The sequence below is a fragment of the Streptomyces sp. NPDC104202 genome (genome assembly GCF_055584185.1).
Map to the genome: position 1 here is coordinate 56273 of NZ_JBVJMN010000024.1, position 42197 is coordinate 98469.

Sequence of the window (42197 nt, forward strand, 5' to 3'; positions counted from 1 at the left end):
CGCGGAGCCAGGCCACCGGGCTCACCGACTGGGTGAGGGAGAGCCGGTAGGTCCCGGATTCGAACTCGCGGGCGACGAGCGGGCCGGCGACGAAGGCGCCGACGAGGAGCGGCAGCAGGAGCAGGTAGACGCCCCCGTACTCCATGGCCAGCCGCAGCGTTTCGTAGCCGCGGTTCTCGTCGGCGGGGAACCACTGTCCGTCCGCCATCCGGCGGTCGGGGGTCCGGGCGTCCCAGATCCGCAGTCCGCCGACGACCGCGAGGGAGAGGGCCACCGCCGCGGCCGCGAGCCAGAGGGTCCGCCGGTACTGGCGGACCGTCACCCAGTAGGGGCCCTTCAGGGCGAGGCCGCTCATGCCGGGGCTCCTTCGGGGGTGCGGAGGTGGGCGAGGAGGAGGTCCTCCAGAGAGGGCTGGGAGGTCTCCCAGGGGCCTTCGAGGGGACCTTCGCGGCGTACCAGCGCGGTGAGCTGACGGCCCGTCGTGCGGGACTCCACCACGGTGTGCGGGGCGAGGTCGGCGACCGGGCCCCGGAGCAGGGTGTGGGCGGCGAGCAGGTCGTCGACGGGTCCCTGGAGGCGCATCCTGCCGCCGTGGAGCAGGAGGAGGTGGTCGCAGGCGCCCTCCAGCTCGGTGAGGATGTGCGAGGACATGACGACGGTGGTGCCGCGTTCGGCGGCGTCGGCCATGAGCAGGCCCATCAGCTGGTGGCGGGCGAGCGGGTCGAGGTCGGCCATCGGCTCGTCGAGGAGGAGCAGTCCGGCCCGCTTGCCCAGGGCGAGCGCGAGGGCGACGCGGGTGCGCTGGCCGCCGGAGAGGTCGCGGACGAGGGTGTGCGGGGCGAGTTCGTCGGCGATCACCCGTCGGGCGGCGGCCTCGTCCCAGCGACCCGGGTTGAGTTCGCGGCCCGTGCGCAGGGTGTCGGCGACGGTGAGCCGGGGGTGGAGCGGCTTCTCCTGGGCGACGTAGGCGAGGTCCTCGCGGGCGGGTGCCCCGATCCTGCCCTCGGTGGGGCGCAGCAGTCCGGCCGCGAGGGCGAGCAGGGTGGACTTGCCGGAGCCGTTGGGGCCGACGAGGGCGCATATCCGGCCGGCGGGGAGCGTGAAGTCGCACTCCCGCAGCGCCCAGCCGCGGCCCCTTCCCCCGTATCGCTTGCCCAGGAGGTCTGCCTCCAGGGCGATGTCCTTCGTCATCGGTCGTCTTCCCCCTCGAAGTGGTCCTTCAGTACGGATGTGAAGAGCGCGGCCACGTCCTCGCGCTCCAGTCCGGCCGCCCGGGCGCGGCGGGCCCAGTCCGTGAGCTCGGCCCGGAGGGGCGAGTCGGCGGGGGCGGCGGTGCCGAGGGTGGCGCGGACGAAGGTGCCGAGGCCGCGGCGGGCCTCGACGAGTCCCTCGCGTTCGAGCTCGCGGTAGGCCTTGAGGACCGTGTTGGGGTTGATGGCCGTCGCCTCGACGACCTCGCGTGCGGTGGGCAGTCGGTCGCCTGGTTCCAGGAGGCCCATCCGGAGGGCCTGTTTCGTCTGCTGGACGATCTGGAGGTAGGTGGCGACGCCGCTGCGCCGGTCGATGCGGTACTCGACCACGATCCTTTCCACCACCCTTTCACTAATCAAGTAGTGAAAGGGTGGTGTAAAGAAGGGGGCGGTGTCAACCGCCCCCTGTCACGCCGGGCGCGTCGACCGCCCCCCGTCATCCGCGGGTTCAGGACTCCGTGCGGTACATCAGGTCCACCTCGTGCGTGGCGAAGCCGAGCCGCTCGTACACCGTCACCGCCGCCGTGTTGTCCGCGTCCACGTAGAGCATCGCCGTCGGCAGCCCCTGCGCGGCCAGGTGGCGCAGGCCGATCGCGGTCAGGGCCTTGCCCAGGCCGCCGCCCTGGGCCTCGGGCAGGATGCCGACCACGTACACCTCGCCGAGCTGCTCCTCGGCGTGCGTCTTGGTCCAGTGGAAGCCGACGAGGGCGCCGTCCTTCTCGGCGAGGAAGAAGCCCTTGGGGTCGAACCACGGCTCGGCCGTCCGGTCGTCCAGGTCCCGCTGGGTGAGCGAGCCCTGCTCGGGGTGGTGGGCGAACGCGGCCGCGTTGACGGCGAGCCAGGCGGTGTCGTCCCGGCCGGGGGTGAACGTCCGGACGGTGACGCCCTCGGGCAGCACGGGCTCCGGGATGTCGAGCGGCACCAGCGGGCGCCGCAGCTGCCGCAGTTCACGGAAGAGGGTCAGGCCGAGGACCTGGGCGAGGTGGCGGGCCGCCGACTTGCCGCCGTGCGCCCACACCCGCAGCCGCTTGCCGGACGCGGCGAGCAGCGCGGCGCCGAGCGCCCTGCCGTGGCCGCGTCCGCGGTACGAGGGGTGCACCACCAGCTCGGCCGCCGGGGCCTCGATGGGGTCGGTCTCCTCCAGCTGCGCGTACCCGTAGAGGTGCGGACCGACCGTCAGGAGGAAGTGGCGCACGCCCTCGCGGCTGCCGTGGCGCAGGTAGAGCCGCCCCTGCTCGGACACGGCGTGCATGCCGTCCGCCCGGTCGGCGGCCTCCAGGAGCTCCAGGACGTCCCGGACCTGCTCCGGCGTGAGCTCGTCGTACGTGTGGATCTGCCGTCCCGGTTCGAGGGCCGGCGCCGCGTCGGAAGTCATGGACACGAGCCTACGGCGACACCTCGTCGGCCAGAGGCAACTGTCTTGTAACCCACTGACCCCTGTTGCGCTACGCGCGTTGACTCTAGGCTGCACGCGCAACAGGGTGTAGATCAACGCCGCGAATCGGGGCAAGGGGACAGTGGGAGCGATGGCAGCGACACCGAGGAAGAGCAGGTCCGCACGGCGGATTCTGGCCGCCGGAGCGGGACTTGTGACGGTCGGGGCGCTCGTGGCGGCGATGCCGTCGGCCGGCGCCGCGGGCGACGAGTACGCCTCCGCCGGGTACGGGCACGGCAAGGGATGGGGCCGGATGGTCGACGTCCAGCTGCTGTCCTTCAACGACCTGCACGGCAACCTGGAGCCGCCGGCGGGTTCGTCGGGCCAGGTGACGCGGACCAAGCCGGACGGGACGACGGAGAAGATCGACGCGGGCGGTGTCGAGTACCTGGCCACGCACCTGCGCCAGGCGCGTGAGGGGAACCGTTACTCCATCACGGCCGCGGCCGGTGACCTGATCGGCGCCTCGCCGCTGCTGTCCGGGCTCTTCCACGACGAGCCGACCATCGGCGCGCTGAACAAGCTGGACCTGGACGTCACCTCGGTGGGCAACCACGAGTTCGACGAGGGCGCGCGCGAGCTGGCCCGGATGCAGAACGGCGGCTGTCACCCGACCGCGGGCTGCTACGTCGACGGCAAGCGGTTCAAGGGCGCGGACTTCCCGTACCTCGCGGCGAACGTGACGCAGGAGAAGACCGGCAAGCCGCTGCTCGACCCGTACTTCATCTGGGAGAAGAACGGCGTCCGGATCGGCTTCATCGGCGTGACCCTGGAGGGCACCCCGAACGTCGTCACCGCCGAGGGCGTCAAGGGCCTCAAGTTCGGCGACGAGGTCGAGACGATCAACAAGTACACGAAGGTCCTGGAGCGCAAGGGCGTCAAGTCCATCGTGGCGCTGGTCCACGAGGGCGGCATGCCGGCCTCCGCCTCGTACAACTACAACTGCGACGGGGACGGCGACGGGGACGGCGAGGGCGTCTCCGGCGCGATCGTCGACATCGCGAAGAACGTCTCGCCGCAGGTCGACGCGCTGGTCACGGGCCACACGCACCAGGCGTACGTCTGCTCCATCCCGGACCCGGCGGGCAAGCCGCGCCTGGTGACCTCGGCGTCCTCGTTCGGCAAGCTGTACACGGACACGACGCTGACGTACGACCGCGCGACCAAGGACATCGTGCGCACGGCGGTGGCCTCGGCCAACCACGTGGTCTCGCGCGACGTGCCGAAGGCCGCGGACCTGACCAAGCTGATCGAGGACTGGCGCACGCTGGCCGCCCCGATCGCCAACCGTCCGCAGGGCTACATCGCCGCCGACATCAACGGCCGCGGTTCCGCCGCGTACGAGAAGCCGCTCGGCGACCTGATCGCCGACGCGCAGCTGGAGGGCCTGGCCCCGGCGGACAAGGGTGGCGCGCAGCTGGCCCTGATGAACCCGGGCGGCATCCGCTCGGACCTGGTGTACGCCGCCTCCGGCAGCGAGGGCAACGGCGTCGTGACGTACGGCGAGTCCTTCACCGTGCAGCCGTTCACCAACATGATGAACGTGGTCGACCTGACCGGCGCGAACCTGATCACCGCGCTGAAGCAGCAGGTCAGCGGTGCGAACCTGAACTCGGTGAAGATCCTCCAGGTCTCCAAGGGCCTCACCTACACGCTCGACATGACCAAGGCGGGCGCGGACCGCGTCGTCGACGGCAGCGTCAAGCTGAACGGCGAGGCGATCGACCCGTCGAAGACCTACCGCGTCGCGATGAACGAGTTCCTCGCGGGCGGCGGCGACGGCTTCGCGGCCCTGGCCGCCGGCACGAACAAGCTGGTCGGCGCCTCGGACCTGGACGTCTTCAACGCCTACCTGGCGGCCAACTCCTCGGCCGCCGCGCCGCTGGCCGTCCCGGCCGCGAACCGGATCACGGTCGTGCAGTAGCACCGGACCTGCCCCGAGGGGGTGGCGGACCGCTCGGCGGGCCGCCGCCCCCTCGTCGTGCACGGCGGGACCGCACCCTGTAATTGTTGATGCGTACCTGTCATAGTGCGGTGCCATGGACCGACGACGATTTCTCGTGGGAGCGGCGGGCGCGGGCGCCGCGCTCCTGGTCGGCGCGCCCCCGGCCGCGGCCGTGGACACGCGCGCGTGGATGGGCGGACACGGGGACGGGACCGCGCTCCAGCGGCTGACCATCCCCGGGACGCACGACTCGGGCGCGCGGTACGGCGGGCCGTGGACGGAGTGCCAGAACAGCACGATCGCCCAGCAGCTGGACAGCGGCATCCGGTTCCTGGACGTCCGGTGCCGGGTCACCGGCGGGTCGTTCGCGATCCACCACGGGGCCTCCTACCAGAACCTGATGTTCGGGGACGTCCTCGTGGCCTGCGCGGCCTTCCTCGCCGCCCACCCCTCCGAGACCGTCCTGATGCGGCTCAAGCAGGAGTACTCGGAGGAGTCCGACGCCGTCTTCCGCGGTGTCTTCGACGACTACCTCGACCGGCGGGGCTGGCGCTCGCTCTTCCGGATCGGCGCCGGGCTGCCGCTCCTGGGCGAGGCCCGCGGCCGGGTCGTCCTGCTCGCCGACAACGGCGGCCTGCCCGGCGTCCGCTACGGCGACGGCGCGCTCTTCGACATCCAGGACGACTACATGGCCGAGCCCGGCGCCAAGTACCCCAAGATCGAGGCGCACTTCCGCAAGGCGGTGGCGCAGCCCGGCCGGCTCTACGTGAACTACGTGTCGACCGCCGCGCTGCTCCCGCCGCGCTGGAACGCCGACCGGCTCAACCCGCGCGTGCACGGCTTCCTCGACGGCGCCGGGACGGCCGGCCTGACCGGGCTCGGGATCGTCCCCATGGACTTCCCGAACACCCGCTCAGGACTGGTCGAGGCCCTCCTCCGGCACAACTGACAGCTCGGGCGGCGGCGTCGGGGCCCCGGGCAGCCGGAGCCGCGCCACGGTGCCGCCGCCCGCCGCCGGGGACAGCGACACCGTCCCGCCGGCCTGCTGCACCGTCCGCGCCACGATCGACAGGCCCAGACCCGAACCGGGCAGGCTGCGGGCCGAGGGGGAACGCCAGAACCGGTCGAAGACGTGCGGCAGCTCCTCGGCCGGGATGCCGGGACCGTGGTCGCGGACCGTGAGCTCGCCCCGCATCAGGGACACCTCGACCTCGCCGCGCGGCGGCGAGAACTTCACGGCGTTGTCCAGGACGTTGACCAGGGCGCGCTCCAGGGCCGCCGGCTCCGCCCGGACGTACCAGGGCGCGAGGTCCGTGACGAAGACCAGCTCGGGGCCGCGCAGCCGGGCCCGTTCCAGGGCCGAGCGGAGGATGCCGTGCAGCGGTACGACCTCCAGCGGGCCGGGCCGCTGCGTGTCGGGCCTGGCCAGCTCCTGGAGGTCGCCGATGAGCGCGGCCAGCTCGGTCATCTGCGCCTTCACCGAGGCCATCAGGGCCCGCCGGTCGTCGGGCGGGATCGCGCGGCCGGTCTCCTCGCTGCGGGCGAGGAGCTCCACGTTCGTCCGCAGCGAGGTCAGCGGGGTCCGCAGCTCGTGGCCGGCGTCCGCGATCAGCTGGGACTGCCGGTCGCGGGAGATCGCGAGGGCGGCCGTCATCGCGTTGAAGGAACGGGAGAGCCGGGCGATCTCGTCCTCGCCCTCCACCGGGATGCGGACGGTCAGGTCCTCGGTGGCGGCGACGTGCTCGACCGCGTCGGTCAGCCGGTTGACCGGCTCCAGTCCGGTCCGCGCCACCCACAGGCCGGCCGCGCCCGCGCCGACGACCCCGATCCCGGAGACCAGGAGCAGGACCCAGCGCAGCGTGGACATCGAGTTGTCGATCTCCGCGAGCGGCCGGGCGACGGAGACGGCGAGGCCGATCGGGCCCTCCTGCGGGTAGGTGTAGACCCGCATCTCGCGCCCGGCCTCGTCCTGCACGGTGTGCAGGGCGGACTCCAGCTGCCCCCGCGCCACGCCGAGGTCGCCCGGCCCGGCGGGGATCGCCGCCTTGCCGGAGGTGCAGACGCTGCCGTTGGCGAGGACGACCTGCACGGTGTACGAGCCGGCCACCGGCGGCGGGGTGGTGCCCTGCCGGCACATCGCGAGCAGGCTCTGCACCCCGTTCGGGTCGAGCCGGGTGCTGCGCAGCGAGGAGTCCATCTCGGCCTCCAGCTGGGCGCGGGTCACGAACCAGCAGGCCAGCGACACGGCGGCGACCGCGAGGGCGACCGCGAGGGCGGTCAGCAGCGCGAGCCGCGACCGCAGGGGACGCGAGCGGAACCAGGCCAGCGGGCGGAGCAGCAGCGGGCGCCCCGCCGGACGTGCGGTCACTCCCCGCCTCCTCCGCGCAGCGCGTAGCCCACGCCCCGCACCGTGTGGACGAGGCGCGGCTCGCCGCCGGCCTCGGTCTTGCGCCGCAGATACATCACGTACACGTCCAGTGAGTTGGAACTGGGCTCGAAGTCGAAGCCCCACACGGCCTTGAGGATCTGCTCCCGGGTGAGGACCTGGCGCGGGTGCGCCAGGAACATCTCCAGGAGGGTGAACTCGGTGCGGGTGAGCTCCACGGTGCGGCCGCCGCGGGTGACCTCGCGGGTGGCCAGGTCCATCCGGAGGTCCTCGAAGGACAGCACGTCGGTGTCGGCCGGGGCGGCGGCGACGGCCGCGGCGTACGAGCTGCGCCGCAGCAGCGCCCGGATGCGGGCGAACAGCTCGTCCAGCTCGAACGGCTTGACCAGGTAGTCGTCCGCGCCCGCGTCGAGCCCGGTGACCCGGTCGCCGACGGTGTCGCGGGCGGTCAGCATCAGGATCGGCACCGTCGAGCCGGAGGAGCGGATGCGGCGGGCCGCGGTGAGCCCGTCCATGCGGGGCATCTGGACGTCGAGGACGACGAGGTCGGGGGCGTACGACTCCATCAGGCCGAGCGCGTCGAGACCGTCGACGGCGACCTGCGTGCCGTACCCCTCGAAGGCGAGGCTGCGGCGCAGGGCCTCCCGCACGGCGGGCTCGTCGTCGACGATGAGGATGCGCTCGGCTTCGTTCTGCTGTCCCGTCATGGCCTCAGCGTCGCATGTCGTCCGCGGACCGGTCAGCTGCCGCCGCCCGCGCGCAGGCTGTCGAGATCGGCCTTCACGGTGTCGACCGGGATGGCGAATCCGAGACCGACGCTTCCGGCGGTGGAACCGCTCGAAGAACTGGGCGAATACATGGCCGAATTGATTCCGATGATCTCGCCGTTCATATTGATCAGCGCCCCGCCGGAATTCCCCGGGTTGAGCGAGGCGTCGGTCTGGAGCGCCTTGTACGTGGTCTTCGACGAGCCGGTGTCGCCGTTGAACTGCTGCCCGCCGAACTCGAACGGCCAGCCCTGCCGCGGGTCGTACTGCTGCTGCTGGCGCTGGTCCTGCCCGTCGTCGTCCTTGGCGACGGTGACGTCCCGGTCGAGGGCGGAGACGATGCCGCTGGTGACGGTCCCGGTCAGGCCCTCGGGGGAGCCGATGGCCACGACCTCGTCGCCGACGCGCACCGAGGAGGAGTCGCCGAGCTTCGCCGTCTTGAGGCCCGAGGCGCCCTTCAGCTTGATCAGGGCGAGGTCCTTGTCGGGGTCCGTGCCGACGACGGTGGCCTCGTAGCTCTTGCCGTCGCTGAGCTGGACGCTGATCGAGGAGGCGCCGGAGATGACGTGGTTGTTGGTGACGATCTCGCCGTCGGAGGTGATGATCACGCCCGAGCCGGTGGACTTGCCCGCGCCGGAGGAGGCCGAGATCTCGACGATGGAGGGGGAGACGGCCGCCGCGACGCCGGCGACGGTGCCCGTGCTGCTCGCGGAGACGTTGGTGCCGTTCACCGCGGAGGAGGCGGTGGCGGGGGAGTCGGAGGCGAGCTGCTGGACCAGGGTGGCCGTACCGCCGCCGACGGCCGCGGCCGCGATGGCCACGGCCGCCATGAGGCCGACCCCGCGCTTGGCGCGGCGGCGGGATCCGGGAGCGGGGACGGGGGCGCCGGTGGCCGCCGCGGTGACGGGCGGGCCCACCGGCGGCGGCACGTGCCCGCCGGACGGCCAGATGGTGGTGCCCGGCTCGGTGGTGATCGGCTGCGCCGGATCGTACGGCGGCCTCGGCGGGTAGGAGGGCTGCTGCGGGTGCTGATCCTGGAAGTCCGTCATGGCTATGACTCTCGGAGCCGTAGATGAGAGACGTCTGAGGACGGGCTGAGAAGCCCGACAGAACCCTGTATGCCCGATATAAAGACCCGCGGGGGCGGGTCTCGGGTGCCGGGTGGCGGGACCCCGCGGTGCGGGCTACTCGTGGCAGCCGCAGGAGCGGCGCACGACCAGGGCCGACGGGAAGAGGCGCACCCGCTCGCGGCGCGAGCCCGCGACCCGGATCGAGTCGTCGAGGACCAGGTCCACGGCGGCCCGGGCCATCGCCGGCCGGTCCGAGGAGATCGTGGTCAGCGGCGGGTCGGTGAGCGCCGCCTCCTTCACGTCGTCGAAGCCGGCGACGGCGAGCTCGGTCGGCACCTCGATGCGCAGCTCGCGCGCGGCCCTGAGGACGCCGAAGGCCTGGTCGTCGGTGGAGCAGAAGATGGCCGGCGGCCGGTCCGGGCCGGCCAGCAGCTTGAGGGCCACCTGGTAGGCGTCGTAGCGGTTGTACGGGGCCTCGAAGAGCCGGCCCTCGGTGGAGCGGCCGGCCTCCACCATGGCGCGCCGCCACCCCTCGACGTGGTCGGCGACCGGGTCGCCGACGGCCGGGGTGTTGGGGACGCCGCCGAGGCACGCCACGTACGGGTGACCGTGTTCCAGGAGGTGCCGGGTGACGAGCTGGGCGCCGCCGATGTCGTCGGTGACGACGGCGACGTCGTCGATGGCCTCGGGCCGCTCGTGCAGCAGCACCACGCGCGCGTCCCAGGCCTCGATCTCGCTCGCGGCCTGCTCGCTCATGCCCTGGCTGACCAGGATCAGGCCGGAGACCCGCATCCCGAGGAAGGCGCGCAGGTAGTGGACCTCGCGCTCGGTGCGGTAGTCGGAGTTGCCGACGAGCACCATCTTCCCGCGCTCGGCGGCGGCCTGCTCGACCGCGTGCGCCATCTCCGCGAAGAACGGCTGCCGGGCGTCCGGGACGATCATGCCTATGAGGTCGGTGCGCCGCGAGGCCATCGCCTGGGCCACCCGGTCGGGGCGGTAGCCCAGCTCCTTGATGGCGGCGAGGACACGCTCGCGCGTGGCCGGGGCGACCGGCCGGGGTCCGTTGTTGATGACGTAGCTCACGACCGCGGTAGAAGTACCTGCCAGTCGAGCTACGTCATCCCGCGTCACCTTGGCCACGCGCGGCAGTCTACGCGGGGTGACCTACCTACCGGCAGGTCGCACTGTGGCATCCGCCACGTTCCGGTCCTCCGGGAGGGTGACGTCCGCCGGTGTGTCCTTGACGCGGGCGCCCGCGCGGGCCTCTTCCTTGGCGCGCGCCTCCTCGGCGGCCCGCTCGACCTTCTCCGGGGTGACGAAGCGGTAGCCGACGTTGCGGACGGTGCCGATCAGCGACTCGTGCTCGGGGCCGAGCTTGGCGCGGAGCCTTCGGACGTGCACGTCGACCGTCCGGGTGCCGCCGAAGTAGTCGTACCCCCACACCTCCTGCAGGAGCTGGGCGCGGGTGAAGACCCGGCCCGGGTGCTGGGCCAGGTACTTCAGGAGCTCGAACTCCTTGAAGGTCAGGTCGAGGACCCGGCCCTTGAGCTTCGCGCTGTACGTCGCCTCGTCGACCGACAGGTCGCCGTTGCGGATCTCCATGGGGGAGTCGTCGGAGACGATCTGCTGGCGGCCCATCGCGAGCCGGAGCCGTGCCTCGACCTCGGCGGGACCCGCGGTGTCGAGCAGCACGTCGTCGATGCCCCAGTCGGCGGTGACGGCCGCGAGGCCGCCCTCCGTGACCACGAGGATCAGCGGACAGCCGGGCCCGGTGGAGCGCAGCAGCTGGCAGAGCGAACGGACCTGGGGGAGGTCGCGCCGCCCGTCGACGAGGATCACGTCCGCGCCGGGGGTGTCCACGAGGGCCGGGCCCTCGGCCGGGGCGACCCGGACGTTGTGCAGCAGCAGGCCGAGTGCGGGCAGCACCTCGGTCGACGGCTGGAGGGCGTTGGTCAGGAGCAGCAGTGAGCTCATCGCTCCCCACCTGCCCAGGTCGTCGGTCGGTGGTGCGTCGTTCGCTCGTCCATGACGTCGGTTCCTCCTCGGTCCCTGCGAGGACGTCTATGTGTGCTCACGTGTGGCTCTCGCGCCCTGAGAGCTTTTGTTCATCCATCCGTAACAACGGTCGGAAAACACAAAAGGACCCGGGGGCTGCGTTGCCCGGATCCTCTGGCAAGCAGAATAGCCCACATGAGTTCCGAGGCAGAGGGTCGATTTCACATCGTGGATGTTCCCTGGCTCACTTCCGTCCATCCCCGGATGCCCCGGCGTGCGATGTTGCGTACGGATGACGGTGTCCGGATCGAGGCGGTGTACGAACCCTCCGGGGCAAGTGTCACCGATACGGCCGTCACCGGGACGGCGGTGGTCGTCGCCCACGGGTTCACGGGGGCGGCCGACCGGCCCGCCGTCCGCCGCGCCGCCCGCGTCCTCGCCGAGCGCGGCGCCTCCGTCGTCACCTTCTCCTTCCGCGGGCACGGCGGCTCCGGGGGGCTGTCGACGGTCGGCGACCGCGAGGTCCTCGACCTGTCCGCCGCCGTCCGCTGGGCCCGTGAGCTCGGCCACGCGCGCGTGGCGACCGTCGGCTTCTCCATGGGCGGCTCCGTCGTGCTGCGGCACGCGGCCCTGGAGCGGGGCACGGCGGGCAGCGCGGACGCGGTCGCCTCCGTCTCCTCGCCCGCCCGCTGGTACTACCGGGGGACGGCCCCGATGCGCCGGGTCCACTGGGTCGTCACCCGGCCGGCGGGCCGCCTGGTCGGCCGCTACGGGCTGCGCACCCGGATCGAGCGGCGCGCCTGGGACCCGGAGCCGCTCTCGCCGGTGGCCGCCGTGCCGCTGATCGCGCCGACCCCGCTGCTGATCGTGCACGGCGACCGGGACGCGTACTTCCCGCTCGACCACCCGCGGATGCTGGCCGCCGCCGGTGACGCGGAGCTGTGGGTGGAGCGGGGCATGGGCCACGCCGAGAACGCGGCGGACGACGAGCTGCTCGGCCGGCTCGGGGACTGGCTCACGCGCGCATAGCCCATCATGGGGGGCGGCGCGCACACGAACGAAGGGAGCGCCGCTATGGCAGCGGGAACCATCCGCTACTGGGCCGCGGCCAAGGCCGCCGCCGGGGTCGCCGAGGAGCCGTACACCGCCGAGCACCTGGCGGAGGCGCTGGACGCGGTCCGCGCGAAGCACCCGGGCGAACTGGCGCAGGTCCTTCGGCGGTGCTCGTTCCTGGTCGACGGCGACCCCGTCGGGACCCGGAGCCATGAGACGGTACGGCTTGCCGAGGGCGGCACGGTCGAGGTGCTCCCCCCGTTCGCAGGAGGGTGAACCCCACGACATGAGCAACGACCAGTACTACGGCGGGCAGCCGTACGACCCGTACGCGAACGGGCAGCAGCAGGGTCCCGACGTCACGCAGACGTGGGAGGGCCAGACCTGGGACACGCAGTACCAGCCCGCCCTCTCCCCGGAGCAGGTCCGGGCCGCTCGGGCCGCGCAGGCGCAGGCCGGCCAGGCCCCGGCGGCCTACGGGGCGCAGGAGCAGGCGCATCCGCAGACCTACGGGCAGTACCCGGCGTACGGCGACCGGGGACTCGGCCAGGGGGCCGGGCAGGGCGTCGGGCCGGACCCCGGTCACGCCGGCGCCTACGCCGGTCCCGGCCGGCCGGACGCCCCGGGGACGGCGTACGCGCCGGCCCAGGAGCCCTTCCAGGAGCCCTTCCGGGAGTCCTACCCGCCCGCCGCGGCGCCGGTCGCCGCGCCCGCCCCCGAGACGGCGGGACCCGCGTACTCCTCGCCCACCACCTCGGGGAACACGCGGATCACGGACGCGCAGCGGGCCCGTGCCGAGGGCCGCTCGCCGATCATCGACCCCGGCATGCGGCCGGCGGTGCTGACCGCCGTCCTCGGCCTGCTGCTCGCGGGCGGCGCCGCGGCCGGTCCGTACGCGCTGCTCGTCCCGCTGGTTCTGCTCCAGGGCCTGACCGCCGCCGGCTGGTTCCGGCTCAACGGCATGTGGCCGGCCCGCCAGGGCATCGCGCTCGCGTTCGCCGGCGGGCTCGTCGCCGACGCCGCCCTCCTCGCCACCGGCCGGGAGCACGCGGCGCCCGCGATCCTGGGCACGCTCGGCGTCTGGGTGCTGCTCTGCCTCGTCCTCCAGCTCCGCAGCCACGCCGACCCGGACGAGCGGATGTACGGCCTGATGGCCACCACCGCCTCCGCGGCGCTGACCGTCGTCGCCACCGGCCACCTCGGTGCCGACCCCGACGCGGTGGTCGTCGGCGGGGTCGCGGTCGCCGCCGCCGTCCTCGCCCGGGCCCTGCCGCTGCCCGGCCCGGTCTCCCCGGTCGTCGCGCTGCTCGCGGCGGCGGGCGCGGGCGTCGCCGCGGGCGGCCTCACGGACCTCGGCACCTCCGGAGCGCTGCTCGGCCTCGGCGCCGGGGTCTGCGCACTGGTCGGCCTGCGGGCGGCGAGCTACGACTACCCGTCCCGCTTCGTCCACATGACCGCCGGTGTGGCGCTGCCGCTGACGGCCGCCGCCCCCGCCGTCTACCTGCTCGGCCGTGCCCTGGTCTGAGCCGTCTCCCGGCCGGGCCCGCCCGGCCCCGGGAACCAACCGGCCCCCCGACACGTCGATCTTCGTGTCGGGGGGCCGACGCACATCCACGCCGGGTCCCGGGTCGGGACCCGCCAGACCGAAGACTTCCTACCGGGGGGACGCGCATCCCATGCGAGCACTGCGGATTCTGTTGGTCCTGGCCCTCGTGCTGGGCGGGGTGTTCGTCGGGATCGACCGGCTGGCCGTGGCGTACGCCGAGTCGGAGGCGTCGAGCCGGGTGAAGCTGTCGGCCGCGGACAGCGAGTCGGTGGACGTCGACATCAAGGGCTTCCCCTTCCTCACCCAGGTGGTGGACAAGCGGTTCGACGAGGTCGACGTGACCGCGAAGGGCGTGCAGACGACGGCGGGTTCGAAGCGCATCCGGGTCGAGGAACTGACCGCCGTCCTGCGGGACGTGACCGTCACGGGCGACTGGGCCGGCGCGAAGGCGGGCTCCGCCTCGGGCACCGCGCTCATCTCGTACGCGGACCTCAACGCCGCGGCGGCCGACCAGGGTGCCACCGTCGCCTACGGCGGGAACGGCAAGGTGAAGGTGACCGGCGGCGTCCGGATCCTGGGCCGCACCCTCACCCGTACGGTCGTCTCCACGGTGACCGTCGTGAACGGCGGGACGATCCGGGTCCGCGCCGACCAGGTGCCCGGCGAGGGCATCCCCGGCGTGGAGGAACTGGTGCGCGCGCGCACCGACTTCGAGCGCCCGATCGGCATGATCGCCGGCATGAGGGTGGAGAAGGTCGAGCCCCGCCCCGACGGTCTGGCCGTGACCGTGACCGGCAAGGACGTCGTCCTGGCGGGCTGACCCCGCCGACCCGCCCCGGCCCGGATCCCGGTGCCGGGGCGCTTCCCCATCCCCACGGGCCACATGCTGAGACAACGGTGTCCGATCCGCAGAAGGCGAACCGGACGCCTGGGCACGGAGGCGTCCGGAGCCCCCTCGTACGGTAATCGCGTCTCGCATCTCGGACGATCGCGTCTCAAAATACGACACGCCGGTGACACGACAGCCTGTCCGTCCCTACGATCGAGGGCATGAAGCGACAGGCGGATCTCACGAAGCGGCGGGCAGTAGACCTGTGCCGCGTCGCCGCCATGCTCTGTCGTTCCGTCTGAGCGGGACTCACCACTCCCGTATTCCTCAGGCCCTCCCTCCGTGGTCAGGGCCGCCCTGTGCAAGCCGTACGCACGTCCGCCGTCCGTACGCACGCGACGACGCGTACCGCACGACACACCGCACCACCCGCACCACACCGCCGCACACTGCCCCGGAGGAGAACAGCATGGCTCGCAGCGACGTCCTGGTCGACGCGGACTGGGTCGAGGCCAACCTCGACAACCCGCAGGTCGCCCTCGTCGAGGTCGACGAGGACACCTCGGCCTACGAGAAGAACCACATCCGCAACGCCATCCGGATCGACTGGACCCAGGACCTGCAGGACCCGGTCCGCCGCGACTTCATCGACCAGGAGGGCTTCGAGAAGCTCCTCTCGGCCAAGGGCATCGCGAACGACACCACGGTCGTCCTCTACGGCGGCAACAACAACTGGTTCGCCTCCTACGCCTACTGGTACTTCAAGCTCTACGGCCACCAGGACGTGAAGCTCCTCGACGGCGGCCGCAAGAAGTGGGAGCTCGACTCCCGCGACCTGGTCGACGGCTCCGAGGTCCCGGCCCGCCCGGCCACCGCGTACAAGGCCAAGGCCCAGGACTCCTCCATCCGCGCCTTCCGCGACGACGTCGTGGCCGCGATCGGCGCCCAGAACCTGGTCGACGTCCGGTCGCCCGACGAGTTCTCCGGCAAGCTGCTCGCGCCGGCGCACCTCCCGCAGGAGCAGTCGCAGCGCCCCGGCCACGTGCCGAGCGCCCGCAACATCCCGTGGTCGAAGAACGCCAACGACGACGGCACCTTCAAGTCGGACGACGAGCTCAAGGCCCTCTACGAGGCCGAGCAGGTCGATCTGGCGAAGGACACCATCGCCTACTGCCGCATCGGTGAGCGCTCCGCGCTGACCTGGTTCGTCCTGCACGAGCTGCTCGAGGTCACGAACGTCAAGAACTACGACGGCTCGTGGACCGAGTACGGCTCCCTCGTCGGCGTGCCGATCGAGCTCGGCGCCAACAAGTAAGCCCCCGGACTCCTCCCCTCCGGACCCCTCGACCGTTAGGACAGAACATCATGTGTGGAGCGCAGCCCGGCGGCCCCGACGCCTCGACGATCAAGCCCGGTGAGACCACCATCCAGGGCTTCGTGACCAAGGACGGCGAGCCCGTCACCGGTTACGTCCGCCTCCTGGACTCGACCGGCGAGTTCACGGCCGAGGTCCCGACCTCCGCCACCGGACAGTTCCGCTTCTACGCGGCCGAGGGCACCTGGACCGTCCGCGCCCTGGTTCCCGGCGGGACCGCCGACCGTCAGGTCGTCGCCCAGAAGGGTGGCCTGGCCGAGGTCGCCATCGCGGTCTGATCCGCGACACCGAACGGCCGGAGGGCCGTGCCTCCTGGGGGGTTGGACGCCATTTCCAGGACTAGAGGCACGGCCCTCCGGTCTTTCCGCCTTCACATGCGGGCACCTGCTCCGCCGGTGCCGTGCGGCCCGGCCCGCCGTACGCTGAAGGTGTGTACGCACGGCGTCGGCACGTCTACTTCTGGATGATGGGTGCCTGCCTGGTCCTCTTCGTGGGCGCCTGGGCCGTCGTGCGCCTCTTCTCGATGCCCGTCGCCATCGGCATGTGCGTCGTCGCCATGCTCATCCCGCCGGTCGCCGCGATGGTCGCGAACCGACGCGGCCCCGAGGACCGCTGGTGGGACGACCCGTCCGGGGACCCGAAGTCCGACGAGTGGTGGGACGAGCTGGACGGCAAGAAGCGCCGGGACCGCTGAGCCGGCGGCTCAGTAGACGAGCGCCTGGGTGTCGTCCGACATCGCCTCCTGCACGAAGACCTGCGCGCCGGCGATGCGGACGCCGTCGAGGACGTCCTGCTCGGTGATCTCCCGGCGGGCGGCGCACTGGGTGCAGAGCGTGATCCGGCCGGCCGCGAGGATCGACTCGATCAGGTCCGGCAGCGGCGCGGCGTGCGGGAGGTCGAACTCCGCCGCCTTGCCCGGCAGGGCGAACCACGACGACTCGCCCGTCAGCCAGAGCGAGACCTCGACCCCGCTCGCGACGGCGACGGCCGCCACCGTGAAGGCCTGCGAGCAGCGTTCCGGGGCGTCGGCCCCTGCGGTCACCTTGATCACGAGCTTCTTCGCCATATACCGAACTGTAATGCGCACCCCTGCAACCTCATGCGGCCGCCGCGTGTCAGGGGGGTGCGCGGATGACGGAATCCGCGCTTCAGGTCTCGTGGGGGGACTCTTGAGCGTCGAAGAAACCGGTCTCAATCCGGATATCGCACCACCGGCGGAGCCTCGGCCCGCCTCGGAACCCGGGCCTCCGGTCCTGTCGCCCGCCGCCCCGGCCGACGAGACGTCGGCCACACCGGCGGCCACCGCACCGGCGGCCACGCCTGCTGCCGCGCTGCCCGCCGGCCCGCCCGTCGCGCCGCCCGTCGTCGAGGGCGTCGTCGAGGGCGACGCGCCCGCCGCCGTACGCCCGCGCCGACGCGTCCTGCGCACGGTCGGGCTGATCGCCGTCGCGGCCGTCCTCGGCGTCGTCGGCGGCACCGCCGTCGGCTACCGCATCCAGGCCGACCGGGAGCCGACCCCGCTCGCCGCCCTCAACCAGCCCGGCCTGGCCCACCCGGCCGAGCCGCTTCCCGCGGGCGAGGAGCCGGCGCCGCTGTCGGCGAAGCAGGACCGGCAGGTGAGGACCGACGGCGACCTGCGGAAGCTGCTGGTGCCGCGTCCGGCCGGGACGAAGTCCGAGGGGGAGGACGGGTGGGTGTCGCTCTCCGCCTACACCTCCGACTACAACTGGCCCGACGTGGCGCTGGAGTTCCAGCTGGAGCAGGGCGTCCGCCGCGTCGCCGCCCGCTCGTGGCAGGTGGGCGCGTACCGCCACGTCACGGTCAACCTCCTCCAGTACCGGCCCGGGTCGCAGATCGGCGCGCTGAACTTCGTGGAGGACCAGATCGCCTTCGCCTCCGACGAGGACCAGGCCGGCACCGGCGGCGAGGAGCTGAAGGGCTCCGGCAACGGCCGCTACTTCCTCTACCCCGTGCAGCGCGAGGCCGGGTACCTCGACCTCTACGGGGCCCGGGCGTTCGCCCAGCGGGGGGACATCGCCATGGAGATCATGATCTTCGACACGAAGAAGATCACCGAGAAGGACATCCGATCGCTCGCCGAGCGGCAGCTGGAGCGCCTGTGAACGGCGAGGAGGACAAGAGCGTGGAAGACGTCGTGGACGGCGGAGCGGAGAGCGGTGCGGCCCAGGCCGCGCGGACGCCGGAGGAAGGGGTCCCGGGCGCCGGGCCCGCGCGCCGCGGACGCCGTCTCCTGGCGGGCGTGCTGACGGGCGCGCTCGTCCTCGGTGCCCTCGGCGGCGGCGTCGCCTACACGGCCGTCACGGTCGACGGCGCCGACCGGAGCGCGCCGACCGTGGCGTGGGCGGAACCCACCCCGAAGGCGGAGTCCGAGGACCCGGCCGCCGGCGTCTCCCGGGGACGCGCCTCCACCCCGCTGAGCAAGCTCCTCCTCCCGATGCCGTTCGGCTACGAGCTGGGCTCCGACATCGGGGGGTACGGCAACGACGGCGAGCTGGGTCCCCGGCAGGCCGCGGACCTCGTCAAGGCGAACGGCAAGGGCGTCTACGGCAAGAAGCGCCGCGAGTACGAGCGGCGCATCGACGCGCTCGGCCTCCAGGGCATCGCGCTGCGCTCCTACGCCACCTACGACAGCGACCTCCAGGTGGAGGTGCTGGTCCTGAAGATGAAGGACAAGAAGGCGGTCCGCAGCTTCTTCGACGTGCGCGCGAAGCTCTCCGAGGCGGTGAAGCTCCGCAAGGGGCCGAAGGTCGCGGGCCACGAGCGGAACGCCGCGTGCCACCTCCTGCCCGAGCCCACCGAGGGCGACAAGGAGGAGAAGGAGGCCGCGCTGCGGGCCATGACCTGCACCGCCTACACCGGCGAGTACCTGGTCACCGTCCTGGCGTACGGCGCCGGACCCCTCGACCAGAAGGCCGTCGCCGAGCTGCTGGAGAAGCAGCTCGGGCACATCGATTCCCCGGGGGAGTACGTATGACCGAGCAGCCGGCCGACACGGCCGCCGCCACGCCGGAACCGGCCCCCGCGCCGACGCCGGCACCAGAGCCCGCGCCGGAGCCGACGCCGGCACCAGAGCCCGCGCCGGAGCCGACCCCGGAGCCTGAGCCGAAGCCGGCAGCCGAGCCGGATCCTGTGGTCGCGCCCGCGCCCGAGCCCGCGCCCGCGTCCGAGCCCGCGCCCGCGGCCGGGGGCGCGCCGGAGCCGGAGGCCGGGCACGAGTCCGCGCCCGGGCCCGTGCCGGTCGCGCCCCGGCGGCGCCGGCGCGTCCTGTGGGCCGTGGCCCGCTGGACGGCCGCCGTCGTGGTGTGCGGCGGCGCGGGCGCGGGGACGGCCATGGGGATCACGGCGCTCGACCGGGAGGACGTGCCCGGTCTGGCGACCGAGAGCGACGGCCGCTGGGAGTACCCGAGGCTCAGCCTGCCGGCGCTGCCGGCCGACCGGCCCCGCCCGTTCGGCGACGACAACGACGGCGAGGTCCACCACGCCGACCCGCGCGAGCTGCTGCTCCCCGCGCCGGCGGGGGCGACCGTCGACCCGGAGGCGGACGGCGCGTTCGTCGCGGTCGACGCGTACCTCTCCCTCTACGGGAAGGAGTACCGGGCCGAGATGCGCCAGGCGCTCACCGACTCCGCCCTGCGGAACATCGCGGTGCGCGCCTGGACGACCCCGGACGGCACCCGGACCAGCATCCACCTGCTCCGGTTCGGCTCGGTGGCGTACGCGCAGCAGTACGAGGAGGAGACGCTGCGCGGGGGGTACGAGGTCGACGGCCTCAAGGCGATGCCCGACGGCGTCGACTTCCTCGTCCCGGAGACCTTCACGGAGGACATCGAGGTGCCGGACACCGAGGCGACCGCCTTCCGGGAGAAGAAGCCCTACGGACCGGAGCAGACGCGCTGGGCCTATGTGCAGGCCGGTGACACCCTCGCCCTGATCACGCAGACGCGGGCGGGCGAGGCCCTGGAGGTGCCCTTCCGGCAGACCGTCACGCTGCAGAACCAGCTGCTCGGCTGACGCGCGGGCCCGAGACCCACCTCACCGAGTGGGCCGGGCCCCCGCCCACTAAGCTGGGGTCCGGCCCGTTCCGCCTTCACCGCTCAGTCGAGGAGCATCCCGTGATCGTTTTCTTCGAAGCTCTGCTTGTCCTGGTCTGTGTCGGCGTGCTCGCCTTCACCGGTCTCGCCGTGAAGAAGCTGTACCAGGGCCAGCGCTAACCACTTCTAGAGAACGCCAGAGCTGCTCATGATCGAGATCCCGTCCGACCTCAACCCGGACCTCGTCCCCCTCGCGTTCCTGCTCGGTACGTGGGAGGGCGCGGGCGTCTCCGACTTCCCCGGCGCCGAGAAGTGCAACTTCGGCCAGTCCGTGACGTTCAGCCACGACGGCCGTGACTTCCTCGAGTACACCTCCCACTCGTGGGTCCTCGACGGCGACGGCAACAAGGTCCGTCCGCTGGAGAGCGAGAGCGGCTTCTGGCGCATCGACAAGGACCGCCAGGTCGAGGTCGTCATGGTCCGCGACCAGGGCATCGTGGAGATCTGGTACGGCGAGCTCGCCGACCAGAAGCCGCAGATCGACCTCGCGACCGACGCCGTCGCCCGCACCGCGGCCTCGGGCCCGTACAGCGGTGGCAAGCGGCTCTACGGCTACGTGAAGAGCGACCTCATGTGGGTGGGCGAGAAGGCGACCCCCGAGGTCCCGCTCCGGCCGTACATGTCGGCGCACCTGAAGAAGGTCGTCACGCCCGAGGAGGTCGCGGAGATGGCCCGCAACCTGCCCGACATGCCGGACGACGGCATCGCGTTCTTCCGCTAGAAGCCGTCGCGGACCGCCGGAGGTCTGGGGTGATGCGCCGCGCCCTCCTACACTGGGGGGCGTGGTGAGCACCGACTGGAAGAGCGATCTGCGACAGCGCGGCTACCGGCTGACGCCGCAGCGTCAGCTTGTCCTGGAGGCCGTGGACGCGCTGGAGCACGCGACGCCCGACGACATCCTGGTCGAGGTCCGCAGGACCGCGTCCGGGGTGAACATCTCGACCGTCTACCGGACCTTGGAGCTCCTGGAGGAGCTCGGTCTCGTCAGCCACGCCCATCTGGGCCACGGCGCCCCGACGTACCACCTCGCCGACCGGCACCACCATCTCCACCTGGTCTGCCGGGACTGCTCCGAGGTGATCGAGGCGGACGTGGAGGTGGCCGCCGAGTTCACCGGGAAGCTCCGCGCGACCTTCGGCTTCGAGACGGACATGAAGCACTTCGCGATCTTCGGCAGATGTGCGGACTGCACCCGGAAGGCCGCGGACGCGGAGTCGTAGGCTTTCTGTCATGCAGCGACATTCTTCGACCAGCCCTCTGCTGTCCCTGCCCGGTGCCGTCGCCGCCGAAGGCCGCGACGAGGGGGTCGCCGCCCACTACGGCGACCTGTTCCGCGAGCAGCGCGCCCTCGCCGAGGGGAACGGCTTCGTCGACCTCTCCCACCGCGGTGTCATCGCCGTCACCGGCGACGACCGGCTGAGCTGGCTGCACCTCCTCGTCACCCAGTTCATGACCGACCTGCCGGTCGGCCGGGCCACCGAGGCGCTGATCCTCTCCGCCAACGGGCACATCGAGCACGCCCTGTACCTCGTCGACGACGGCGAGACGGTCTGGGCCCACGTCGAGCCGGGGACGCGCGAGGAACTCGTCGCCTACCTGGAGTCGATGAAGTTCTTCTACCGGGTGGAGGTCACCGACCGCACCGAGGACCTCGCGGTCGTCCACCTCCCGGCCGGCTCCATCGCCGAGGTGCCCGAGGGCGTCGTCGTCCGGGAGACCCCGCACGGCCGCGACCTCTTCCTGCCCCGCGCCGGCCTGGAGTCCTTCGCGGCCTCGCACGGCCCGGCCGCGGGCATCCTCGCCCACGAGGCGCTGCGGGTCGAGGCGCACCGGCCCCGGCTCGGCTTCGAGACCGACCACCGGACCATCCCGCACGAGGTCGGCCTCATCGGCAGCGCCGTCCACCTGCAGAAGGGCTGCTACCGGGGCCAGGAGACCGTCGCCCGGGTGCAGAACCTGGGGAAGCCGCCGCGCCGCCTGGTCTTCCTGCACCTCGACGGCAGCGAGGTGCTGCTGCCGGGCCACGGGACGCCGGTCCGGCTCGCGGCCGACGGCGAGGAGGGCCGGCAGCTCGGCTTCGTCACCACCGCCGTCCGCCACCACGAGCTCGGGCCGATCGCCCTGGCCCTGGTGAAGCGGAACGTGCCGGTGGACGCCCCGCTGATCGCGGGCACGACGGCCGCGGCCCAGGAGACCGTCGTCGAGCCGTAGGGCTCGCCCGTCCGCCGCGACCCGCTTCCGGGCCGCGGCGGATCAGACCTCGACCAGCACCGTGAACGGGCCGTGGTTCGTGAGCGAGACGCGCATGTCCGCTCCGAAGCGGCCCGTCTCCACGTGCGCGCCCAACTCCCGCAGCCGGGCGACCACCTCGTCGACGAGCGGCTCGGCCACCGGGCCGGGCGCCGCCGCGTTCCACGTGGGGCGGCGCCCCTTGCGGGCGTCCCCGTAGAGCGTGAACTGCGAGATGACGAGGAGCGGGGCGTTCACGTCCGAGCACGACTTCTCGCCGTCCAGCACCCGGACGGACCAGAGCTTTCTGGCCAATTGGGCGGCCTTCTCCGGGGTGTCGTCGTGGGTCACCCCGACCAGCACGCACAACCCCTCGCCGGTGATCTCACCGACGGTCTCCCCTGCGACGACGACACTCGCGCCGTCGACCCTCTGCACCACTGCTCGCATGCGCACCAACCTACCGACCGGGCCCCGGCCCGAAGGACGAGGGGCCGAACGGGTGCAGAGCGCCTGCACGCGCGCGGGCAGGAGTGGCACCATGCGGGGGAGGCGGTGCGGCTCCGCACCGGTCGAGGGGACGATTCTGATGAGTGCACCTGCCACCGGGCCGACGCCGCCCGGCCCCGTACCGCTGACCCGCTCCGGAAGCCCGGTCGCGGGTCCGGGCGGAGGCCCCGTGACGCGCCCGCCCGCCCAGCGGACCGCCGAACCCGCCCTGCCGGAACGGGCCCAGCCCGACCTCGGCGCGCTCCGCCTGCCCGAACTGCGCACCCTGCGCCGCGAGGCGCAGGGCGACGAGGCCGACCTGAGCTACGTCCGGCGCATGCTCCAGGGCCGGATCGACATCCTGCGCGCCGAACTGGCCCGGCGGACCGACCCGGAGGCACCGGTCCTCGACCGGCTCTCGGAGATCCTCGCCGACGTGCCGTCCCGGCACCGCACGTCGGCCCGGCACGTGACGCTGTCGACGCCGCGCGGCGAGGAGTACCGGCGGCTCGCGGCCGAGATGCTCTCGGAGGTCGAGCTGTCGGACCTCACGGCCCGCACGGACGACGAGCTGCACGCGGCGATGGGCCGGCTCGCGGGGTACGAGCAGCAGGTCTCGCGCCGCCGCCAGCACCTCCAGCGGACGGCCGACGACTGCAGCGCGGAGATCGCCCGCCGCTACCGGGAGGGCGAGGCGCAGGTCGACGACCTGCTGGCCTGAGCCGGCCCGAACCGCCCCGACCGCCCCGACCGCCCGGACCGAAGGGTTCCGGCGGGGCGAAACCGGGGTGCGGGCGGGCCGGGGCCGTGCGTAGGGTCGGGGAATGACTGTCGACGTGCGCGCGGTGACGGAGTCCGAGTTCCCCGACTGGCAGCGGGCGCTGCGCACCGGGTTCCTGCGGCCGCCGGTCGTGTCGGACGAGGAGGTCGCGGACCGGCTGGCCCACGCCGATCTGGCGCGGACGCTGGGGGCCTTCGACCGGGACCGCGTCGTCGCCACCTTCCGCTCGTTCCGGCAGGAGGTCAGCACGGTCGGCGGGGGCAGCCTCGCCGCCGACGCGATCACCCAGGTCACCGTCGCGCCGACGCACCGCAGGCGCGGGCTGCTCAGCCGGATGATGGCCGCGGACCTCGCCGCCGCGAAGGAGCGCGGGGACGCGATCGCGACCCTGATCGCCGCCGAGTACCCGATCTACGGGCGGTTCGGCTTCGGCGCGGCCAGCTGGACCACCGAGTGGAGCGTGGACGTGCGCCGCGCGGGTCTCGACCCGCGCCGCTCGGGACGCCCGGAGGACGGCGGCCGCATCGACCTGACGGACGCCGCGGAGATCCGCAAGGCCGGCCCCGAGGTGCACCGGCGGCTCGCCGGCGTCCGCGCCGGGGTGACGAACCGCGACACCCGCGGCTGGGAGGTCGGCACGGGGCTCGGCCATCAGAGCGAGCCGTGGCGCGAGCCGTACTACGCGGTCCACCGCTCGGAGTCCGGCGAGGTCGAGGGGTACGTGGCCTATCACGCCGACGACAAGTGGGACGACGCCAAGCAGCCGGTGAACACGGCGACGGTGCGGGACCTGATCGCGGTCACCCCGGCCGCCGAGCGCGCCCTGTGGCACTACCTCTGCTCGATCGACTGGATCGCCACTGTCCGCTCGGGCCACCGGGCGCCGGACGACCCGCTGCCGCTGTTGCTGCCGGATCCGCGCGCGGCGAGGACGCTGACGCACGCGGACATGCTGTGGGTCCGGGTCCTGGACGTCGTCCGGGTCCTGGAGAGCCGGACGTACCCGGTCGCCGACCGTCTCGTCCTCGACGTGCGGGACGGCGACGGGCTCGCGGGCGGGCGGTTCCTGCTGGACGCGTCCCCGGCGGGCGTGTCCTGCGTCCCCACCGACGGTGCGGCCGATCTCGCCTTCGACGTCGCGGAGTTGGGCACGCTCGCGTTCGGCGACGAGTCGGCGGTGCGGCTGGCCCGGCTCGGTCGCGTCGAGGAGGGCACGGCGGGTGCGGCGGCCCGTGCGGAGCTGCTGTTCCGTACGCCGCTGCGGCCCTTCTCGCCCGACATCTTCTGAGCCGGGGCGGGCCGGCGGGTCAGGGCGTGGGCGGCGGTCCGTAGAGCGCGGCGAGTTCGGCGCCGATGCGGGCGAGCGCGGTGCGGGCCTCGGGCGGGTCGTGGAGTTCCACGCGGGCGCCGAGTCCGGCGAGCCGGGCGGCGACGACCTCGGGCGAGGGTCCGTCGGCCTCGATGGCGGTCCAGCCGTCGGGGGCGCGTGCGCCGTACCGTATCCGCCCGTGGAAGAGGCCCTCCAGGACCTGTTCGGTGCCGGGGGCGGCCCGTCCCCGTACCGTCACGGCGACCAGCCGGTCCTCCATGCGGGCGGCGAGCGTCCGCCAGACGGCGGCGAGGTCGAAGCCCTCGGGCCGCACCACGGCGGCGCCGGTCTCGGCGACGGAGGTGACGCGGCCGATCCGGAAGGTGCGCAGGCCGCGGTCGGTGTCCGCGACGAGGTAGCGGACCCCGGCCTTCGCGGCGATCCCGAGCGGCCGGACGGTCCGCTCGCGCGGGTCCCGGCCGGGCCGGGCGTATCCGATCCTGAGTTCGCGGCGCTCGACCACGGCCCGCCGGACGGGGGCGAGCAGCGGTTCCTCGGTGTCGAAGCCCGTCCAGTCGGTTCCGTCGGCGACGCCTGCGCGCGCGGCGTTCTCGGCTCCCTCCCGGAGCGGGGAGGGGAGCGCCCGCACGAGCTTGCGCAGGGCGGTCCTCGTCTCGGGGTCCGCGGCGTCCGAGTCCGCTCCGGTCAGCAGGAACAGGGCGCGGATCTCGGGGGCGGTCAGGCCGGTGAGGTCGGTGCGGGCGCCGCCGACGAGCGACCAGCCGCCGCCCTGGCCGGCCTGCGAATAGACCGGGACCCCGGCGCTCGCGAGCGCTTCGAGGTCCCGGCGGGCGGTCCGTTCGGACACGTCCAGTTCGGCGGCGAGTTCGGCGGCGGTGACCCGCCGCCTGGTCTGGAGGAAGAGCAGGGCGGCGACGAGTCGGTCGGCTCTCATGCCGCCATTGTCAGGGACTCCCGTGCGCGGGCCGGACGGCGGCGCAGGACGGTGAGGGCGACGGCCAGGGCGAGCAGCAGGAGTCCGGCGCCGACGCCGAACGCGAGGTGGTAGCCGCCGGTGAGGGCGTCGGCGGCGGGCCGGCCGGCCCGCGTGAGGGACTCGGTGCGCGTGGCCGCCAGGGTGGAGAGGACGGCGACGCCGAGGGCCATGCCGATCTGCTGCGTGGTGTTGAACAGGCCGGAGGCGAGGCCCGCGTCGGCCTCCTCGGCGCCCGACATGGCGAGCGAGGTGAGGGCGGGGAGCGCGAGCCCGAAGCCGGCGGCCGACAGCATCACGGGCAGCAGGTCGGTGGCGTAGGAGGCGTGGACGGGGACGCGGGTGAGCAGGCCGAGGACGCCGACGAGCAGCAGGAGCCCGGTGAGCAGCACGTTCCGCTCGCCGAACCGGGCGATGAGGCGGGCCGAGACGCCGAGGGAGACGACGCCGATGACGACGGCCGCGGGCAGCATCGCGAGGCCGGTCTCGGCGGCCCCGTAGCCGAGGACCTTCTGCAGGTAGAGCGCGACGAGGACCTGGAAGGAGAAGAGCGCGGCGACCATCAGCATCTGGACGGTGTTGGCGCCGGCGACGCTGCGCGAGCGGAGGATCCGCAGGGGCATCAGCGGGTTCGCCGCCTTCGCCTGGCGCACGAGGAAGCCGGCGAGCAGGGCGGCGGCGAGGCCGCCGAGGCCCAGGGTGTGCGCCGAACCGGCGCCGTGCTCCTCGATCTTGACGACCGCGTAGATGCCGGTCATCAGGCCGGAGGTGACCAGCAGGGCGCCCGTCACGTCGGCGCCCCCGCCGGCCCGCAGGCCGGGGCCGCGGTCGGCGGGCAGGGCGCGGACGGCGACGAGGAGGGTCGCGAGGCCGATCGGCAGGTTGATGAAGAAGATCCAGTTCCAGGCCAGCGCGTCGGTGAGGACGCCGCCGAGGACCTGTCCGACGGAGGCTCCGGCGGCGCCGGTGAAGCTGAACACGGCGATGGCACGGGCGCGTTCGCGGGGTTCGGTGAAGAGCGTGACGAGGATGCCGAGGCCGACGGCCGAGGACATCGCGCTGCCGACGCCCTGGAGGAAGCGGGCGGCGATGAGGACGCCGGGGTCGGCGGCGGCCCCGGCGAGGAGCGAGGCGGCGGTGAAGATGCCGGTGCCCGCGAGGAACATCCGGCGGCGGCCGATCAGGTCGCCGAGGCGGCCGGCCAGGAGGAGCAGCGAGCCGAAGGCGATCAGGTAGGCGTTCACGACCCAGCTGAGTCCGACGGGGGTGAACCCGAGGTCGCCCTGGATCGCGGGCATGGCGACCGTGACGATGCTGCCGTCGAGGACCGTCATCAGCATGCCGGTGGCGAGGACGCCGAGGGCGAGCCGGCGCGAGGTCGTGGCGGGCGTACGGGGGCGGGTGGCGGTGGGCATGGGGTCTCTCCTGTCCGGGGGAGGCAACAGGTAAGACGCTAGCAGAAGGTTTTGTTGCAGACTATTTTTTACGGGAGTAGTTCGGGGGCGTGAGGGTTCTCGTCCCGTCCTGTCACGTTTTCTGGGTGTCGAGGGGCGGGAGGGTGCGCCTGCCGGGAAGGCGCGGTGTGACGGCGGGCGGCCCCGGCTGCCGCACCGGCCACTCGTCCGCTTCTCGATAATCCGCGACGGATCGAACCTCGCTACGCTGGCAGACATGACCGCCATGACACCCACCCGGACCGAGCCCGACCTCTCCTACCTCCTCGACCACACCAGCCACGTCCTGCGGACGCGCATGGCGGCGGAGCTGGGGGAGATCGGGCTGACCGCGCGCATGCACTGCGTCCTGGTGCACGCGCTGGAGGAGGAGCGGACGCAGGCACAGCTCGCCGAGATCGGGGACATGGACAAGACCACGATGGTGGTCACGGTCGACGCCCTGGAGAAGGCGGGACTGGCCGAGCGGCGGCCGTCGAGCACCGACCGGCGCGCGCGGATCATCGCGGTCACGGAGAAGGGCGCGGAGGTGGCCCGGGAGAGCCGGCGCATCGTCGACGGCGTGCACGGCAGCGCCCTCGGGTCGCTGCCCGAGGAGGAGCGCGCCGTGCTCGTCCGCGCGCTGAACCGGCTGGCGACCGGGCACCTGGAGACGCCGGTCGAGAGCCCCCGGCCCGCCCGCAGGGCACGGCAGCGCGGCTGACGCGGTGCGGCCCGCCCGCAGCGGATCCGGAGCGGATCGGGGACAGATCCCGTTCCCGGGCGGCTCCGGATTCGAGGGGGCTCCGAAGCGGCTTCGGAGCAGGCCGGCGCCGGGGCTGCACTGGAAGACCCCGGCGCTGGTGGCGTGGGCCGCGGGGCGGGCGTTCGCCTGGGTGGACGACGAGATCGGGGCGGCGGACCGGGCCTGGGTGGCCGCGCACCACGCCGGGCCGGCGCTGCTGCACCGGGTGGACGCCCGGCGGGGGCTGGTCGCCGCGGACTTCGCGGCGCTCACCGCGTGGGTGCGGTGAGCGCCGCGGGGGAACGGCCCGGGCTCCGTCGCGCGGGCTGGGCCGTTCGGGGGCCGGTGGCGGCCCCGGTGGTGCGGGGCGGGGTCAGGACGTGCGGGGCTGGGTGAAGCGGACCATGTTGCCGGACGGGTCGCGGAAGGCGCAGTCGCGGACGCCGTAGGGCTGGTCGACGGGCTCCTGGAGGACCTCGCCGCCGGCGGCGCGGACGTTCTCGAAGGTGGCGTCGACGTCGTCGGTCGCGAAGATCACGCCGCGCAGCATGCCCTTGGCCAGCAGTTCGGCGACGGCCTGACGGTCGGCGGGGGAGGCGTTGGGGTCGGCGAGCGGCGGTTCGAGGACGATCTCGACGTCCGGCTGTTCGGGCGAGCCGACGGTGACCCAGCGCATGCCCTCGAACCCGACGTCGTTGCGGACCTCGAGGCCCAGGGCGTCGCGGTAGAAGGCGAGCGACTTGTCGTGGTCGTCGACGGCGATGAAGCACTGCGAGAGTTTGACGTTCATGTCGTCGACGCTAAATCGCGACGGTCGATTCCGCTTCTCTGATCCTGACCGGTTCTCGCCGTCCGGCCGGCTCGTGGCGCCCGGCCGGCTCGGCGCTCCCGGCGGGTCCGCGGTGCCGGGCGGGGCGGGTGAAGATCTTGGCGACGCACGCGGGGATCGTCGCGCCCGTCTCGTGGCGGCGGGCCCGGTAGGCGCTCGGGGTCTCGCCGACCAGCTCGGTGAAGCGCGAGCTGAACGATCCGAGCGACGTGCAGCCGACCGCGAAGCAGACCTCGGTGACGCTCAGGTCACCCCGCCGCAGCAGGGCCTTCGCCCGTTCCACCCGGCGCGTCATCAGATAGCTGTACGGCGTCTCGCCGAAGGCCGCGCGGAAGCTGCGGGTGAAGTGCCCGGTCGACATGAGCGCGACCTTCGCCAGCGCCGGAACGTCCAGGGGCGAGGCGTAGTCGCGGTCCATGGTGTCCCGCGCGCGCCGCAGCCGTACGAGGTCCTCAAGGGTCACCCCCTCAGCATCGCACGCGTGCCCGAGCCCCGGCCCCCCGCCCGGCTGGCAGAAAATCGACGTCGTCGTGGGGCCCCGCCGGAGCTCCGGTGCGACGGCCGGGCGGGGCCCGGCCGTGGTGGCGACACGCTTGCAAGCATCTGCTTGCAATAGTTAGCAAGAGCTGGCATGGTCGGGGCATGGCATCGCTCAACGTCGGCAATCTCGGTGAGTACCTCCGCGACCAGCGGCGGACCGCACAGCTGTCCCTGCGGCAGCTCGCCGAGGCCGCCGGGGTGTCGAACCCGTACCTGAGCCAGATCGAGCGGGGGCTGCGCAAGCCCAGCGCCGAGGTGCTCCAGCAGGTCGCGAAGGCGCTGCGGATCTCCGCGGAGACGCTCTACGTACGGGCGGGGATCCTCGACGAGAAGGAGCGGGAGGAGCTGGAGACGCGGGCCGTCATCCTGGCCGATCCCTCGGTCAACGAGCGGCAGAAGCAGGTGCTGCTCCAGATCTACGACTCGTTCCGCAAGGAGAACGCCGCCGAGGCCGCCGCCGCGGCCGCCGAGCAGGCCGAGAAGGCCGAGAAGGCCGCCGCGCAGCCCGCGGACGCGCCCGATGCCGAACCGACTCCGAGCTAGTACGCCACACCGGGAGGAACCACCAGCATGGCCATCATCGACGAACTGCGTACCCCTCTCTACTTCGCCGCCGGCACCGCCGACCTCGTCGCGCAGCAGGCCAGGAAGGTTCCCGGCCTGATCGAGCAGATCGCCGCCGAGGCGCCCGCCCGCATCGAGGCCGTGCGCAAGACCGACCCGAAGGTCGTGCAGGAGAAGGTCTCCGCCCAGGCCAAGGGCGCCCAGGCCACCGTGCAGTCGAAGTTCGCCGAGGTCGTCGGCGGGCTCGACACGGACCTGAAGAAGCTGGGCGAGACCGCCCAGGACCTCGCCCTGCGCGGCGTCGGCGTGGCCGCCGAGTACGCCGTGAAGGCCCGCGAGAAGTACGAGGAGGTCGCCGCGCACGGCGAGGAGGCCGTCAAGGCGTGGCGCGGCGAGGCCGCCGAGGAGATCGTCGAGATCGCCGTCGTCGTCGAGCCGGACACCGAGCCGGAGGCGGCGGAGAAGGCCGAGGCCCCCGCCGAGGCCCGGAAGGCTCCCGCCAAGCGGACCGCCACCCGCAAGTCCCCGTCGAAGAAGGCCGCCGCCGAGTCGCTGGCCGCCGAGACGGAGTAGGGGTCCGGGGCACCATTGCGGGTACCCGGGGCGTTGTACCGGGTACCTTGACCGCGAGGCGCTCTCTCCACATCTCCACTAGGCGGTGCTCAGCATGTTGCGCGCGGGATTCGACTCCCTTCTCTCCCTGGTGATCTTCCTGGTCTTCACCGGCTTCGCCGTCGCCGCGCTCGTCTTCGCCGCGATGGCGCGCGAGGACGCCTACCGCGCGGCCGAGAAGCAGACGAAGAAGTTCTGGCTGATCATCCTGGGCATCAACCTCGTCCTGAACCTGCTGCTGCCGATGCTGTTCCTGCAGATCGCCGGCCTGATCGCGGCCATCGTCTTCATGGTGGACGTGCGCCCCGCGCTCGCCCAGGTCTCCGGCGGAGGCCGGGGCCGCCGCGGCGGCGGCTCCAGCAGCGACGGACCGTACGGCCCCTACAACGGCGGCCGATAGCCGCCCGCGGCCGGGCCGACCGGCCCTCGCGGACGGGATGACGGAAGAACGACGGCAGGGCCCGGGGAGCGATCCCCGGGCCCTGCCGTCATGTCCGCGGGACCGGGTCCCGGGCCGTGTGCCGTGTGCCCTGATCCCCGTGCCCTGATCCCCGTGCCCCGTGTCGTGCTCGTGCCCGGGCGTCCGGCGTCCGCCGTCCGTTCCTTCCGCTATCCCCGGGTCCGGTCCCGCTCCAGGGCCAGGACGGCGACGTCGTCGGTCAGTTCGCCGCCGTTGAAGGAGCGGACCTCCGTGACGGCCGCCTCCAGGAGCTCCTCGCCGCGCAGACCGGAGGCCAGCTGGCGGTTGATCATCGCGACCATGCCGTCCTGGCCGAGCCGGGGCGAGCCGGGGCCGTCGGAGCGGCCCTCGATGAGACCGTCGGTGTACATGAGGAGGCTCCACGCCCCGCCCAGCTCCACCTGGCGGCGCGGCCAGCGGGCGCGCGGCAGCAGCCCGAGCGCCGGGCCGCCGTCCTCGTACGGCAGCAGCCTGGCCACCCTGCCCTGGCGGGCGATCAGCGGGGACGGGTGGCCCGCCAGGCAGAGGCCGGCCCGGCGTCCGTCGGGGGCGATGTCGACGGTGCAGAGCGTCGCGAAGATCTCCTCGCTCTCCCGCTCGTGCTCCAGGACCTGCTGCATCGTCGACAGCAGCTCGTCGCCGCACAGGCCCGCGAAGGTCAGGGCCCGCCAGGCGATCCGCAGCTCGACGCCGAGCGCCGCCTCGTCGGGGCCGTGTCCGCAGACGTCGCCGATCATGGCGTGGACGGTGCCGTCGGGCGTGCGGACGACGTCGTAGAAGTCGCCGCCGAGCAGGGCGCGGGAGCGGCCCGGGCGGTAGTGCGCCGCGAACCGCAGGTCGGAGCCCTCCAGGAGCGGGGTGGGCAGCAGTCCGCGTTCCAGGCGGGCGTTCTCCTGGGCCCGCAGGCGGGACTCGGCCAGCTTCACCTGGACGGCGTCGGCGCGCTTGCGCTCGACGGCGTACCGGATGGCCCGGCTGAGGAGCCGGCCGTCGAGCTCCTCGCGGAAGAGGTGGTCCTGGGCTCCGACGCGCACCGCCTCGGCCGCGAGCTCCGCGTCCGCCGAGGCCGCGAGGGCGAGGACGGCGTGGCGCGGGGCGAGGCGCAGGATGTGGCGCAGGGGGGCGAGCGGGTCGTCGGCACGGGGGCCGGGCAGGGACAGGTCGACGAGGACGCAGTGGACGTCGTCGGTGAGGAGCCGCTCGGCCTCGGTGAGGTTGCGGGCGGTGCGGATGCGGACGCGGGTGCCGGCGGCGTCGGCCGCGTCGAGCAGCTCGGGTACGGCGAGGGCACCTGCCGGGTCGTCCTCGACGACCAGGAGGGTCAGATCGGTGCGATCGCCTGTGGCGGTGACTGTGCCTGTCATAGCGGTGGCGTCCATAGGGGTGGCCTCGCCGGGTCCCGCAGCTGCAGAGACGATTCTCTGACGCGGTAGCGATACGGGCATCGGTCCGGGTTTCCTTCCCTCCCCCCGAGGGTGCGCAGGGCGCCGGGTGGCGCCCCGCCCGTCCCGGACCCTAGCGGTAGGGCGGTGCGCAGCGGAATGGTGATCAGCCTGTGAGCCCGCGCGGCGTCGTTGGCATATGCCGCGGAAGGGGAGGTACTCGCCCTCCGGAAGTCCTTCGGGGACTCCCGGGGGCAATGAGAAAGGTCACGCCCGCCCGGCGGCGGCCGGTGAGGCCGGCCGCGTGCTCCGCGTCACGTCGGGCGGACGACGCCCAGGATCTCCATGGAACCGGCCCCCGCGAGGGTCACGTTCCGGCCGGGGCGCGGGGCGTGGACGATCGCCCCGTTCCCGACGTACATGCCGATGTGGCTGGCGTCCTTGAAGTAGACGATCAGGTCGCCCGGCCGCATGTCCTTGATGTCCACGCGGGGCAGGAGGCGCCACTGCTCCTGGGAGGTGCGCGGGATGCCGAGACCGGCCGCGCCCCAGGCGCTCTGGGTCAGCCCGGAGCAGTCGAACGTGCCCGGGCCCTCGGCGCCCCACTCGTACGGCTTGCCGATCTGGGCCGTCGCGAACGCCACGGCCTTCCGGGCCTCCGGCGTCGTCCCGGCCTTCAGCCCGTCGAGCACGCCGGTGCCGAGCCAGGTCGTCTGCGCCCGGGACTGGGCCTGCTCCTCCAGGCGCCGCAGCCGCTCCCGCTCCTCGGCGGCGAGCTCGGACTCCAGCTTCTTCGCCGCGGCGATCTTGTCGGTGATCTCCTTCTTCGCCTTGGCCTGCCGGACCCGGTTCGCCTCCAGCTTGGTCCAGTTCGCCCCGGCGTCCTGGGCGTAGACGTCCAACTGGGCCTGGGTGCGGTTCATCTCGCCCAGCAGGTCCGTGGTGGCCTTCGCCCCGGCCTTGAGGCGGCCCGCGGTGTCGAGGAAGAGCTGCGGGTCGTCGGTGAGGACGAGCTGTGCGCCGTCGGGGAGCCCGCCGTTGCGGTACTGGGCGCGGGCGGCGGCGCCGGCCCTGGCCTTGAGGGCCTCGATCCGCGCGCGGCCGGCCACGATCATCCGGGCGACCTCGACGATCTCGGCCGACTGCTCCCGGGTCTTCTCCTCGGCGAGGTTGTACGCGTCGGTGGCGGCGGCGGCCTGCCGGTACAGGGCGTCTATCTCCTTGCGCACCTCCTCCAGGCTCTTCTTCGGCGGCGGAGGCGGGAGCGGCGCGGCGGACGCCTGGAGGGTGAGCGCGGGCGAGGCCAGCACGGTCAGGGCGCAGATCACGGTGATCGCGGCAGTGGCGTGGCGGCGTCGGTTCACTAGCTCCCCCTCGAGCGACCAAAACTGATTTACCGTCAGTAACTTGCCGGTGACCTTGGTGATAGTGCCATGCGAAACCGGAAAGCAACAGGGGAAACCGGGGCCTGTCGGGCCCCTTCCCCTCACGGGTGACGAGTGATCCGCGCGGGGCGTTCCCTCCGCACCGGAAATTCGGCGGGCGTCGGGCCGCGGGCCCCCTGCCGGACGGACGTCACCTCCCCGCCCCGCCCGGCCGACGCGCCCTCGCCTCCGCGCGGCCCGCGCCGCGGGACCGCGCCCTCAGTCCCGGGGCGCCAGCGCCTCCCACCGCACCGTCACCTCGCCCTGGCGCCACCGGCGCGGGCCGTCGGCGAGCGGCCAGTCGGCGGCCAGGTCGCGGACCGAGCGGATCCAGCGCTGACGGGCCCCCAGCGAGGCGTACGGCGCGGCGGCGGCCCATGCCCGGTCGAAGTCCCGCAGGAAGGCGTGGACCGGCTCGCCCGGCACGTTCCGGTGGATGAGCGCCTTCGGCAGCCGTTCCGCCAGGTCCGAGGGGCGCACCAGCGAGCCCAGCCGGGTCGCGAAGGTCACCGTGCGGGGCCCCTCCGTGCCGAGCGCCACCCACACGTGCCGGCGCCCAATCTCGTCACAGGTGCCCTCGACGAGCAGCCCGCCCGGTGCGAGCCGGCCGCGGAGCCGCTCCCAGACGGCCGCGACCTGCTCCTCGTCGTACTGGCGCAGCACGTTCGCCGCCCGGATCAGGGCGACCCGGCCCGGCACCGGCACCTCGAAGCCGCCGTGCACGAACGCGAGCCCCTCGTGCTCGTACGGCTTCGCCGCCTCCACCCGGGCCGGTTCGATCTCGACGCCGTACAGCCGGGTGCGCGGCTCGGCCGTGCGCAGCCGGGCCAGCAGCTCGACGGCGGTCCAGGGCGCGGCCCCGTACCCGAGGTCGACCGCGAGGGGCGGTTCGGCGGAGCGGCGCAGCGCCGGGCCGTGGACGGCGGCGATCCAGCGGTCCATGCGGCGCAGGCGGTTGGGGTTCGTGGTCCCGCGGGTCGGCGTGCCGACGGGGCGGGTGGTGCGCGGGGCCATGCCATGAGCGTACGGGGTGGGGGAGGGGCCGGCCCCGGGCCGGTGACGCGCGCGGCGGGCCGGAGGGTGAGTCCGGCACGGCAACGAATTGGCAAAGCGCGGCCGCCGGGGAAATGAAAGGGGTCATTCCGGTGTTGTGGCGGCTGGAGGACGCTCCGTGTCCTCAGCGTGCCCCGAGCGGCCCCCGAGGCCCCCACGAGCGGAAGGACCGCCGACGTGAGCCAGTACGTGTCCCGGTTCGCCGGCACCCGGCACCGGCACCCGGCGCCGACCAGGCTCCGGCTCCCCGGCCGGCACCGCACCCCGCGGCGGGTGGCCATGCTCAGCGTCCACACCTCACCGCTGCACCAGCCGGGCACCGGCGACGCGGGCGGCATGAACGTCTACATCGTCGAGCTGGCCAAGCGCCTCGCCGCCATCGACATCGAGGTGGAGATCTTCACCCGGGCCACCACCGGCGGCCTCCCGCCGGTCGTCGAGCTCACCCCCGGCGTCCTCGTGCGCCATGTGGACGCCGGCCCGTACGAGGGACTGGCCAAGGAGGAGCTGCCGGCCCAGCTCTGCGCCTTCACCCACGGCGTGATGCAGGCGTGGGCGGGCCACCGCCCCGGCCACTACGACCTGGTCCACTCCCACTACTGGCTCTCCGGCCACGTCGGCTGGCTGGCCGCCGAGCGCTGGGGCGTGCCGCTCGTCCACGCCATGCACACCATGGCGAAGGTCAAGAACGCGGCGCTCGCCGAGGGCGACACGCCCGAGCCCGCGGCCCGGGTCATCGGCGAGACCCAGATCGTCTCCGCCGCCGACCGGCTGATCGCCAACACCGCCGAGGAGGCCGACGAGCTCTCCCGCTTCTACGAGGCGGACCCCGGCAAGATCGCGGTCGTCCACCCCGGCGTGAACCTCGACCACTTCCGCCCCGCCGACGGCCGGGCCGCCGCCCGCGCCCGGCTCGGTCTGCCGCCGGACGCCTTCATCCCGGTCTTCGCCGGCCGGATACAGCCGCTCAAGGCCCCCGACATCCTGCTGCGCGCGGCCGCCCTGCTCCTGGAGCGGGACCCCTCGCTGCGCACCCGCATGGTCGTGCCGGTGGTCGGCGGCCCGAGCGGCAGCGGCCTCGCGAAGCCGGAGGGGCTGCAGAAGCTGGCCGCCCGGCTCGGCATCGCGGACCTCGTGCGCTTCCACCCGCCGGTGGGCCAGGACCGGCTGGCGGACTGGTTCCGCGCGGCCAGCGTCCTCGTCATGCCCTCGTACAGCGAGTCCTTCGGCCTGGTGGCCATCGAGGCGCAGGCGGCGGGCACCCCGGTCGTCGCGGCGGCGGTCGGCGGTCTGCCCGTCGCGGTGCGGGACGGGCAGACGGGCTTCCTGGTGCAGGGCCACGACCCGGCGGACTACGCCCGCGCGCTCGGCCGGTTCGTGGACGAGCCGGGGCTGTCGGCGCGGATGGGCGCGGCCGCGGCACTGCACGCGGGCTCGTTCGGCTGGGACACGGCGGCCTCGGGCACGGCGGACGTCTACACGGCCGCCATGCACGACCACCGGCTGAAGGAGAACCGCCGTCGCGTACGCTCCCACCATGGCTGAGGACGAGGTCGGGAACCCGGTCGGGGACGTTCGGCGGATCATCGAGTCCGTCTTCGACGACGCGGAGCTGGAGTGGGAGTCGCCCGAGCCCGGCTCGTACGTCGTCAAACTGCCGGGCACGCGCAAGCTGTTCACCACCCTGTCGCTGCGCGCGGGCCGTCACTCGCTCTCGCTCAACGCCTTCGTCGTCCGGCACCCGGACGAGAACGAGGCGGGCGTCCACCGCTGGCTGCTGGAGCGCAACCTCAAGCTGTACGGGGTGAGTTACGCGGTGGACGCGCTCGGCGACGTCTACCTCGCCGGCAAGCTGCCGCTGGCGGCCGTCACGCCCGAGGAGCTGGACCGGCTGCTCGGCTCCGTCCTGGAGGCGGCGGACGGCGACTTCAACACCCTGCTGGAGCTGGGCTTCGCGTCGGCGATCCGGCGCGAGTACGCGTGGCGGGTGTCGCGCGGCGAGTCGACCCGCAATCTCGACGCGTTCAAGAACCTGGTCGCCAAGTCCGGCGACTGACCCCCGGCCCCTGGACGAGGCCCCCCTGGCCTCAGCCCGCGGTGAGCCGCTCCGTGCCGCTCCGGTACCGCCCCGGCGTGGTGCCGAACTCGCGGCGGAACGCGTGCGACAGGGCGTACGGCGTGCTGTAGCCGACCTGCCGGGCCACCGCCGCCAGCGGATCCCCGGTGTCCCGCAGCAGGGCGGCGGCCCGGGTCAGCCGCCACCACGTCAGGTACGCCATCGGGGACCGGCCGACCAGGGCCGTGAAGCGGCGGCCCAGCGTGGGCCGGGAGACCCCCGCCTCGGCCGCCAGCCGGTCGACGGTCCACGGCGCCGCGGGATCGGTGTGCAGCGCCCGCAGCGCGGCGGCCGTCACCGGGTCGCCCAAGACCGCCGGCCACACACCCGAGCCGCTCCCCGTCATCCAGGAACGCACCATGTAGACGAGCAGCAGATCGAGCAGGCTGGGCAGGGCGAGACACGAGCCGGGTCCCCGCCCGTCCAGCTCACCGGCCAGCAGCGTGATGGCGGCGCGGAGTTCGGGGTGTCCGCCGGCCCGGCCCGGCAGGTGCACGAGCGGCGGGAGCTCCGCCAGGAGCGGATGCGCGCGGCTGCGGTCGAGGCGGTACTTGCCGCAGAGCATCTCCACCCCGCCCTCCCCGGCGTCGGGCAGCGGCGGGCGCGGCGCCGTCCCGTCCGCCCACCGCCCGAAGGGCACCGCCCGTGCCACCGCCGCCGCGTCGGCGGGCGCGTCCGCGAGGACGTGTCCGGTGCCGTGCGGGAGCAGCACCGCGTCCCCGGGACCGAGGACGACCGCCTCGCCGCCGTCGGGGAGCAGCCAGCAGCCGCCCTTCAGGACGACGTGGAATCCGGCGCCCTCGTACGGGTCGAGCCGCGCGCACCAGCGTCCGCCCACCCGTACCCGCTCGGAGGAGGGCCGTCCGGTGCGGACCGCCGCGATCGCGTCGCTCACCACGTCCATCGGGCGAGCGTATCCGGCACCGCGTCAGGCCGTGAGCGTTTCCCGTATCCAGGAGAGCGGCGGGAGCATTGAGCCGCTCAACCCTCCCTTCCTAGGCTCGGCCGCATGACGAACGAGAGCGCACAGAGCATCGTCCTGGGGGACGTCGAGGTCATCCGGGTCGTCGAGTGGCGGGGCCCCTTCGCCCCCGCCCGCACCCTCGTCCCGGACGCCGGGGCCGAGGTGTGGAAGGACAACGAGGAGTGGCTGGCGCCGGACCACTGGGCACCCGACGAGGACAGCGCCGTCATGGCGCTGCAGAGCTGGGTGCTGCGCAGCGGCGGCCGCACCGTCCTCGTCGACACCGGGGTGGGCGCCGGGCGCGAACGCCCCGGCTCGCCCGCCTTCCACCACCGCGAGGACGACCTGCCCGGCCGCCTGGAGCGGGCCGGCATCCGCCCCGAGGACGTCGACGTCGTCGTCAACACCCACCTCCACGCCGACCACGTCGGCTGGAACACCCGGGACGCCGGCGGCGCGTGGGTCCCCACCTTCCCGAACGCCCGCTACCTCCTCCCGGCCGCCGACGACTTCCACTTCGGCCCGGACAACGGCTACGGCGGCGGCGGCCGTCCGGACGACCGCCTCGTCCACGAGGACAGCGTCGCGCCCGTCCACCGCGCCGGCCTCGTCGACCTCTGGGACGGCGTCCACCGCATCGACGAGCACCTCGTCCTGGAGTCCGCGCCCGGCCACACCCCCGGCTCCGCCGTCCTCCGGCTCGCCTCCGGCACCGACCGCGCGGTCTTCGTCGGCGACCTCCTGCACAGCCCCGTCCAGATCCTCGACCCCGGCCGCGCGAGCTGCTTCTGCCTCGACCCGCGCCGGGCGGCCGCCACCCGCCGCCGCGTCCTCGAACGGGCCGCCGACACCCGCGAGCTGGTCGTCCCCGCCCACTTCGCCGGCTCCGGCGCCGCCGAGGTCCGCCGCGAGGGGACGGGCTTCGCCGTCGCCGGCTGGGCGGCCCACACGGGGCGGTGAGACCCCGCTACCGGGCCGCCGCCCCCGTCCGGCCGCAGGTCACACGCCGACCGTGGACGACCCGGAGCCCTCGGTCCGGGCGACCACGGGGGAGACGACGGGCACGGCCGCCGGGGCGACGGCCTCGCCCTCCGCCCTGACCGCGTCCTCGACGTCGTCGCCGGCCGGGACCTCCTCCCCGGCTCCGGCTCCCGCCGCGGTGTCCGCGGGGTCGTCGGCCAGGGCCTTCCGCAGCCGGGTGTAGTACCCGACGGCGGCGAGGACGCCGACGGCGGCGGTCGCGGCCCACAGCACGTCGGGACCGGGCCCGTCGACGATCACACCGGCCAGGATCGGGGCGACGAAACCGGCGACGGCCCACGACATGCCCATCACGCCCTGGTAGCGGCCCCGGGCGTGCTCGGGGGCGAGGCGGGCGGTGGCCGCGGCGTTCGTCGGGACGTGGATCATCTCGCCGACCGTCCACACGACCACGGTCGCGGCGAACGCCACCGGCGAGCCGGCGAGGGCGGTCGCGCCGGTGCCGAGGGCGAAGAGCAGCGAGGAGAGCCCGAGCAGGAGCACCGGGGACCGCTTGTCCGTCAGCTTGTTGACGAGCAGCTGGAAACCGACGATCACGATGCCGTTGACGGCGATGACGACGCCGTACGAGGAGGGGGAGAGGCCCTGGCCGGCCATGGTCAGCGGCAGGCCGATCCAGGGGGCGGTGAAGACGAGGCAGACGAGCAGGTTGAGCAGGACCAGGGTGCGGAACGGCGCGTCCCGCAGCACGGTCAGCATCCCGACCTTCTCCTCGGCGACCGGCTCCCCCCGCTGGTCGACGCGGGCCTCCGGGCGGGTCTCCGGCAGCCGGAGGAAGACGATCACGGCGCACAGGACCGTGGCGACGGCGTCGACGACGAAGAGGGTGCGGTACCCAAGGAAGGCCGCGGCGCCGCCGCCGATGGAGGCGATGGCGAAGCCGAGGTTGAGGGCCCAGTAGTTCAGGGCGTACGCGCGGCGCACGTCGTGGGCCGGGACCATGTCCGCGATCGTGGCGTTGATGGACGGCCGGACGGCCTGCATGGCGACGCCCATGAGGAGGACGACGACGGCGACGGCCCAGGCGCTCGTGACCACGGCGAGCGCGCCGGCGCAGGCGGCGGCCGCCAGGTGCATCGTGACCATCGTGGGGCGCCGGCCCCAGCGGTCGGTCAGCGCCCCGCCGAGCGGCGAGCCGGCGACGCCGCCGAGTCCGTGCAGGGCGACGACGAGACCGGCGAACCACGCGGAGTGCCCGAGCTCGACCGTCAGGTAGAGGGAGAGGAAGGTGAGGACGAAGGCGCCGGTCCGGTTGACCAACGTCGACAGCCACAGCCACCAGAAGCCCGGCGGGAGACCCGAGACCGTCGTCCGGGCCGATCGTCTGAGCGAATCGATGGACATGTGTGACGGCCCCCTGCTGTACGTAAGCCCTGCTTCTGGCTCCCGTAACTTACGTATCTCAGGGGTCGGACGCCAGCCAATTGACGACGCGCGTCAATCGTCAGCGGTCGATTAGGCTCGTACGCATGGCCGACGCACCGTACAAGCTGATCCTCCTCCGCCACGGCGAGAGCGAGTGGAACGAGAAGAATCTGTTCACCGGATGGGTGGACGTGAACCTCACCGCGAAGGGTGAGAAGGAGGCGACGCGCGGCGGCGAGCTGCTCAAGGACGCCGGCCTGCTCCCCGACGTGCTGCACACCTCCCTGCAGAAGCGCGCCATCCGCACGGCGCAGCTCGCGCTCGAGTCCGCCGACCGCCACTGGATCCCGGTCAACCGCTCCTGGCGGCTGAACGAGCGCCACTACGGCGCTCTCCAGGGCAAGGACAAGGCCCAGACCCTCGCCGAGTTCGGCGAGGAGCAGTTCATGCTGTGGCGCCGCTCCTACGACACCCCGCCGCCGGCGCTCTCCGACGACAGCGAGTACGCGCAGGCCCACGACGCCCGCTACGCGACGATCCCGCCGGAGCTGCGCCCGCAGACCGAGTGCCTCAAGGACGTCGTCGAGCGCATGCTCCCGTACTGGTACGACAACATCGTCCCGGACCTCCTCGCCGGCCGCACGGTCCTCGTCGCCGCCCACGGCAACAGCCTCCGCGCCCTCGTCAAGCACCTCGACGGCATCTCCGACGCCGACATCGCCGGCCTCAACATCCCCACCGGCATCCCCCTCGCCTACGAGCTCGACGAGAACTTCAAGCCCCTCACCCCCGGCGGCACCTACCTCGACCCGGACGCCGCCGCGGCCGCCATCGAGGCCGTCAAGAACCAGGGCAAGAAGTAACCTTCACCCCCGAAAAAGCCCCCTGCCCGCGGAATCCCCGCCGGGAGGGGGCTTCTTCGTGAGTCGGGTCCGCGTCTCCAGGAGACGCCGTGGCGGAGGCCCGGCGGGGCCGGACGGGTGAGGGGGAAACCTTACGGCCGTGGTGCGCCGGTCGTGGGGTGGGGGAGGGGGCTAGAGGTGGGGAGGGCCGCGGGTGTGACCACGGCTCACGACCTCACATTCCTCGCGAAAGAGAAGCCCGTGCGACTCCGTCACTCCGCCGCCGCCCTCTGCGGCGCGCTCGCCCTCACCGCCACCCTCGCCTCCCCGGCCTCCGCCGCCACCGGCGACTTCAGCTACCGGTTCGTCGGCATCGGCGGCGACCAGCAGTGGATCACGCTGCACGATCCGGTGAACTCCTCGTGCATCACGCTCGCCGAGGCCGCGGACCCGTCCTCGTCCGAGCCCGCGTTCGCGCCGCACAACGACACGGACGAGTTCGCGGTCGTGTTCACCGGGCCGGACTGCACCGGGGAGTCCTGGACGCTCCGGCCGCACGGCCGCCCGACCACCGACCTGCTCAAGCTCCGTTCGGTGGTGTTCGTGGCCTCGTACGCCTAGGCCGGCCCGGCGGGAGCGGCGGCCGGTGCGCCCTGTGCGGATAACCGGGGGCGGCTCCACCCCTGAGTGACTACCGTCCCCCGCATGAGCACGTCATTGCGCCTGGAGCAGGTCACCCCCCGCCAACGTCGACGCCGCCCTCGCGCTGCGCGTCCACCCGCATCAGGAGCGGAACGTCGCTCCCGTCGCCCACTCCCTCGCCGAGGCGTACGCCTTCGGGGAGAAGGCGTGGCCGCGGCTGGTCTTCGACGGCGACGAACTCGTCGGCTTCCTGATGGCGTTCCTCGACATCCCGTGGGACGAGGAGAAGGACCCCGCCGACCGCCGCAGCGGTCTCTGGCGCCTCAACATCACCGCGGAGGGCCAGGGGAAGGGGTACGGGCGCTTCGCCGTCGAGGCCGTACGGGAGGAGCTGCGCCGGCGCGGGGAGCAGCGGCTCTTCGTGACCTGGGAGCCCGGCGAGGACGGACCCGGCGCCTTCTACCGGAAGCTGGGTTTCCGTACGACCGGTGAGGTCAGCGGCGGCCAGACCGTCGCCGTCCTCGACATCGGGTGAGCGGGGGGGGGGGGGGGGGGGGGGGGGGGGGGGGCGCCCCCCCCCCCCCCCCCCCCCCCCCCACCCCCCCCCCCCCCCCCCCCCC

Annotated in this window: 47 protein-coding genes and 2 pseudogenes (1 of these 49 cut by a window edge); 29 read left to right on the top strand and 20 right to left on the bottom strand. The window is 73.4% G+C overall.

Annotation, left to right across the window (positions count from 1 at the left end):
• From ACZ60W_RS17655 to mshD, 4 genes are all read right to left on the bottom strand, one after another.
• Positions 1-355, bottom strand: the 5' end (the start) of a protein-coding gene (locus ACZ60W_RS17655; protein WP_469756229.1) for an ABC transporter permease. The gene continues 629 nt to the left of window position 1, outside the view; only the first 355 of its 984 coding nucleotides appear in the window; it begins with the start codon at positions 353-355; the stop codon falls past the left edge of the window.
• The gene (locus tag ACZ60W_RS17660; RefSeq protein WP_469756230.1) at positions 352-1191 is read right to left on the bottom strand and encodes an ATP-binding cassette domain-containing protein; all 840 of its coding nucleotides are present in this window, start codon (positions 1189-1191) and stop codon (positions 352-354) included. The genes ACZ60W_RS17655 and ACZ60W_RS17660 overlap by 4 nt, the downstream gene beginning before the upstream one ends.
• On the bottom strand, positions 1188-1580 hold the full coding sequence (locus ACZ60W_RS17665) for a GntR family transcriptional regulator (RefSeq protein WP_366308139.1): 393 nt from the start codon (positions 1578-1580) through the stop codon (positions 1188-1190). Before ACZ60W_RS17665 ends, ACZ60W_RS17660 begins: the two co-directional genes overlap by 4 nt.
• Before the next feature lie 118 nt (positions 1581-1698).
• Complete coding sequence (gene mshD, locus ACZ60W_RS17670; RefSeq protein WP_469756231.1) at positions 1699-2625, bottom strand: mycothiol synthase; 927 nt, start codon at positions 2623-2625, stop codon at positions 1699-1701.
• Positions 2626-2776: 151 nt separating this feature from the next.
• Between mshD and ACZ60W_RS17675 the strand changes: the two genes are divergently transcribed.
• Together ACZ60W_RS17675 and ACZ60W_RS17680 are read left to right on the top strand one after the other, a co-directional pair.
• Entirely contained in the window at positions 2777-4609 is a 1833-nt protein-coding gene (locus ACZ60W_RS17675; protein ID WP_469756232.1) for a bifunctional metallophosphatase/5'-nucleotidase, read from the top strand.
• 115 nt (positions 4610-4724) lie between these two features.
• Positions 4725-5579 (top strand): phosphatidylinositol-specific phospholipase C, encoded by an 855-nt coding sequence (locus tag ACZ60W_RS17680; RefSeq protein WP_469756233.1) that lies wholly within the window; start codon positions 4725-4727, stop codon positions 5577-5579.
• Here the strand turns inward: ACZ60W_RS17680 and ACZ60W_RS17685 are convergent.
• The 5 genes from ACZ60W_RS17685 to ACZ60W_RS17705 all read right to left on the bottom strand — a co-directional run bounded on the left by ACZ60W_RS17685 (position 5544) and on the right by ACZ60W_RS17705 (position 10827).
• Positions 5544-6998: a sensor histidine kinase gene (locus ACZ60W_RS17685; protein ID WP_469756234.1), complete on the bottom strand. Its 1455-nt coding sequence runs from the start codon at positions 6996-6998 to the stop codon at positions 5544-5546. The two genes, ACZ60W_RS17680 and ACZ60W_RS17685, sit on opposite strands and share 36 nt — an antisense overlap.
• Complete coding sequence (locus tag ACZ60W_RS17690) at positions 6995-7723, bottom strand: response regulator transcription factor (RefSeq protein WP_469756235.1); 729 nt, start codon at positions 7721-7723, stop codon at positions 6995-6997. The genes ACZ60W_RS17685 and ACZ60W_RS17690 overlap by 4 nt, the downstream gene beginning before the upstream one ends.
• 32 nt (positions 7724-7755) lie before the next feature.
• On the bottom strand, positions 7756-8832 hold the full coding sequence (locus ACZ60W_RS17695; protein WP_469756236.1) for a S1C family serine protease: 1077 nt from the start codon (positions 8830-8832) through the stop codon (positions 7756-7758).
• A 135-nt stretch (positions 8833-8967) separates the two neighbouring features.
• Positions 8968-9993 (bottom strand): LacI family DNA-binding transcriptional regulator, encoded by a 1026-nt coding sequence (locus tag ACZ60W_RS17700; RefSeq protein ID WP_366307818.1) that lies wholly within the window; start codon positions 9991-9993, stop codon positions 8968-8970.
• Between the two features lie 24 nt (positions 9994-10017).
• Positions 10018-10827 carry a response regulator transcription factor gene (locus ACZ60W_RS17705; RefSeq protein ID WP_469756237.1) on the bottom strand — a complete coding sequence of 270 codons (810 nt, stop codon included), beginning with the start codon at positions 10825-10827 and terminating at the stop codon, positions 10018-10020.
• A 216-nt stretch (positions 10828-11043) separates the two neighbouring features.
• On the opposite strand from ACZ60W_RS17705, the gene ACZ60W_RS17710 reads away from it, so the two are divergent.
• From ACZ60W_RS17710 to ACZ60W_RS17745, 8 genes are all read left to right on the top strand, one after another.
• Entirely contained in the window at positions 11044-11877 is an 834-nt protein-coding gene (locus tag ACZ60W_RS17710; protein ID WP_469756238.1) for an alpha/beta hydrolase, read from the top strand.
• A 45-nt stretch (positions 11878-11922) separates the two neighbouring features.
• Entirely contained in the window at positions 11923-12177 is a 255-nt protein-coding gene (locus tag ACZ60W_RS17715) for a MoaD/ThiS family protein (protein ID WP_384902111.1), read from the top strand.
• Between the two features lie 10 nt (positions 12178-12187).
• On the top strand, positions 12188-13426 hold the full coding sequence (locus ACZ60W_RS17720) for a hypothetical protein (protein ID WP_469756239.1): 1239 nt from the start codon (positions 12188-12190) through the stop codon (positions 13424-13426).
• Between the two features lie 151 nt (positions 13427-13577).
• Positions 13578-14267, top strand: a complete 690-nt coding sequence (locus tag ACZ60W_RS17725) for an LmeA family phospholipid-binding protein (RefSeq protein WP_469756240.1) — start codon at positions 13578-13580, stop codon at positions 14265-14267.
• Between the two features lie 230 nt (positions 14268-14497).
• Positions 14498-14578, top strand: coding sequence for a putative leader peptide (locus ACZ60W_RS17730; RefSeq protein WP_350497993.1), 81 nt, complete (start codon positions 14498-14500; stop codon positions 14576-14578).
• A gap of 167 nt (positions 14579-14745) precedes the next feature.
• Positions 14746-15591, top strand: a complete 846-nt coding sequence (locus tag ACZ60W_RS17735; RefSeq protein WP_469756241.1) for a sulfurtransferase — start codon at positions 14746-14748, stop codon at positions 15589-15591.
• A gap of 50 nt (positions 15592-15641) precedes the next feature.
• The gene (locus tag ACZ60W_RS17740; protein WP_017242395.1) at positions 15642-15929 is read left to right on the top strand and encodes a DUF1416 domain-containing protein; all 288 of its coding nucleotides are present in this window, start codon (positions 15642-15644) and stop codon (positions 15927-15929) included.
• A 152-nt stretch (positions 15930-16081) separates the two neighbouring features.
• Complete coding sequence (locus ACZ60W_RS17745) at positions 16082-16345, top strand: DUF3099 domain-containing protein (protein ID WP_469756242.1); 264 nt, start codon at positions 16082-16084, stop codon at positions 16343-16345.
• A gap of 9 nt (positions 16346-16354) precedes the next feature.
• Here ACZ60W_RS17745 and ACZ60W_RS17750 read toward each other — a convergent pair whose 3' ends face one another.
• Positions 16355-16717, bottom strand: a complete 363-nt coding sequence (locus ACZ60W_RS17750; protein WP_469756243.1) for a DsrE family protein — start codon at positions 16715-16717, stop codon at positions 16355-16357.
• A 103-nt stretch (positions 16718-16820) separates the two neighbouring features.
• On the opposite strand from ACZ60W_RS17750, the gene ACZ60W_RS17755 reads away from it, so the two are divergent.
• The 6 genes from ACZ60W_RS17755 (at position 16821) to ygfZ (ending at position 21974) form a co-directional block, all read left to right on the top strand.
• Positions 16821-17774, top strand: a complete 954-nt coding sequence (locus ACZ60W_RS17755; protein WP_469756244.1) for a hypothetical protein — start codon at positions 16821-16823, stop codon at positions 17772-17774.
• Between the two features lie 20 nt (positions 17775-17794).
• Positions 17795-18646, top strand: a complete 852-nt coding sequence (locus ACZ60W_RS17760) for a hypothetical protein (protein WP_469756245.1) — start codon at positions 17795-17797, stop codon at positions 18644-18646.
• Entirely contained in the window at positions 18643-19683 is a 1041-nt protein-coding gene (locus ACZ60W_RS17765; protein WP_469756246.1) for a hypothetical protein, read from the top strand. Before ACZ60W_RS17760 ends, ACZ60W_RS17765 begins: the two co-directional genes overlap by 4 nt.
• A 228-nt stretch (positions 19684-19911) precedes the next feature.
• Positions 19912-20484 carry a heme-binding beta-barrel domain-containing protein gene (locus tag ACZ60W_RS17770; RefSeq protein WP_366307840.1) on the top strand — a complete coding sequence of 191 codons (573 nt, stop codon included), beginning with the start codon at positions 19912-19914 and terminating at the stop codon, positions 20482-20484.
• 61 nt (positions 20485-20545) lie between these two features.
• Positions 20546-20983, top strand: coding sequence for a Fur family transcriptional regulator (locus ACZ60W_RS17775; RefSeq protein ID WP_469756247.1), 438 nt, complete (start codon positions 20546-20548; stop codon positions 20981-20983).
• A gap of 10 nt (positions 20984-20993) precedes the next feature.
• Complete coding sequence (ygfZ, locus tag ACZ60W_RS17780) at positions 20994-21974, top strand: CAF17-like 4Fe-4S cluster assembly/insertion protein YgfZ (protein ID WP_469756248.1); 981 nt, start codon at positions 20994-20996, stop codon at positions 21972-21974.
• Between the two features lie 42 nt (positions 21975-22016).
• On the opposite strand, the gene dtd is transcribed toward ygfZ, so the two are convergent.
• On the bottom strand, positions 22017-22442 hold the full coding sequence (gene dtd / locus ACZ60W_RS17785) for a D-aminoacyl-tRNA deacylase (RefSeq protein ID WP_366307845.1): 426 nt from the start codon (positions 22440-22442) through the stop codon (positions 22017-22019).
• A gap of 139 nt (positions 22443-22581) precedes the next feature.
• On the opposite strand from dtd, the gene ACZ60W_RS17790 reads away from it, so the two are divergent.
• Together ACZ60W_RS17790 and ACZ60W_RS17795 are read left to right on the top strand one after the other, a co-directional pair.
• Positions 22582-23202 carry an RsiG family protein gene (locus ACZ60W_RS17790; RefSeq protein ID WP_469756249.1) on the top strand — a complete coding sequence of 207 codons (621 nt, stop codon included), beginning with the start codon at positions 22582-22584 and terminating at the stop codon, positions 23200-23202.
• A gap of 103 nt (positions 23203-23305) precedes the next feature.
• Entirely contained in the window at positions 23306-24550 is a 1245-nt protein-coding gene (locus ACZ60W_RS17795) for a GNAT family N-acetyltransferase (protein ID WP_469756250.1), read from the top strand.
• Between the two features lie 19 nt (positions 24551-24569).
• Here the strand turns inward: ACZ60W_RS17795 and ACZ60W_RS17800 are convergent, their stop codons facing one another.
• Together ACZ60W_RS17800 and ACZ60W_RS17805 are read right to left on the bottom strand one after the other, a co-directional pair.
• The gene (locus tag ACZ60W_RS17800) at positions 24570-25526 is read right to left on the bottom strand and encodes a helix-turn-helix transcriptional regulator (protein ID WP_469756251.1); all 957 of its coding nucleotides are present in this window, start codon (positions 25524-25526) and stop codon (positions 24570-24572) included.
• On the bottom strand, positions 25523-26980 hold the full coding sequence (locus tag ACZ60W_RS17805; protein ID WP_469756252.1) for an MFS transporter: 1458 nt from the start codon (positions 26978-26980) through the stop codon (positions 25523-25525). The genes ACZ60W_RS17800 and ACZ60W_RS17805 overlap by 4 nt, the downstream gene beginning before the upstream one ends.
• A gap of 256 nt (positions 26981-27236) precedes the next feature.
• Here ACZ60W_RS17805 and ACZ60W_RS17810 point away from each other — a divergent pair, with 256 nt between their 5' ends.
• Positions 27237-27722 (top strand): MarR family winged helix-turn-helix transcriptional regulator, encoded by a 486-nt coding sequence (locus ACZ60W_RS17810; protein WP_469756253.1) that lies wholly within the window; start codon positions 27237-27239, stop codon positions 27720-27722.
• 112 nt (positions 27723-27834) lie between these two features.
• Positions 27835-28032, top strand: a pseudogene (locus tag ACZ60W_RS17815) (hypothetical protein); the annotation flags it as partial.
• A gap of 84 nt (positions 28033-28116) precedes the next feature.
• On the opposite strand, the gene ACZ60W_RS17820 reads toward ACZ60W_RS17815, so the two are convergent.
• Positions 28117-28533, bottom strand: a complete 417-nt coding sequence (locus ACZ60W_RS17820; protein ID WP_469756254.1) for a VOC family protein — start codon at positions 28531-28533, stop codon at positions 28117-28119.
• A gap of 10 nt (positions 28534-28543) precedes the next feature.
• A complete protein-coding gene (locus ACZ60W_RS17825; RefSeq protein WP_469756268.1) occupies positions 28544-28990 on the bottom strand; it encodes a helix-turn-helix transcriptional regulator in 447 nt (148 codons plus the stop codon).
• A 224-nt stretch (positions 28991-29214) separates the two neighbouring features.
• Between ACZ60W_RS17825 and ACZ60W_RS17830 the strand changes: the two genes are divergently transcribed.
• The 3 genes from ACZ60W_RS17830 to ACZ60W_RS17840 all read left to right on the top strand — a co-directional run bounded on the left by ACZ60W_RS17830 (position 29215) and on the right by ACZ60W_RS17840 (position 30688).
• Complete coding sequence (locus tag ACZ60W_RS17830; RefSeq protein ID WP_469756255.1) at positions 29215-29655, top strand: helix-turn-helix domain-containing protein; 441 nt, start codon at positions 29215-29217, stop codon at positions 29653-29655.
• Between the two features lie 27 nt (positions 29656-29682).
• Positions 29683-30249 (top strand): hypothetical protein, encoded by a 567-nt coding sequence (locus tag ACZ60W_RS17835; protein WP_469756256.1) that lies wholly within the window; start codon positions 29683-29685, stop codon positions 30247-30249.
• A 94-nt stretch (positions 30250-30343) separates the two neighbouring features.
• On the top strand, positions 30344-30688 hold the full coding sequence (locus ACZ60W_RS17840) for a DUF2516 family protein (protein WP_026058798.1): 345 nt from the start codon (positions 30344-30346) through the stop codon (positions 30686-30688).
• 209 nt (positions 30689-30897) lie between these two features.
• Here ACZ60W_RS17840 and ACZ60W_RS17845 read toward each other — a convergent pair whose 3' ends face one another.
• The 3 genes from ACZ60W_RS17845 to ACZ60W_RS17855 form a co-directional block, all read right to left on the bottom strand.
• Positions 30898-32127 (bottom strand): PP2C family protein-serine/threonine phosphatase, encoded by a 1230-nt coding sequence (locus ACZ60W_RS17845; protein ID WP_469756257.1) that lies wholly within the window; start codon positions 32125-32127, stop codon positions 30898-30900.
• A 317-nt stretch (positions 32128-32444) separates the two neighbouring features.
• Complete coding sequence (locus ACZ60W_RS17850) at positions 32445-33494, bottom strand: C40 family peptidase (protein ID WP_469756258.1); 1050 nt, start codon at positions 33492-33494, stop codon at positions 32445-32447.
• Positions 33495-33773: 279 nt separating this feature from the next.
• Positions 33774-34568, bottom strand: coding sequence for a class I SAM-dependent methyltransferase (locus ACZ60W_RS17855; protein WP_469756259.1), 795 nt, complete (start codon positions 34566-34568; stop codon positions 33774-33776).
• A gap of 216 nt (positions 34569-34784) precedes the next feature.
• On the opposite strand from ACZ60W_RS17855, the gene mshA reads away from it, so the two are divergent.
• Both mshA and ACZ60W_RS17865 read left to right on the top strand, forming a co-directional pair.
• Positions 34785-36152: a D-inositol-3-phosphate glycosyltransferase gene (gene mshA, locus ACZ60W_RS17860; protein ID WP_469756260.1), complete on the top strand. Its 1368-nt coding sequence runs from the start codon at positions 34785-34787 to the stop codon at positions 36150-36152.
• Positions 36145-36663, top strand: coding sequence for a type III secretion system chaperone family protein (locus tag ACZ60W_RS17865; RefSeq protein WP_469756261.1), 519 nt, complete (start codon positions 36145-36147; stop codon positions 36661-36663). Before mshA ends, ACZ60W_RS17865 begins: the two co-directional genes overlap by 8 nt.
• Positions 36664-36694: 31 nt before the next feature.
• On the opposite strand, the gene ACZ60W_RS17870 is transcribed toward ACZ60W_RS17865, so the two are convergent.
• Complete coding sequence (locus tag ACZ60W_RS17870; RefSeq protein WP_469756262.1) at positions 36695-37627, bottom strand: AraC family transcriptional regulator; 933 nt, start codon at positions 37625-37627, stop codon at positions 36695-36697.
• 105 nt (positions 37628-37732) lie between these two features.
• On the opposite strand from ACZ60W_RS17870, the gene ACZ60W_RS17875 reads away from it, so the two are divergent.
• Positions 37733-38647: an MBL fold metallo-hydrolase gene (locus ACZ60W_RS17875; protein WP_469756263.1), complete on the top strand. Its 915-nt coding sequence runs from the start codon at positions 37733-37735 to the stop codon at positions 38645-38647.
• Between the two features lie 39 nt (positions 38648-38686).
• On the opposite strand, the gene ACZ60W_RS17880 is transcribed toward ACZ60W_RS17875, so the two are convergent.
• A complete protein-coding gene (locus ACZ60W_RS17880; RefSeq protein ID WP_469756264.1) occupies positions 38687-40072 on the bottom strand; it encodes an MDR family MFS transporter in 1386 nt (461 codons plus the stop codon).
• 125 nt (positions 40073-40197) lie between these two features.
• Between ACZ60W_RS17880 and ACZ60W_RS17885 the strand changes: the two genes are divergently transcribed.
• The 3 genes and pseudogenes from ACZ60W_RS17885 (at position 40198) to ACZ60W_RS17895 (ending at position 42112) form a co-directional block, all read left to right on the top strand.
• Positions 40198-40956 (top strand): phosphoglyceromutase, encoded by a 759-nt coding sequence (locus ACZ60W_RS17885; RefSeq protein ID WP_469756265.1) that lies wholly within the window; start codon positions 40198-40200, stop codon positions 40954-40956.
• Positions 40957-41196: 240 nt separating this feature from the next.
• Complete coding sequence (locus ACZ60W_RS17890; RefSeq protein ID WP_469756266.1) at positions 41197-41556, top strand: hypothetical protein; 360 nt, start codon at positions 41197-41199, stop codon at positions 41554-41556.
• An 84-nt stretch (positions 41557-41640) separates the two neighbouring features.
• Positions 41641-42112: pseudogene (locus tag ACZ60W_RS17895) on the top strand (GNAT family N-acetyltransferase).
• Positions 42113-42197 lie beyond the last annotated feature (85 nt).

Bases quoted from the DNA above. Each gene is read 5' to 3' on its own strand.
- ACZ60W_RS17660 (WP_469756230.1), bottom strand. From the start codon at position 1,191: ATGACGAAGGACATCGCCCTGGAGGCAGACCTCCTGGGCAAGCGATAC.
- mshD (WP_469756231.1), bottom strand. From the start codon at position 2,625: ATGACTTCCGACGCGGCGCCGGCCCTCGAACCGGGACGGCAGATCCAC.
- ACZ60W_RS17675 (WP_469756232.1), top strand. From the start codon at position 2,777: ATGGCAGCGACACCGAGGAAGAGCAGGTCCGCACGGCGGATTCTGGCC.
- ACZ60W_RS17680 (WP_469756233.1), top strand. From the start codon at position 4,725: ATGGACCGACGACGATTTCTCGTGGGAGCGGCGGGCGCGGGCGCCGCG.
- ACZ60W_RS17690 (WP_469756235.1), bottom strand. From the start codon at position 7,723: ATGACGGGACAGCAGAACGAAGCCGAGCGCATCCTCATCGTCGACGAC.
- ACZ60W_RS17695 (WP_469756236.1), bottom strand. From the start codon at position 8,832: ATGACGGACTTCCAGGATCAGCACCCGCAGCAGCCCTCCTACCCGCCG.
- ACZ60W_RS17705 (WP_469756237.1), bottom strand. From the start codon at position 10,827: ATGAGCTCACTGCTGCTCCTGACCAACGCCCTCCAGCCGTCGACCGAG.
- ACZ60W_RS17710 (WP_469756238.1), top strand. From the start codon at position 11,044: ATGAGTTCCGAGGCAGAGGGTCGATTTCACATCGTGGATGTTCCCTGG.
- ACZ60W_RS17715 (WP_384902111.1), top strand. From the start codon at position 11,923: ATGGCAGCGGGAACCATCCGCTACTGGGCCGCGGCCAAGGCCGCCGCC.
- ACZ60W_RS17720 (WP_469756239.1), top strand. From the start codon at position 12,188: ATGAGCAACGACCAGTACTACGGCGGGCAGCCGTACGACCCGTACGCG.
- ACZ60W_RS17725 (WP_469756240.1), top strand. From the start codon at position 13,578: ATGCGAGCACTGCGGATTCTGTTGGTCCTGGCCCTCGTGCTGGGCGGG.
- ACZ60W_RS17730 (WP_350497993.1), top strand. From the start codon at position 14,498: ATGAAGCGACAGGCGGATCTCACGAAGCGGCGGGCAGTAGACCTGTGC.
- ACZ60W_RS17735 (WP_469756241.1), top strand. From the start codon at position 14,746: ATGGCTCGCAGCGACGTCCTGGTCGACGCGGACTGGGTCGAGGCCAAC.
- ACZ60W_RS17740 (WP_017242395.1), top strand. From the start codon at position 15,642: ATGTGTGGAGCGCAGCCCGGCGGCCCCGACGCCTCGACGATCAAGCCC.
- ACZ60W_RS17750 (WP_469756243.1), bottom strand. From the start codon at position 16,717: ATGGCGAAGAAGCTCGTGATCAAGGTGACCGCAGGGGCCGACGCCCCG.
- ACZ60W_RS17765 (WP_469756246.1), top strand. From the start codon at position 18,643: ATGACCGAGCAGCCGGCCGACACGGCCGCCGCCACGCCGGAACCGGCC.
- ACZ60W_RS17770 (WP_366307840.1), top strand. From the start codon at position 19,912: ATGATCGAGATCCCGTCCGACCTCAACCCGGACCTCGTCCCCCTCGCG.
- ygfZ (WP_469756248.1), top strand. From the start codon at position 20,994: ATGCAGCGACATTCTTCGACCAGCCCTCTGCTGTCCCTGCCCGGTGCC.
- dtd (WP_366307845.1), bottom strand. From the start codon at position 22,442: ATGCGAGCAGTGGTGCAGAGGGTCGACGGCGCGAGTGTCGTCGTCGCA.
- ACZ60W_RS17790 (WP_469756249.1), top strand. From the start codon at position 22,582: ATGAGTGCACCTGCCACCGGGCCGACGCCGCCCGGCCCCGTACCGCTG.
- ACZ60W_RS17795 (WP_469756250.1), top strand. From the start codon at position 23,306: ATGACTGTCGACGTGCGCGCGGTGACGGAGTCCGAGTTCCCCGACTGG.
- ACZ60W_RS17800 (WP_469756251.1), bottom strand. From the start codon at position 25,526: ATGAGAGCCGACCGACTCGTCGCCGCCCTGCTCTTCCTCCAGACCAGG.
- ACZ60W_RS17805 (WP_469756252.1), bottom strand. From the start codon at position 26,980: ATGCCCACCGCCACCCGCCCCCGTACGCCCGCCACGACCTCGCGCCGG.
- ACZ60W_RS17810 (WP_469756253.1), top strand. From the start codon at position 27,237: ATGACCGCCATGACACCCACCCGGACCGAGCCCGACCTCTCCTACCTC.
- ACZ60W_RS17820 (WP_469756254.1), bottom strand. From the start codon at position 28,533: ATGAACGTCAAACTCTCGCAGTGCTTCATCGCCGTCGACGACCACGAC.
- ACZ60W_RS17825 (WP_469756268.1), bottom strand. From the start codon at position 28,990: ATGGACCGCGACTACGCCTCGCCCCTGGACGTTCCGGCGCTGGCGAAG.
- ACZ60W_RS17830 (WP_469756255.1), top strand. From the start codon at position 29,215: ATGGCATCGCTCAACGTCGGCAATCTCGGTGAGTACCTCCGCGACCAG.
- ACZ60W_RS17835 (WP_469756256.1), top strand. From the start codon at position 29,683: ATGGCCATCATCGACGAACTGCGTACCCCTCTCTACTTCGCCGCCGGC.
- ACZ60W_RS17840 (WP_026058798.1), top strand. From the start codon at position 30,344: ATGTTGCGCGCGGGATTCGACTCCCTTCTCTCCCTGGTGATCTTCCTG.
- ACZ60W_RS17845 (WP_469756257.1), bottom strand. From the start codon at position 32,127: ATGGACGCCACCGCTATGACAGGCACAGTCACCGCCACAGGCGATCGC.
- ACZ60W_RS17855 (WP_469756259.1), bottom strand. From the start codon at position 34,568: ATGGCCCCGCGCACCACCCGCCCCGTCGGCACGCCGACCCGCGGGACC.
- ACZ60W_RS17865 (WP_469756261.1), top strand. From the start codon at position 36,145: ATGGCTGAGGACGAGGTCGGGAACCCGGTCGGGGACGTTCGGCGGATC.
- ACZ60W_RS17870 (WP_469756262.1), bottom strand. From the start codon at position 37,627: ATGGACGTGGTGAGCGACGCGATCGCGGCGGTCCGCACCGGACGGCCC.
- ACZ60W_RS17875 (WP_469756263.1), top strand. From the start codon at position 37,733: ATGACGAACGAGAGCGCACAGAGCATCGTCCTGGGGGACGTCGAGGTC.
- ACZ60W_RS17880 (WP_469756264.1), bottom strand. From the start codon at position 40,072: ATGTCCATCGATTCGCTCAGACGATCGGCCCGGACGACGGTCTCGGGT.
- ACZ60W_RS17885 (WP_469756265.1), top strand. From the start codon at position 40,198: ATGGCCGACGCACCGTACAAGCTGATCCTCCTCCGCCACGGCGAGAGC.